The sequence below is a fragment of the Prosthecomicrobium pneumaticum genome (assembly GCF_014199915.1).
Lineage (GTDB): Bacteria > Pseudomonadota > Alphaproteobacteria > Rhizobiales > Kaistiaceae > Prosthecomicrobium > Prosthecomicrobium pneumaticum.
In genome coordinates this window covers 57,672-110,754 of the sequence record NZ_JACHOO010000009.1, presented here as the reverse complement: position 1 = coordinate 110,754, position 53,083 = coordinate 57,672, and the positions used below count along the sequence as shown (strand labels likewise).

Sequence of the window (53,083 nt, the reverse complement as noted above, 5' to 3'; positions counted from 1 at the left end):
AATCAGCGCGTTACGATGCATTGAGAGCATCGAGTGGGAATGATTTTTACCCCTTCGGCAGTATCCGATTGTACGCCACGGTGCGATATAACTGACTGAAAAACAACGATAAAATTAGCATTGCCTATCGCCGTCTATCGAGGGGCATTGCTCCGATTTGACGGTATAGCGGACGGCATGGGGAAACTGGTTCGATCAGGGATTTCGCTATACCGTCATGGCTAAGAGATCTGCTGACGGTATAGTTCTTGGCCATAAATATCTGATTGGCCATAAATATCTGAAAAGTCTAGGCCTTGTTGACAAAGTTCCTGATCCAGATCCGGATTGCGCCAATCAGGGCGAAGCCAAGATGGCTTTCCGAGGTCTTGTCGTAGCGGGTGGCGACGCGGCGGGCGTTTTTGAGGCGGTTGAAGCAACGCTCGATGCGATTGCGCAGAGCGTAGACGAAGCCGTCGACCGGGACTTGCGGGACTTGGACGAGGCGATTGCGCTTCATCGGGATGACCGGCTCGGCGCCTCGCGCTCTGAGGTCCTCGCGGATGGCGTCGCTGTCGTAGCCCTTGTCGGCGATCAGGACCCTCGGGGCCGGGCCACCTTCATCCGTGACCGGCTTGTAGCCCTTGGCGTCGGAGGCCTCGCCGGGGGTCAGGACGAGGGCGACGGGCAGGCCGAAGCCGTTGGCACGGAGGTGGATCTTGGTCGTGAGGCCACCACGAGAACGGCCGATATCGTGGTGCGAAGGGCTTGAAACGAATCCCCTTTTTCGCGCCCGCCGAATGTTGGTGGGCGCGAACGATGGTGCTGTCGATCATCTGGACGCTGTCCTGGCCTTCGCCGCTCTCGTTGAGCGCGTCCAGGATCACATCCCAGACCCCTGCCAGGGTCCAGCGCCCGAACTGGCGGTAGACCCTCGTCCATTTGGGGAAGCCGGCGTCGAGGTCACGCCACAGCGCACCCATCCGGGCGATCCAGAAGATCGCGTCGAGGATCAGGCGATGATCGCTCCGCGGCCCCACGCGCACCAGAAACGGCGCGAAGAACGCCCACTCCTCATCTGTCACCCGCCCGCGAACCAAAACCGCTCTCCCGCAAAGAGCAACCTTGAATCAGAGCGGAAACGATTGGGGAAGCGCCTTTGTCAACGCGGCCTAAGCGTCTTGAGAGCATTATCTCTGCAATACAGGAGCGAAACTGGGATAAGTTTAAGTCAATTTCTGACGAGGGATTTATAAATGAGGCGATCATGAGGGAGCAATTTGACATCACCGCGCCGCTCGTTGCTGATGATAAGGAGGATATTATCCGAAGGGGGCCGCTTTGCCTTTGCTGACGGAGGGCGTCGTCTAATTACAGCGCAGTCGCGGAGCCGCAATCCTGGACTTTTTATTAAGATAACACTTCTCATAGAGATAAAACAAAATGGATCGGAGGCTTATAATATCTGATTATTTAGTGAGATTCCGAACTTCTATTAAAGTTTAGCGCGATTCACATTTCTATAGATCATTAATAATTGGATATCCTGCGATCATATAATTGGAGGAATTTCCCTGCCGCGATACAGCCCGGGCTTCAATCCGATCGAGAACACCTTCTCCAAACTCAAGGCGATGCTGCGCGCCAAAGTCGAACGAACCATTCCCGCCCTCTGGGACGCCGTCGGCGCCGTCCTCGACCGCTTCACGCCAGCTGAGTGCGCAAACCTGCTTCAGAGCCGCTGGGTGTGAACCAGACTCAACATGCGTAGGGGCCAAGGAAGAGATCCCCGATCGCCTTGCGCATTCGAAGCGTCATCCAGCGTCGCCGGCGATGCTCGGGCCGGTCGTGGAGCAGATGTCAGCGCTGACAGCGCCTCCCCCTCTCCCGCAAGCGAAGTCGGCTGCTGCCGACTTCGCCTTTTCCGCGCTCGGCCCGGCAACAGCCGAACCGAGTGGGGAGAGGGCCGGGGTGAGGGCCTTGTCGGGGGGCTTCACGCCGACAGCGGTACCCCGAGGCGGCCGGCGAGATCGTTCACATACTGCCAGGCGACGCGGCCGGAGCGGGCGCCGCGTGTGGTCGACCATTCGAGCGATTCGGCGACCAGGCGCTCGTCCTCGATCGGCAGCGCGAAATGGGCGACATAGCCCCGCACCATGGCGAGATAATCGTCCTGGCTGCATTTGTGGAAGCCGAGCCACAGACCGAAACGATCCGACAGCGAGACCTTTTCCTCGACCGCTTCGCTCGGGTTGATCGCGGTCGAGCGCTCGTTCTCCATCATGTCGCGCGGCAGGAGATGGCGCCGGTTCGACGTCGCGTAGAAGACGACATTGTCCGGCCGGCCCTCGACGCCGCCGTCGAGCGCGGCCTTCAGCGATTTATAGTCGGTGTCGTCGGCGTCGAAGGAGAGATCGTCGCAGAAGAGAATGAAGCGGCGGTCGACGGCGCGCAGCAGCGCCATCAGCTCGGGCAGGGTGGAGATGTCCTCGCGGTGGATCTCGACGAGCTTCATCGCCGGCCTGCCCTCGGCGGCGAGCGCCGCGTTGATCGCCGCGTGCGAGGCCTTGACGAGCGAGCTCTTGCCCATGCCGCGGGCGCCCCAGAGCAGCACATTGTTCGCCGGCAGGCCGCGGGCGAAGCGCTCGGTGTTCTCGGCGAGGATGTCGCGCACCCGGTCGATGCCCTTGAGGAGCACCATCTCGACCCGGTTTACCCTCGGAACCGGCTGCAGGAAGCCACGCTCCGCCTGCCAGACGAAGGCATCGGCCGCCTCGATGTCGGAGACGGGGCGGGGCGGGGGCACCGCCCGCTCGATCAGCGCGGCGAGCCGGTCGAGACGATCGGCGATCAGCTTCCAGTCGGGTTCAGTCATGGGTCCGGCAGTCGCTCAGAGGAAGGCGGGCGCGGCGAGCGGTAGCACGGGGCCGCCGGGATTTGCAAAGAAGGGCCGCATCGCTATAGTCCGCGCCGCTTTCGATACCCATGTGAGCGCCGCATCGGGGCAATACGATCGGCTTTGCCCTGCCGGACTTTCAACGCCCGCCAACTCGCGAGTCTCCCTCCATGTTCATCACCGACGCTCTCGCCCAGACCACGACAGCCGCGCCGGCTATGGGCACCGAGGGACTGCTGATCCAGTTCCTGCCCTTCGTCCTCATCTTCGTGATCATGTATTTCCTGATCATCCGGCCGCAGCGCACCCGGGTGAAGCAGCATCAGGAGATGATCAAGAACGTGCGCCGCGGCGACACGATCGTCATGAATGGCGGCCTGATCGGAAAGGTCGCGAAGGTCGTCGACGACGGCGAACTGCAGCTCGAGATCGCCGAGGGCGTGCGCGTCCGGGTCACCCGCAGTGCCATTGCCGAGGTGCGCGCGAAGGGCGAGCCGGTCAAGGACGGCGAGTAACAACCGAATAGGGAAGGCCGGTCCGGATCGCGCCCATGCTGCATTTCGCCCGCTGGAAGGTCGTCGCGATCTTCGTCGTCGTCTTCGCCGCGGCTCTCGCGGTGCTGCCCAACTTCTTCTCGAAGAGCACCGTCGAATCCTGGCCGAGCTGGCTGCCGGCGCGGCAGATCGTGCTCGGCCTCGACCTTCAGGGCGGCGCCTATCTGCTCTATGAGGTGGACCGGGCCGACTATGTGCAGAAGCGGATGCGCACGCTGACGAGCGAGGTGCGCCGCGCCCTGCTCGAGGAGCCGCGCATCGGCTATACGGGCCTCGGCACGCAGGGGCAGGCGGTGCAGCTGCGGCTGCGCGATCCGTCGCAGATCGAACTCGCCCGCACCCGGCTGACGCCGCTGCAGAACCCGCTCAACAACACGCTGCTCGGCGGCTCGGCGGTGAACGAGTTCGACCTGTCGATCGGCGATGACGGGCTCGTCCGCTTCAGCTATTCCCAGCAGGGCCTGACGCAGCGCGTGCGCCAGATCGTCGACCAGTCGACCGAGGTGATCGCGCGGCGCATCGACCAGCTCGGCACCGTCGAGCCGTCGATCCAGCGCCAGGGCGAGGATCGCATCCTCGTCGAGGCGCCGGGCCTCGGCGATCCCCAGCGCCTCAAGGAACTGGTCGGCCAGACGGCGCAGATGACCTTCCACCTCGTCGACACGACCGTGGCGACGAGCCAGGCGGAAGCGGCCCGCAAGCCGAACACGCTGATCCTGCCCTCGGCCGAAGATCCGAACGTCTCCTATGTCGTCGAGGAATCGGCGCTGCTCACGGGCGAGGATCTCGCCGATGCCCAGGCCGCCTTCGACCACCAGACCAACGAGCCGATCGTCTCGTTCCGGCTCAACACCTCCGGCGCCCGCACCTTCGGCACGGTGACCACCCAGAATATCGGCCGGCCCTTCGCGATCGTGCTCGACGAGAAGGTGATCTCGGCCCCGGTCATCCGCAGCGCGATCACCGGCGGCTCGGGCCAGATTTCGGGCGGCTTCTCGATCGAGCAGGCGAACGACCTCGCCATCCTGCTGCGCGCCGGCTCGCTGCCGGCGAAGCTCGACATCGTCGAGGAGCGGACGATCGGACCGGGCCTCGGCGCCGATTCGATCCGCGCCGGCGCGATCGCCTCGGTGATCGGCACGGCGCTCGTCTGCGTCTTCATGGTCGCGGTCTACGGCGTGTTCGGCTGGATCGCCAACATCGCCGTCATCGTCAACGTGCTGCTCGTCTTCGCGGTGGTGACCCTGCTCGGGGCGACGCTGTCGCTGCCCGGCATCGCCGGCATCGTGCTCACGGTCGGCACGGCGGTCGATTCGAACGTGCTCATCTACGAGCGTATCCGCGAGGAGGCGCGCGCCGGGCGATCGGCGATCTCATCGATCGACATCGGTTTCCAACGCGCGCTCGGGACGATTCTCGACGCCAATCTGACGACCCTGATCGCCGCGGTGACGCTGTTCTATCTCGGCTCCGGTCCGATCCGCGGCTTCGCCGTGACGCACGCGATCGGCGTGCTCACCACCATGTTCACCGCCTTCACCTTCACGCGGCTCGTCGTCGCGCTGTGGGTCCGCTGGCGGCGGCCGACCAAGATCACGCTCTGATCGGGCCGAAGGAGCCAAGCCATGTTCCGTTTGCGCCTCGTCCCGGACAATACCCGCATCCCCTTCATGGGGTATCGCCGGTGGACTCTGCCGATCTCCGCCATCCTGTCCGTTCTCGCCATCGTGCTCTTCATCACGCCGGGGCCGAATTTCGGCATCGACTTCCTTGGCGGCACGATCGTCGAAGTGGCGACCAAGGACGGCAGCGATGCCGATCTCGCCTCGATCCGCTCGACACTCTCCGGACTGCAGCTCGGCGACGTCCAGGTGCAGACGTTCGGCACGCCGAACGACGTGCTGATCCGGATCGGCCAGCAGGAGGGTGGCGAGGCGGCGCAGCTCGCCGCGGTCGACAAGGTGCGCGCCGCGCTCGGCGGCACGCTCGAGGAGCGGCGCGTCGAGACCGTCGGGCCGCGCGTTTCGGGCGAGCTCGCCTGGAATGGCGGCCTCGCGCTCGTCGTCACGCTCGCCGCGATCATGGTCTATGTCTGGTTCCGCTTCGAATGGCAGTTCGCCGTCGGCGCGATCATCGCGACGCTGCACGACGTGATCATCACGCTCGGCTTCTTCGTCGTCACCGGGCTCGAATTCAACCTGTCGAGCCTCGCGGCGATCCTCACGATCGTCGGCTATTCGCTCAACGACACCGTCGTCGTCTATGACCGAATCCGCGAGACGCTGCGCAAATACAAGAAGCTGCCGCTCTCCGAACTGATCGACGCGGCGATCAACGACACGCTCGCCCGCACCACGACGACCGGCTTCACGACGATCCTGGCGCTCGGCGCGCTCTATGTGTTCGGCGGCGAGGTGATCCGCTCGTTCACCGCGGCGATGATCTTCGGCGTGGTGATCGGCACCTGGTCGTCGATCTTCATCGCTGCGCCGATCCTGATCTATTTCGGCCTGCGGCAGGACGCCTTGAAGGGCGACAAGGCCGAGGCGGCCGAGAAGAAGGGCGCCTGAGGCGATGGCGCACGGCCTCGTGGTGCGCGACGCGCACTTTCCCGGCCGGGCGCCCGTCGACGCCTATGGCGATGGCGGCTTCCGCTTCGCGCAGATGTCGCATCGCGGCTCGATCCTCTGCCTGCCGAGCGGCATCTATGGCTGGCCGGTGACGGCCGCCTCCGAGGTCGATGCGGAGACGCTCGCCCGCGTGCTCGAGGAGGCGGCCTCGATCGAGGTGCTGCTCGTCGGCATGGGGCGGGACCTCGTGCCGCTGCGGCCGGAACTGCGGGCGGCGCTGCGAGAGCGCGGGGTCGTCGCCGACCCGATGTCGACGGGCGCGGCGGTGCGCACCTACAATGTGCTGCTCTCCGAGAGCCGTTCGGTCGCGGCGGCGTTGATCGCGGTCGGGTGACCCGTTCCTCGCTGGAGATGCCGATGCCCGAGAGCGACGCCTGTGCCGACCTCGTCCGGCGCCAGGACCCGGACCGCTTCTTCGCCGATCTCTTCGCGCCCGCCGCGGCGCGGCCGCATCTCTTCGCGCTGCACGCCTTCAATATCGAGGTCGGGCGGATCCGCGAGACCGTGAGCCAGCCGCTGCCGGGCGAGATCCGGCTGCAATGGTGGCGGGACGTCGCGCTGGGGCTGCGGCCGGGCGAGGCGGCGGGCCATCCCGTCGCGGCGGCGCTCACGGCGACGATCGCGCAGTTCGGCCTGCCGCTCTCCGCCTTCGACAATCTGCTCGAGGCGCGCATCTTCGATCTCTATGACGACCCGATGCCGAGCCTCAACGACCTCGAGGGCTATGCCGGGGAGACGAGCTCCGCGCTCTTCCAGCTCGCCGCGATGGTGCTTGCGGATGGCGGCGATCCGGGCACGGCCGACGCCGCGGGCCATGCCGGCGTCGCCTATGCGCTCGCCGGTCTGATGCGGGCGCTGCCCTTCCATGCCCGCCGGGGGCAGCTCTACCTGCCGGCCGATCTGCTCGACCGGCACGGCGTCGCGCGCGATCGCCTGTTCGCCGGCGAGACGACGCCGGCGCTGCGCGCGGCGATCGCCGAACTCTGCGGCGTGGCGCGCGGGCATCTCGGCGCCGCCCGCGTCGCGCTCCGGACGGCTCCGGCGGCGGTGAAGCCCGCCTTCCTGCCGCTCGCCCTCGTCGAGCCGATGCTCGCCCGGCTCGAGGCGCCGGGCCACGATCCGCTCAACACCCTCGCCGAACTGCCGCAATGGCGGCGGCAATGGCGGCTCTGGCGGGCCGCCCGAACCGGGATCTGAAACCGGCGGCCGACCGCTATTCCGCCGCCTCGCGCTGCGCGAGGCCGAGCCAGGCCTCGATATCGGCGAGCGCGCGGCCACTCAGCGCCCGCTTCCTGGCGATCGCCTTGTCGTTGCCGCGCAGCCGCTTGCCGGGCTCCCGCGGCACCTCGACCGGCGGGAAGAGGCCGAAATTGATGTTCATCGGCTGGAAGGAGCGGCGGCCGGGCTCGTCCGCGCTCAGATGGCCGCCGGTGATGTGGCCGAGCAGCGCGCCGAAGGCGGTGGTGGGCGGCGGCGGCGTGAGCGGCACGCCGGTGCGTTCCGCCGCGGCGAACCGGCCGGCGAGCAGGCCGATCGCGGCCGATTCGACATAGCCCTCGCAGCCGGTGATCTGGCCGGCGAAGCGCAGCCGCGGCATCGCCTTCAGCCGCAGCGTGCCGTCGAGGAGTCTTGGGGAGTTCAGGAAGGTGTTGCGGTGCAGCCCGCCGAGGCGGGCGAACTGCGCTTCGCCGAGGCCCGGAATCATCCGGAAGATCTCGGCTTGCGCGCCGTATTTCAGCTTCGTCTGGAAGCCGACCATGTTGTAGAGCGTGCCGAGCGCATTGTCCTGGCGCAGCTGCACGACGGCATAGGGCTTCTCGTCCGGCTTGTGCCGGTTGGTGAGGCCGACCGGCTTCATCGGGCCGTGCCGCAACGTTTCGGGGCCGCGCTCCGCCATCACCTCGATCGGCAGGCAGCCGTCGAAATAGGGGACGTTCTCCCATTCCTTGAAGCTCGTCTTCTCGCCGGCGAGCAGCGCCGCGACGAAGGCCTCGTACTGCGCCTTGTCCATCGGGCAGTTGATGTAGTCGGCACCCGTCCCGCCCGGCCCCGGCTTGTCATAGCGCGACTGGAACCAGGCGACGTTCATGTCGATCGTGTCGAAATGGACGATCGGGGCGATGGCGTCGAAGAAGGCGAGGGCATCCTCGCCGGTCAGCCCGCGGATCGCCTCGGCGAGCGCGGGAGAGGTGAGCGGGCCGGTCGCGACGATGACACTGTCCCAGTCGTCCGGCGGCAGGCCGGCGACCTCGCCGCGGTCGATAGAGATCAGCGGGTGCGCCTCGAGCGCCGCGGTGACGGCGGCCGAGAAGCCGTCGCGATCGACGGCGAGCGCGCCGCCGGCCGGCACCTGATGGGCGTCGCCCATCCGCATGATCAGCGAGCCGGCGCGCCGCATCTCGGCGTGCAGCAGGCCGACCGCATTGGTCTCGGCGTCGTCGGAGCGGAAGGAATTGGAGCAGACGAGCTCGGCGAGGCCTTCCGTCTTGTGCGCATCGGTCATGCGCACCGGCCGCATCTCGTGCAGCACGACGGGAACGCCGGCCTCGGCGATCTGCCAGGCGGCTTCGGAACCGGCGAGGCCGCCGCCGACGATATGAAGGGGAGCGTGGGACATGGCCGGCAAACTAGTTCGCCGCCGCGCGCGGGGCAATATGGGCGAGCCGGCCTGGGCGACCCCCAAAAAGAAAAACGCCCGTCGGGGGAGGAGGTCCGACGGGCGCTTCTCTGGGTGGTGGCGTCGCGAGGGAGGAGGTTCGCTCGGCCACCTATCGAAGGAGACGAGGGAGGAGGTTCGTCTGCCTTTCGAATTCTGTACGTCCGGCTCAGAAGCCGGCGGTGGCGCGCTTCGCGACGCTGTGGATGTCGGCCCGGGCAATGCCGAGGTCGGCCAGCTCGCGGTTCGACAGGCGCGTCAGCTCGTTGTAGGTCTCGCGATACTTCCGCCAATTGCGGAGCGTGTTCATCAGATCCATCTTCGCCATCCGTCCATCTAACAGTCCGGTCGGTTCGTCTCGTTTCGAGGACCGTGTCCGCTCTGTTGATGCGAATGTAGGGGGGACGGGATTTTCTGTGCAGCCTGAAAAAATGCATGGCAGCGATGCGGTTAATGCAGAGCAACATGGCGGGCCTCGTCAATGTTGCGACGCAACAATGCCATGTTCGGTGCACCGGCCGGGCGGCGCGGGTGCCAGGCCGCCGGCGATGGTGTAAGCTCGCCCAGTGACTTGACGGAGGATTGTGGATGCGGATCGCACCGAAGCTCGGGGCGGCGGGCCTCGCCTTGCTGGCGATCGCGGGCGCTGCGGCGCCGTCGGCGGCCATGCCGGTGATCGGCTATTGTCATGGCTATGGCTGCACGATCCGCACCCCGCTGCGCTTCTCGGCCGGCGATCTCGCGCGGCTGAAGACCCTTCTCGCCGCGGGCCGCAAGGACGCCGCGGCCGAGCGGGGGGCGATCGCCAAGGCGGTGATGTGGTACGAGACGAAGGCGGGGCGCGAGGTCGGCACGGCGGGCGACCTGCCGAAGGCGGCCTTCGGCTCGCTCGGCCGGCCGGGCCAGCTCGACTGTGTCGACGAGGCGACCAATACGACGAGCCTGCTGCAGTTGATCGCCGAAGAGGGCCTGCTGAAGTTCCATACCGTCGGCCGCACCAAGGGCCGCGGCTATCTCATCGACGGCCGTTACCCGCACAACACCGCGACGATCACCGAGGCCGCCACCGGCGTCCGCTGGGCGATCGATTCCTGGCCGCGCGCCAATGGCGAACGCCCGGACGTCATGCCGCTCGATCAATGGTCGAAGGAAGGCGGGCTGAGCGGATAGGACGGAAAGGCGCCGCCCTCCGGCTGCATTTCCGGAGACCCCCTCCAGCCGTCATGCCCGGCCTGCCGGCATTCGTGATCGTGACGGGCCGGCATCCGCGACCGTCCTCGCCACCCGTCATCCCCGCGAAGGCACGGTGCGGTGAAGCAGCGGATGGCGCCCCGTCATGGATCCACGCCTTCGAGGATACGGGTGTGGGGGGGCGGCGGTGCTTACCTCGCCCGGCGGCACGATTATGGGTCCCGGCACGGAGGCCGGGGTGGCGGGCGTTCGGGACCGGCGACGGCGCGCTCGGGCTGCGGCCGTCCGGCCGGCTTCCTCCTCGCACCCCCATGTGGGAGCTTCGAACAACCCCCTCCACCCGTCATGCCGGCCCCCGTGCCGGCATCCATGATCGTGAGGGTGGGGTATCTCGGGGACGATCCTCGCCGCTCGTCATTCCCGGGAAGGTGGGAACTCACGCAACCGGGGAGGAGGCCGGGGCGGCGCGGGCGCCCGGAACGGCGAGCGGCTCAGGGGCCTCGGGCGGGGCGGACGAGGACGTGCTTCTTGCGGCCGAGCGAGAGCTTGATCACGCCGTCGACCAGATCGGACGGGCCGAGGGTCGCGCGCTCGTCCGTCACCGCGGCGTCGTTGACGCGAAGGCCGCCGCCCTTCACCTGGCGGCGCGCCTCGCCATTCGAGGCGACGAGGCCGGCCCGGACGAAGAGGGCGAGCACGCCGATGCCGGCGGAAAGCTCGGCCGCCGGGACTTCGGTCGTCGGCAGCGCGTCGGCGAGGGCGCCCTCCTCGAAGGTCTTGCGCGCCGTCTCCGCCGCCTCCTCGGCCGCGGCACGGCCGTGCGCGAGCGCCGTCACTTCGGTCGCGAGCACCTTCTTCGCGTCGTTGATCTCGGCACCCCCGAGCGCGGCGAGGCGCTCGATCTCGGCGAGCGGCAGCTCGGTGAAGAGCTTCAGGAAGCGGCCCACATCGGCGTCCTCGGTGTTGCGCCAGTACTGCCAGAATTCATAAGGCGACAGCATGTCGGCATTGAGCCAGACGGCGCCGGCCGCGGTCTTGCCCATCTTCTGGCCGGAGGCGGTGGTGAGGAGCGGCGTCGTCAGCGCGTAGAACTGCGCGTCGAGCATGCGGTGGCCGAGATCGACCCCGTTGATGATGTTGCCCCACTGGTCCGAGCCGCCCATCTGCAGGATGCAGCCATGGCGCTGGTGCAGCTCGACGAAGTCGTAGGCCTGCAGGATCATGTAGTTGAATTCGAGGAAGGAGAGCGACTGCTCGCGGTCGAGCCGGAGCTTCACCGAATCGAAGGACAGCATGCGGTTGACCGAGAAGTGGCGGCCGACATCGCGCAGGAAGTCGATGTAGCGCAGCTCGTTCAGCCACAGGGCGTTGTTCGTCATGATCGCGCCCGTCGGCCCGTCGCCGAAGGCGAGGTAGCGGTCGAACACCCGGCGGATGCCGGCGAGGTTGTCGTCGATCTGTTCGTCGGTGAGGAGCTTGCGCGCCTCGTCCTTGAAGGAAGGATCGCCGATCCGCGTCGTGCCGCCGCCCATCAGCGCGATCGGCCGGTGGCCGGTCTTCTGCATCCAGCGCAGCGCCATGATCTGCATCAGCGAGCCGACGTGAAGGCTCTTCGCCGTCGCGTCGAAGCCGATATAGCCGGTGACCGGGCCGCTCGCGAAGCGCGCGTCGAGACCTTCGAGGTCCGAGCACTGGTGGACGAAGCCGCGCTCCGTCATCGTCTGCATGAAGTCGGACTTCAAGGCGGTCATGGCGATATTCCTTTAGTCTTTGCGCGCCATGGTCCTCGGCAAAGACCGGGCGGCGGCGTTCCTCTAGCAGTCCGCCGGCGAAAAATCACGGGGACGAGACGCGATGTTGAGAACGGTGGCGATGGGCATGATGAGCGGCACCTCGCTCGACGGGGTCGACGCCGCGCTCATCGCGAGCGACGGCGAGACCGTCGAATCCTTCGGGCCGACCCTCTTTCGACCCTATGCCGAGGCGGAGCGGGCGGTGCTGCGCGCCGCGCTCGCGGCGGCGCGGTCGCTCGAGGACCGCACCGCGCGGCCGGGCGTGCTCGCCGAGGCCGAGGCGATCGTCACCGCCGCGCATGCCGAGACGGCCGAGGCGCTGCTCGGCCGGGCCGATGTCGATCGCGGCCGGGTGTCGCTCGTCGGTTTCCACGGCCAGACCGTCTTCCATGCGCCGCACCGCTTCCTGACGGTCCAGATCGGCGACGGCGCGGCGCTGGCGCGCCGGCTCGGCATCCCCGTGGTCTTCGATTTCCGTGCCGCCGACGTCGCGGCGGGCGGCGAGGGGGCGCCGCTGGTGCCGGTCTATCACCGGGCGCTCGTCCGCCGCGCCGGGCTCGCCGGGCGCATCGCGGTGGTCAATATCGGCGGCGTCGCCAATGCCACCCTCGTCGGCGCCGAGGGTGATCTCGTCGCCTTCGATACAGGGCCGGGCAACGCCCTCATCGACGATCTGGTGCGCGAGCGGACCGGCGCGGCGATGGACCGCGGCGGCCTTCTGAGCAGCGCCGGCCGGATCGACGAGATGGCGCTCTCCGCCCTCCTCGACGATCCCTACTTCCTCGAGCCGCCGCCGAAATCGCTCGACCGCGACGCCTTCTCGCGCGCGCCGGTCGGCCGCCTCTCGACCGAGGATGCCGCGGCGACGCTCGCCGCCTTCACCGCGCACGCCATTGCCGCGGGGGTCGCGGCGGCGGGCGGCGCCGAGCGGATCGTGGTGTGCGGCGGCGGCGCACACAACCCCGCGATCCTTGCCCGGCTCGCCGAGGCGTCCGGCCTGCCGGTCGACCGTGCCGAGGCGCTCGGCTGGTCGGCCGACTTCATGGAGGCGCAGGCCTTCGCCTTCCTCGCCGTCCGCTCCGTAGCCGGCCTGCCGCTCACCTTTCCAGGGACGACGGGCGTCGGCGCGCCGTTGTCGGGCGGCGTGTTTGCGCAGCCCTGACCGGCGTTCGCGCCGAAATCGCCGGGCCGGGCAAACCCTCGCCCGAATCAAGGTCTTGACTGATCGGCACGGGGCGCGTTCGGTGCGCTGTTCAATAATTCGCTCAGAGGAAGGATGGCGCCCATGCTGGAGGCGATGAGTCTGGCGATTCTGATCGGGTCGCTGCTCGTCGTCGGCGCGGTCTTCACCAGCCTGTTCTCGGCGCGATTCGGCGCGCCGATCCTGCTCGTCTTCCTGCTCGTCGGACTTCTCGCGGGCGAGGACGGGCTCGGCATCGAGTTCAGCAATTTCGCCGGCGCTTATTTCATCGGCTCGATCGCGCTCGCGATCATTCTGTTCGAGAGCGGCTTCGAGACGCGCTGGCAGACGTTGAAGATCGCGCTCGGTCCTTCGCTTCTGCTCGCGACCCTCGGCGTCCTCGTTACGGCCGGGCTCGTCGGTCTCGGCGCCCATCTGCTGTTCGACTGGTCGTGGCTCGCCAGCCTCCTGCTCGGCACGATCGTCGCCTCGACCGATGCGGCGGCGGTGTTCTTCCTCCTCCGCGTCGGCGGCATCTCGCTGCGCGATCGCGTCCGCTCCACGCTCGAGGTCGAATCCGGCTCGAACGATCCGATGGCGATCTTCCTCACCATCGCGCTCGTCGGCATCGCGGGCGCGGGCGCGGCACGGGGGGAGGAGCAGGCGATCCTGAGCCTCATGCGGAGTTTGGTGACGCAGATCGGCTTCGGCGGACTGCTCGGGCTCCTCGGCGGCGTCGTCATCGCGCGGATCGCCAAGGCGGTCGAGTTCGAGCCGGCGCTGCAGCCGATCGTCGTGCTCGCCTTCGCGCTGGTGCTGTTCGCCGCCACCAATATGGTCGGCGGCTCGGGTTTCCTCGCCGTCTACTGCGCCGGCCTCGTCTGCGGCAACACCCGGATCCGCCATGCGCTCGCGGTCCGCCGCTTCCAGCGCGGCATGAGCTGGCTCGCCCAGATCGCGATGTTCCTGACCCTCGGCCTGCTCGCCGCGCCGTCCGATTTTCCCGCCGTGCTCCTGCCGGCGATCGCGCTCGCGCTGGTGCTGATGCTCCTCGCGCGGCCGCTCGCGGTGTGGCTGTGCCTGCTCCCGTTCGGCTTCTCCCGCCACGAGACGGCGTTCATCGCCTGGGTGGGCCTGCGCGGCGCGGTCTCGATCCTGCTCGCCATCGTGCCGCTCATCGGCGGCGTGCCTGAAGGCCGGGCGATCTTCAATGTCGCCTTCGTCGTCGTGCTCGTCTCCCTCATCGTCCAGGGCTGGACGATCGGCCGGGTCGCCCGCTTTCTCGGTCTCGTCGTGCCGTCGCGCCAGGGCCTCGTCGAGCGCATCGAACTCGAACTCCCCGGCCGCGGAGACCATGAGGTGGTCGCCTACCGCGTCCATCCCGACAGCGCGGTCGGTCGCGGCGGCCGGATCCCGCGCTGGGCGCGGCCCTCGCTCGTGCTGCGCGACGGCCGGTCGTTGCGCTTCGAGACGGCGGGGCGGCTGCAGGACGGCGATCAGGTCTACATCGTCACCGCGACCGATCACATCCGCCTGCTCGACCATCTCTTCGCCCGGCCGGCCGAGACGGCCGGCGACGCGGCGCTGTTCGGCGATTTCGGGCTATCGGCGCAGGCGAGGATGGGGGAGCTCGGCGACGCCTATGGCTTCGAGGTGCCGGAGGCGGTGCGCGGGCAGACGGTCGCCGACGTGATTCGCGAGACGCTCGACGGCGACATCGAGGAGGGTGATCGGGTCGCGTGCGGACCGGTCGACCTGATCGTGCGGCGGGTCGACGAGGATCGCGACGTGGCCGAGGTCGGACTCGCGCTCGAGCGCAGCGGGCCGCGGCCGCGCCTGCCGCTGTTCCAAAACCGCCGCGAGATCGCAGCGTGGTTGCGCACGCGGCGTGCTGCTCGGAAGGCGCGACGAGACGCCGCAGCGGCCCCTCCCGTTCCAAAACGGGATGACGAATCCACCAAAGTGGGCGACAACGCCGCTTGAATTAAGCCTGTCATGGAACTTCAATGCGCGCAGTCGGGTCCGGGGAGTCGCGCGTATTGTTGGAGCTTTCCATGTCCGGCTCGTCCGAAAATTATAACGAATTTCGAACTATGTCTTATCGGATGATGCCTGCCGCTAGGGAAGGGGACGGCGTCTCGGAGAGGAGCTGGAGCGCGGAGACAGTCGACGGGGCCGCGCAGGACCCGGCCGATAGCGACGGCTGGTCGGATCTCTGGCAGGACGATGTCTTCCTCGGGGGCCGAACCGCAGATCCCTTCGCCGCGGCGGCGGAATCGCTGGCGGCCGTGCTGGGGCTCGGCGAGAGCGCGCCGTCCGGACGCGGATTCGACACCGGCGCCGGCGCGGTGGCGCCGAGCGTGATCGACGAGTTCCGGCCCGGTCCGGGCGGCGACGTGATGCGGCTCGGCGCGCTCGCGAGCCTGCTCGCCGACCGTTTCGGTGCGCTGCCCAACCCGTTCGCGGCCGGCTTCCTGCGGCTGGATCAGGCCGATACCGATGTGCGGCTGATCTTCTCGCCGGATGGCGTGACGGCGCCGCACACCGAGCGAGTTCTGGTCGTCTTCCGCGGCCTCGACGCCGCGCGGCTGACCGTCGACAATTTCGCTTGGGACGAAGATCCCTTCGCGCCGCTGCCTGTGACGCGCATATCTGCGGGCGAGGACCGGCGGGTCGTCGTCGATCCGGGCCGCAGCGATCACCCGGCGCCCGACATCTGGGCCGACTTCCGGCCCGGCGAGGGCGGCGACATCATCGATACCGAGGGGCTGCGCTCCGTCTACGGTCTCGCCGGCGAGACCGACCCCTGGCGCGCCGGCGGCTGCATGCGGGCGGTGGCGCGCGGGCGCGACACCGTGATCGAACTCAATCGCGGCCGGCTCGGCGCGCGCGAGGACTGGATCCCGATGGTGGTGCTCGCCGGCGTGCGTCCCGGCGAGCTCACGCGCTTCAACCTGCCGCTCTGGCGGTCGTGAGCCGCGGCCGCTGCAGCGGCGGTGCGGCGAAGAGGGAGATGACGGCCGCTCAGGCGGCCGTCAGCATGTTGAGGCGGCGATCGACGTAATTGCCGCAATTGTCGATCAGCGTGTCGACGTGATTCTCGAAGAAGTGGTTGGCGCCGGGGATGATCTGCTGCTCGACCACGATGCCCTTCTGCGTCTTCAGCTTGTCGACCAGCCCTTGCACATCCTTCGGCGGCGCCACCTTGTCCTGGTCGCCATGGATGATCAGGCCGGAGGACGGGCAGGGCGCAAGGAAGGAGAAGTCGTAGAGATTGGCCTGCGGCGCGATCGAGATGAAGCCCTCGATCTCCGGACGGCGCATCAGCAGCTGCATGCCGATCCAGGCGCCGAAGGAGAAGCCGGCGACCCAGCAGGCGCGCGCATCCGGATGGACGGTCTGCACCCAGTCGAGCGCGGACGCCGCGTCCGACAGCTCGCCCTCGCCATGATCGAAGGCGCCCTGGCTGCGCCCGACGCCGCGGAAATTGAACCGCAGCACGGCGAAGCCGCGCTTCGCGAACATGTAGAAGAGCTGGTAGGTCACCTGATTGTTCATCGTCCCGCCGAATTGCGGGTGCGGATGCAGCACGAGCGCGATCGGCCCGTTCTTCTCGCGCGAGGGCTGATAGCGCCCCTCGATGCGACCGGCGGGACCGTTGAAGATGACCTCGGGCATGGAAGCGAAAACCTCGTGGCGAAGAACCCGCACGGCACCCATATGGGGACCGTGGCGAACTTGACTCGTTCGCTCAGGGTTTCTAGAACTTAGAACCGTTCGAAGTTGCGACGGATGGCCGTCACAAGGCCGGCCCTTTTAACATGAGGGCTGGTCTCGATTTCAACAAGTTTGGCGTTGGCGGGATGCCGACGGGACGAAGGAAGCCGGGTTTGGCGAAGGCGCGCCTCTATCTCGACCACAATGCGGGCTCGCCGCTGCGCGTGGAAGCACGCGCCGCGATGCTCGCGGTGTTCGAGCGGGCGGGCAATCCGTCCTCGGTGCACGCCGAGGGCCGGGCTGCGCGGGCTTCGGTCGAGGCGGCGCGGCGGCAGGTCGCCGCGCTCGTCGGGGCAGTGGCGGACCGGGTGGTCTTCACCGGCGGCGGCACCGAGGCGAACGTCACCGTTCTCTCGCCGCGCCTCAGGATCGGCGCCGGCGAGGTCGTCGTCGACACGCTGATCGTCGGGGCGACGGAGCATCCCTCCGTGCTCGCCGGCGGGCGTTTTCCCGCCGAGCGGGTGCGCCGCCTGCCGGTCGACGGCGACGGGATCGCCCGGCTCGATGCGCTCGGGGCGCTGCTTTCCGAGGAACGGACGGCGGGTCGCCGGGCGCTCGTCTCGGTGATGCTCGCCAATAACGAGACCGGTGTCGTCCAGCCGGTCGCGGCGGTGGCGGCGGTTGCGCGCGGCCATGGCGCGCTCGTCCACAGCGATGCCGTGCAGGCGGCCGGACGCATTCCGGTCGACATCGCCGCGCTCGGCGTCGATTTCCTGACCCTGTCGGCGCACAAGATCGGCGGGCCGCAGGGCGTCGGTGCGATCGTGCTCGGCGGCGATCTCGCCGCCCCGGCACCGCTCGTTACCGGCGGGGGCCAGGAGAAGGGCGCCCGCGCCGGCACCCAGAACGTCGCCGGCATCGCCGGCTTCGGCGCGGCGGCGGAAGCCGCGCGGAGCGAGGTCGAAGCGGGTGCCGATGCGGCGCGGCGGGACCGGCTCGCCGCGGCGCTCGGTGGTGCCGTGCTCGTCGGCGCGGCGGCCGAGCGGCTGCCCCAGACGCTCTGCGTCGCGGTGCCCGGCGTTCCGGCCGAAACGCTCGTCATCGCCCTCGATCTCGAGGGCGCGGCGGTGTCCTCGGGCGCCGCCTGCTCGTCCGGCAAGGTCGGTCCGTCGCACGTGCTCGCGGCGATGGGGCTTTCGGACGAGATCGCACGGTCCGCGGTCAGGATCAGCTTCGGCTGGTCCACCGCGGATGAGGAATTGGAGAGGTTTACGGATGCCTGGCGGCGTGTCATGGAGCGGCTCGCGCCGGCCGTGACACGTGCGGCCTGAGTGCATGCTCGACCCGCGGTCCTTGAAACCGCAGCGGATGGAGTAGGAAATGCCGGCAGTTCAGGAGACGGTGGACCAGGTCCGCCGGATCGACGTCGATCAGTACAAATACGGCTTCGTGACCGAGATCGAGAGCGAGCGCGCTCCGAAGGGTCTGTCCGAGGACGTGGTCCGCTTCATTTCGGCAAAGAAGAACGAGCCCGAATGGATGCTCGAATGGCGGCTCGACGCCTACCGGCGCTGGCTGACGATGACCGAGCCGAGATGGGCGCGCGTCGACTATCCGCCGATCGCCTTCGACGAGCTCTATTACTATTCCGCGCCGAAGAGCACGGCGGGGCCGAAGAGCCTCGACGAGGTCGATCCGGCGCTGCTCGCCACCTATGAGAAGCTCGGCATTCCCCTGCGCGAGCGGGAAATCCTCGCCGGTGTCGAGGGCGCCCGCGTCGCGGTCGACGCGGTGTTCGACAGCGTCTCGGTCGTCACCACCTTCAAGGCCGAGCTGCAGAAGGCGGGCGTCATCTTCTGCTCCATCTCCGAGGCCGTCCGCGAGCATCCCGAGCTGGTGCGTAAATATCTCGGCTCGGTCGTGCCGGTGACCGACAATTTCTATGCGACGCTCAATTCGGCGGTGTTCTCCGACGGCTCCTTCGTCTACGTGCCGCCGGGCGTGCGCTGCCCGATGGAACTGTCGACCTATTTCCGCATCAACGAGAAGAACACCGGCCAGTTCGAGCGGACGCTGATCATCGCGGACAAGGGCGCCTATGTGTCCTATCTCGAGGGCTGCACCGCGCCGATGCGCGACGAGAACCAGCTGCACGCCGCGGTGGTCGAGCTCGTCGCGCTCGACGACGCCGAGATCAAGTATTCGACGGTGCAGAACTGGTATCCCGGCGACGCCAACGGCAAGGGCGGCATCTACAACTTCGTCACCAAGCGCGGCGACTGCCGCGGCACGCGCTCGAAGATCTCCTGGACGCAGGTCGAGACCGGCTCGGCGATCACCTGGAAATATCCGAGCTGCATCCTGCGCGGCGACGAGAGCCAGGGCGAATTCTATTCGATCGCGGTGTCGAACGGCGCGCAGCAGGTCGATTCGGGCACCAAGATGATCCATCTCGGCCGCAACACGAAGAGCCGCATCATCTCGAAGGGCATCTCGGCCGGCCGCTCGAACAACACCTATCGCGGTCTCGTCTCGGCGCACCGCCGGGCGACCGGCGCGCGCAATTTCACCAATTGCGACTCGCTTCTGATCGGCAACCGGTGCGGCGCGCACACCGTGCCCTATATCGAATCGAAGAACGCCACCGCGGTGTTCGAGCACGAGGCGACCACCTCGAAGATCTCCGACGAGCAGCTCTTCTACTGCCGCCAGCGCGGCCTTTCGGCCGAGGAGGCGACGGCGCTGATCGTCAACGGCTTCGTCAAGGACGTCATCCAGCAGCTGCCGATGGAGTTCGCCGTCGAGGCGCAGAAGCTGATCGGCATCTCGCTCGAAGGCTCGGTGGGCTGATCATGAACGAGAATGTCGAGAACCTCGTCCTCGAGCACCTTCGGATCATTCGGGCAGATCTCTCGTCGATGAAGGACGAGTTGAGCGGCGCCCGCGCTGAGCTGCTGATCATCCGCCAGCACATGGCGGGCCTCTCCGGTGGCCAGACGCTGCACGATTTCGAGATCGCCGGGCTGAAGGTGCGGCCCGATCGCATCGAGAAGCGGCTCGAACTGGCGGAATGACGGCGATGGCCCCGCCATTCTCCCCGGGCTCGGCGTGGGCATCCACGACCTGAGCAGGGCGTGAACGGCGCAAGAACGAACGGACGAACGAAATGCTGGAAATCAGGAACCTGCACGCCACCGTCGACGGCAAGGCGATCCTCAAGGGGGTCGATCTCGTCGTACCGACCGGCGAGGTGCACGCCATCATGGGGCCGAACGGCTCCGGCAAGTCGACGCTCTCCTATGTGCTCGCCGGCCGCGACGGCTATGAGGTGACCGAGGGCGAGATCCTGTTCGACGGTGAGGACATCGTCGGGCTCGATCCGAGCGAGCGGGCGGCGAAGGGCATCTTCCTCGCCTTCCAGTATCCGCTCGAGATCCCCGGCGTCGCGACCATGACGTTCCTCAAAACGGCGCTCAACGCGCAGCGGCGGCAGCGCGGCGAGCCGGAGCTTTCGACGCCCGACTTCATGCGCCGCGTGAAGGGCGCCGCCGACAGGCTCAACATCACGCAGGACATGCTGCGGCGCGGCCTCAATGTCGGCTTCTCCGGCGGCGAGAAGAAGCGGAACGAGATCCTGCAGATGGCGCTGCTCGAGCCGAAGCTCGCCGTGCTCGACGAGACCGATTCCGGCCTCGACATCGACGCGCTGCGGGTGGTCTCGGACGGCGTCAATGCGCTGCGCTCGCCCGACCGCTCGATGCTCGTGATCACCCATTACCAGCGGCTGCTCGACCATATCGTGCCCGACAAGGTGCACGTGCTCTCGGCCGGCCGCATCGTGCGCACCGGCGGACCGGAGCTGGCGCTCGAACTCGAAGCCAAGGGCTATGCCGATTATCAGGCCAACGCGGCCTGAGGAGGCGACATGAACGCCGAACCCCGCATCCTGCGGACCCAGGCCGAGGAGACGCTCGCCGCCGAGTTCCAGGCGGCGCGCACCCGTCTCGCCGGCGGTCCCGAGACCGCCGCGCGGCGCGAGGCGGCCTTCGCCGCCTTCCAGAAGGCCGGCCTGCCGCATCGTCGCGTCGAAGCCTGGCGCTATACCGATCTGCGCGCGCTGATGCGGAAAGCCGCGCCGCTCGCCGAGCCGGGCGCCGTGCCCGCCGGTCTCCCGGCCGTCTCTGCCTTCGGTGGCGCACGGCTCGTCATCGTCGATGGCAGCTACCGGCCGGAGCTCTCCGATGCCGACGGCCTCGACGGCGTGACGATCCGGCCGCTCGCCGACCTCCTCGCCGCCGACGATCCGCGCGTCGGCGCGTCGCTCGCCGCGCTCGACGATCCGCTCGTCGCGCTCAACACCGCGCTGATGACCGGCGGCGTCGCGATCGACGTCGCGCCGGGCGCAAGCGTCGGCCGGATGATCGAGCTCGCCCATGTGACGACCGGGGCGCATGCGACGCAGACGCGCAATCTCGTCCATGTCGGCGCCGACGCTTCGCTCCGCCTCGTCGAGACTCATACCGGGCCGGATGGCGCCGCCTATCAGGCGAACGGCGTCACCGAAGCGGTGATCGGCGACCGGGCGCGCGTCGTCTGGGCGAAGCTGCAGCAGGAGGGCGACGCCGCGCTCCATGTCGGCACGCTGGCGCTCACCGCCGGCCGCGAGACGCGCTTCGACCATCTGGTGCTGATGATCGGCGCGGTGCTGTCGCGCTCGCAGCAGTTCGTGACGCTGAGCGGCCCCGAAGCGAAGATCGGCATGAACGGTGCGACCATGCTGCGCGGCCGCCAGCACGCCGACATCGCGCTGGTGGTCGACCACACCGAACCCGCCTGCGAGAGCCGCGAGCGCTTCAAGGCGGTGGTCGACGGCGAGGCCGAGGCGATCTTCCAGGGCCGCATCGTCGTCAAGCCGCAGGCGCAGAAGACCGATGCGCGGATGATGACGCAGGGCCTCCTGCTCTCCGAGGGCGGCCAGTTTTCGGCGAAGCCCGAGCTCGAGATCTTCGCCGACGACGTGCAGTGCGCGCACGGCGCGACGAGCGGCCAGATCGACGAGGACCTCCTCTTCTACCTGCTCGCCCGCGGCATCCCGCGCCCCGAGGCGGAGACCCTTCTCGTCACCGCCTTCCTTGCCGAGGCGATCGAGGCGCTCGGCGACGAGACGATCGCCGCCGTCTGCGAGGCGGCTGCGACGCGCTGGCTGGCGGCGCGGGGAGGGGCGTGATGGCCGGTGTGGACGAATACGACGTCGGCCGGATCCGGCAGGATTTCCCGATTCTGTCCCGTACCGTCTACGGCAAACCGCTCGTCTATCTCGACAATGGCGCCTCGGCCCAGAAGCCGCAGGCCGTCGTCGACGCGATGGTGAAGGCCTATACGCAGGACTATGCCAACGTCCATCGCGGCCTCCACTATCTCTCCAACACCGCGACGGAAGCCTATGAGAACGCGCGCGAAACCGTGCGCCGCTTCCTCAATGCGGGCTCGACCGACGAGATCGTCTTCACCCGCTCCTCGACCGAGGCGATCAACCTCGTTGCCGCCTCCTTCGGCCGCATGGCGATCGGCGAGGGCGACGAGATCGTGCTGTCGATCATGGAGCACCATTCGAACATCGTCCCCTGGCACTTCCATCGCGAGCGTTCCGGCGCGGTGATCCGCTGGGCGCCGGTCGACGAGGACGGCAATTTCCTGCTCGACGAGTTCGAGAAGCTGATCGGGCCGAGGACGAAGATCGTCGCGATCACCCAGATGTCGAATGCGCTCGGCACCATCGTGCCGATCAAGGAGGTGGTGCGCATCGCCCATGCCCACGGCGTGCCGGTGCTCGTCGACGGCAGCCAGGGCGCCGTCCACATGCCGGTCGACGTGCGCGATCTCGATGCCGATTTCTATGCCTTCACGGGCCACAAGGTCTATGGGCCGACCGGCATCGGCGTGCTCTACGGCAAGAAGGCCTGGCTCGACAAACTGCCGCCCTTCCTCGGCGGCGGCGAGATGATCCGCGACGTCACCGAGGATCGCGTCACCTATGGCGACCCGCCCCACCGCTTCGAGGCCGGCACGCCGCCGATCGCCGAGGCGATCGGGCTCGGCGCGGCGCTCGACTATATGGACGGCATCGGCCGCACCGCGATCGCTGCGCACGAGGCGCGGCTGCGCGACTATGCGCATGAGCGCCTGTCGCGCATCAACAGCCTGCGGATCATCGGCAAGGCGCGCGACAAGGGGGCGATCGTCTCCTTCGAGATGGCCGGGGCGCATGCCCACGACGTGTCGACCATCATCGACCGCGAGGGCGTCGCGGTCCGCGCCGGCACGCATTGCGCCCAGCCGCTGCTCGCCCGATATGGGGTGACATCGACCTGCCGCGCCTCGTTCGGGCTCTACAACACGCTCGACGAGGTCGACCGGCTGGCCGAGGCGCTCGTCAAGGCGAACCGGTTCTTCTCGTGAGGTGATGCGATGGACGGCGGAGCGGTTGCGGCGGAAGAGAGCACGGTCCGGGCCGAGGTCGGCGCCGGTTCGGCGATCGCGCCCGAGGAGCTCGAGCGGCTGACGCAGGACATCGTCGCCGCGCTGAAGACGGTCTATGACCCTGAGATCCCGGCCGACATCTACGAGCTCGGCCTCGTCTACCGGATCGACATCGACGACGAGCGCAACATCGCCGTCGACATGACGCTGACCGCGCCGGGCTGTCCGGTGGCGGGCGAGATGCCCGGCTGGGTCGAGAATGCGATCGGCGCCGTGCCCGGCGTCGGCCGGGTCGACGTGACGATGGTGTTCGATCCGCCCTGGACGCCGGAGCGCATGTCGGACGAGGCGAAGGTGGCGCTGGACTGGTATTGATGGCCGCCGCCCCTGCGATCGACGGCATCCTCGAGACCGCGCTCTATGTCGAGGATCTGGCGCGGGCACGGGCCTTCTACGAGACCGTGATGGGCCTCGCGCCGATGATGGCCGACGATCGCTTCGTCGCCTACCGGGCCGGCGGCGCGAGCGTGCTCCTCCTCTTCCGCCGTGGCGGCACGCGGGCCGACGTCGAGACGCCGGGCGGCACGATCCCCGCACATGATGGTTCGGGGCCGGCGCATTTCGCCTTCGCCATTCCGGCGGATGCGCTCGACCCCTGGCGCCGGCGCTTCGCGGAGGCCGGCGTGCCGATCCGCTCCGAGGTTTCGTGGCCGCGCGGCGGGACGAGCCTCTATGTCGACGATCCGGACGGCCATGTCGTCGAACTGGCGACGCCGGGCCTCTGGCCGGAGCCGGCCGTCACCTGATAAAGTGTGGCGCCGGCCCCTTGTTTCGGCGGCCCCGGCCGCCGATCTCAGACGACGGCGCGCGCCTTCCGGGCCGCGCTGCGAGGAGTGTGATGATGGCGCGTGCCCGTCTCCAGGTGATGTCCCTTTCCGAGGCCGCGGCCGAACGTGTCCGCGAGATCATCGCCGATTCCGAACGGCCGATCGCCGGCTTGCGCGTCGGCGTGAAGAAGGGCGGCTGCGCCGGCATGGAATATACGATGGACATGGTCGAGGCCGCCGACCCCGCCGACGAGCGGGTGGCGGACAAGGGCGTCACCCTCTTCGTCGATCCGAAGGCGGTGCTCTTCCTGCTCGGCACGGTGATGGATTTCGAGACCACCAAGCTGCGTTCCGGCTTCGTCTTCCGCAATCCGAACGAGGTTTCGGCCTGCGGCTGCGGCGAATCGGTGCAGCTGAAGCCGGCCGACGCGCAGGCCTTCGCCTGACCGTGTCGGGTCTGTTCGAGCGGCTGAAGGGCGACGCGGCGGCCGCGTGGTCGGCTTATGTCGAGCACGATTTCGTGCGCGGCCTCGGCGACGGCACGCTGCCGGAGGCGGCCTTCCGGCACTATCTCGTTCAGGACTATCTGTTTCTGATCGAATTCGCCCGCGCCTATGCGCTCGGCGTGTCGAAGGCGCCGACGCTCGCCGATATGCGGAAATCGGCCGGCGCAATGACCGGCATTCTCGGCGAGATGAGCCTGCACATCCGGCTCTGCGCCGGCTGGGGCATCGACGCCGCGGCGCTCGAGGCCGCGCCGCCCGCCCGGGCGATGCTCGCCTACACATCCTTCGTGCTCGAGGCGGGCCGGCGGGGCGACTATCTCGACCTGATCGTCGCGCTTTCGCCCTGCGTCGTCGGCTATGCCGAGATCGGCACCCGCCTCGCCGCACGGCCGCACGGGCGCGACCCGGCGAACCCTTATGCGCCCTGGATCGCCGAATATGCCGGCGAAGCCTATCAGGCGCTCGCCGCCGAGGCGCGCGCCGAGCTCGACCGGATCGGCGCCGTCTATCTCACCGAGGCGCGCTATCCCCGCCTCGCGGCCCTCTTCGCGCAGGCGACCCGGCTCGAGGCCGATTTCTGGCAGATGGGCCTCGACCAGGCCGACTGACCGCGCCGCCGACGGTCGGGAGCAGTGGGCCGAGCACGGATGCCCCGACCGCCGATCACGGCCACCGACGGCGCGGCCATCCATTGACCGCGACCGACCGATTGATCGCGGATGCGGACCGATCCGTCCCCGGCGGGCGCTGCCTCTTGCCCCGGCGCGCGGTCTGTCGCATGGAAGGGGCCGAGGACAGGTGGCCGAGCGGTTTAAGGCAGCGGTCTTGAAAACCGCCGAGGGTGCGAGCCCTCCGTGGGTTCGAATCCCACCCTGTCCGCCATGCCTTTCCGACAAGGCATTGAAACCCCTCGGCTTTCGCCAACGGCGGATTTCACTTCCCCACTTCCCTCCCCACTCGGCGGCGATCTGCCCTCACTTCCAGGCGGCAGAGGGCACGCGGCAGGGACTACGGCCGCCCTTGCGGGAGGCGTCGCCCCTGCCGGCTGGATCACTGGTCGGCGCCCTTGGGCCGCGGCGCCGACGGGTGCGGTTCATGCTTCGCCCCGGATGCTGGCGAGCATCATCTCGGCGATGATCCGGCCGGAGCCGTCCCACCCGGCGTCCGCGCCGAAATACATCTCCGGGTCGCTCATGGCGTCCTGATCGGCAATGCCGTATCCCTCGCTTCCCTCGTCGCCGAGCTCGTCGTCTTCGTGTTCGGCCTCTTCCTCGCGATCGTCGCTCGCACTGCTGTAGCAGCCGGATGAGACCTCGCAGGCGGTTGCTGCGAGAAAGGGCTCGCGGTCCGGATCCCCATCAAGCGAATCGAGGAGAGCGAGGAGCCGCTCGATCTCGTCGGCGATGGTCGCCCGGAGGCGCCGGGCTTCGGCCGGATCGGCCGGAACCATGGCTTGCAGGTGGGGAGCGGCGACGGTCATGCGGCGCCCCTCAGGTATGAGGCGATGTTGGCGAGCGCGGCCGAGTCGAGCCCGTCGTCGAATGGCCAGTCAGCGACGAACTCGGCGAGGGCGAGCGCATCGTCCCGCGAGGTCGGCACCATGGATGCGAGATCGCGCTCGATCTCGGTCAACGGGCGGGACCACGTCGCCCATTCGGCCGAGTCGATATAGCCGTCCACGTCGAAGGGGTATGTCTGGTCGTGAGCATGCCATGCCGCGATGCGGGCGGCGATCGGACCGGAAGAAGCCGAGACGGTCATGCGAACCCCCGCGCATAGGCCGCAACCGCGGCGAACTTCGCAGGGTCCGGAACGGCGCCCTCGGCGCGGAACAGCGCCGTCATGAGGTTCGCGCGGGCGCGTGTCTCGGAATCGAGCGTCGCGCGCCATTCGCGGCCGGTCTCGCCATCGAGGTTCTTCGGGCGAAACCTCGCCACCCTCTGAAGGCTGAAGGACCATGCGACCCGCGCGGCCCTCACCTGCTCTTTCGGGGAGAGGCACCGCGTCGCCCCCTCGGCGAGAGGCACGGAGGCGGCGAGCGCGACGGGAAGGGCCGCGGCGCCGGCGAGGGCCGCGGGAAGCGCCAAGGCAGCGCGGCGGGTGACGGAAGGCGAGCCGGTAGCGGCTGCCGGGACGGAGTTGTTCGGCATGACGTGCTCCTGATCTTCGCAGAGAGGCCCAAGGGCGGCCGTTTCGCATCGGCCGGCATCCGAGAGCCGGGAAGGCGCGAACCGCCGCCGGCGGCCCGCGCTGTTGCGGCAATCGGCCTATGCGGCCTCGGCGATCCGCTCCGCCGCACCACCGGCGAGAACCGGGGCCGGATCGGACCGAACCGGAGCCGCCGAGCCGTCCAGGCCGAGCGACGCCTTCAGAAGCATCAGGGCAAGGGTCGCCGCATCCTCGGGACGACGGCGGGCGGGCGTGGTATGAGCAACGGTAGCCATGGTTCGATCCTCACTGATCGGGCTTCGGTTAGAGCCGGGAGCGAGGTTGCAGCCTTGCCCCGGCTTGTCTTTTACAATATCATCAATTCCTATGACGTCAATAGATGATATTGAAAAATCTCCGCGACGCGGGCGACCAGCGGTTCACGCCACTCCGATCATGCTGCGGCTGCCGCCTGATCTCGTGTCAGCCCTTGACCGCTTCATCGCTGAAGAGCGGCCCGGCGCCAGCCGGCCGGAGGCGCTTCGCGGGGCGTTCCGCGCTTGGTTGACCGAGCGCGGCTATCTCCGCCGGGAGCCGGCCGAGGGCATTCCGCCGGACCGGCTGACCTCCGAGAACGACGGCTGAGACCGAGGCCGGCCGGCGAGCGTCCGCGCCAGGTCGACAGGTGCGCCGACGCGGTGCATCCTCCCCCGGTCCAGGGGGGGCGGATCATGCGTTGTGCGCTCGTCGTCATCGCCGTTGCCGGCGCCGTGCTCGCCGGCTGCAATCCCTTCGAACCGAAGATGATCGGCTTTTGCGAATCCGTGTTGAAGGAGCGCCTTCGCTCGCCGTCGACCTACCGCCGCATCGCCGCCACGAAGCGCGCCGAGCCCCTCACCACGGACGAATGGCTTGCACGGCGCGCCAAGAGCAACCCGAAACAGCGGGCCACGGACGAGATCGTCGCCCGCGTCCGGCAGAGCGCCGGCGCCTCTCCCGCGCTGATCAAGGTCACGCTCGAATATGACGCGGCGAACGCCTTCGGCACGCCGCTGCGAGGCTTCGCCCTCTGCGAATATCTCTCCGATGACGGCAAGGACCCGACGGGCGCATGGGCCGTCACGGTCGACGGCGAGACCGACACGGACTTCCTGATCCGCCAACTCCGGGAGGCGCGGCCGTGAGACCGTCCCTTTTTCAGGACGGGAAATAGCCCTCGCGGCGCCGGGGGGGGCGAAATGGCGGGAACGCTCGCCTTCTTTGATATCCATTGATACTTTTTCAAACGGCCGCCCTGCCTCACCCCCTCGCCACTGCGGACGAAGGCGTCCCGACACCACCGGGGCGGCATGGGGGCGGCTCGGCTGACCACCACCGGCAACCATGGGTGTCACGCCTATGGATGCGGCCCATTCGAAGGCATGCGCGTGACACACATGCCTTCCGCCCGGACAGCATTGTGCTTTGCCCTACGGGGCGAGCCGCGCGTTCCTCGTCCGGACCTTCTGCAACCGATCGGCGAGCCGGGCGGGCATGCTGCCAGGTGCCTTTCGCTGCCGATCGTAGCGCTCGAGAATGGCGAGCTCGTCGGCGAATTGCTTGCGGCGCCTATAGAGGATCGCAAGCCGCCAATAGGGCGCGGGCGCCACGCCCCATTGCATCCGTTCGTCCGTCTGCTCTGTGAGATCGCATTCGCCGAGCAACAGCCGGATCGAACCGTCGATGTCGCCGGCCGCCTCGATGGTGCGGATCCTCGCCCAGAAGTCGCCGATGCGCTGCGCTTCAAGCGATAGATCGCGCCCGGCGCGCTCGCTCATCTTCCCCCAGAAGGAATCCACCATGTGCCCCCACCGCGCTCGTTCCCGCGGCATGGTGCGACGGCGCGGCGCGCGTGGCGAGAGGTTCCGCTGGGGCGGGTCTGTTCCCGGTCCGCTTCAGACCGAGGGGCCGGGCGCCGGCGGGGGTTCGGGCGCCGGCTCTTCCGCGGGCGCCTGAGACGGGTTCGCCCGGCGCCCGGGCCACGTCCGCTGCAGATAGTCCCAGCCCTTGAGTTGCCCCTGCACGAGTTGCACATCGCCCTCCACCTCGATCAGGTAGAGGTTGCGCGCGGTGTAGAAGGCGGCCGGCGTGCCGGTCGGCTCGTGCGGCGTCACGGTCAGGTCGAAATCCGCCGAGGACAGCAGTTCGAGCGTCACACGCGCCGGGCTGGTCAGGCCGCGCACCACTTCGCCTATCCGCCGGTCGATGTTCGGAACGGAAAGCTGCGCCGTCGGCGGCTGGTCGTCATCGGAGAGCAGCGCCGCCTCGAAGGGCATTGCCGTCCACGTCACCCCGTCGCGGATCATGTCGACCGTGTTGAGGACGAGCCGCACGGGCTCGGCGAGGTTCGGGTGATCGATCGTGAGGAACACGAGGTTGGCGTCGCCCGAGGCACGGCTTTCGAGCGCACGCCGCAACGAAGCGGAGAGAGCGCGCGGCATCAGGGCAGCCGCCGCAGTTCAAGCGCAACGTCATATAGGCCAAAGCCCCGCTCGCTTTCGGATGGGGGGGCGTCGATTCGCCAGCGATATACAACCCCAGTTCGTGGGTGCTCCCAGTAGAAAGGGGTTGCTCCATCATTAATGTCATCAGAGAAAAAAGAATAGAAGCTTTCTATTTGTGCGTCTGTCATTACGAATACTGCTGAGACGCGAGAACCGGCCGCGGTGAACCGCCTTCGGGAGAACCCAGCCCCAACTTCAGGCTGGAAGCGAACAAGATTGTCATCTCGCTCTTCGCGCCAAGTGTCCCCGTCAGGTTTCTGGGGCAAGTCGCTAGGCCAAGTAGGCATCAGGTCACCACGATCCGGTTCGCGCGCTGGCCATAGCGGGCGCGCATCGGTCCATCCGTCGCACCGTTGCTCAACTGCCTGTTGATCCGCTGATCGACGAGCTTGACCAGCACATCGGTGCCCCCGCTGTTGTTGCGGCTCTGCCGCGTGCTATCCACCGCGGTTCCAGCGGGCGCATCGACCGTGATATTGACGACGGCCGGTGCCGCGGCATTAGGCGAGCTGATTGTCGCTGGTGCGTGCCGAGCGCCATCGGCGACATAGCCGCCGGCGGCATAGCCGGAGAGCCCGCCGCGGGCAGCGGCCCGGAGGCGATCAAGCGCCCCGATGCCGAGACGGTCGACCGATGCGGCGTCGAAGACATACTCCCCCGCGTGCACGATGCCGGCCGGCTCGTTCCGGCCGCCGGCGCCGGTATAGCCGCCGGAGGCGAACAGCCCGCCCGTCGCCCCTCCGCCGAACAACCCGCCGAACAGCGCCGAGAGAAGCCCGCCGGAGCCGCCGGAGGCCTTCGACGTGCCGAACAGCCCGGCAAGCGGTCCCGAGCCCAGAAGGCTCGCCTGAAGCGCCGCATCCGCGATCGAGAGGGCGAGGCGCGAAAACACCTCGTTCAGCGAATCGCCCTTGAGGATCAGGCCCGACAGCGCGTCATAGGTCGCGCCGGCGAAGAAGTCCGATGCGGCCGCCGCGGCCTTCGCCTGTTGCTGTAGATCGTAGAGCGCGCCGGCCGATGCCATGATCGACACCGCCTGTCGGTCAAAGGTCTTCAACCCGGCCCGCTGCACCGCGTCCAACTGCGCTTGCTCGCGCGCCGTCAGGCCGAGGGCCGCGGTCTGCCGCGCCAGCGCGTCGGTCACGTCCTCGATGCGCTTCCGGGCCGCCTCGGCCGCGTTGGTCGCCGTCTTCGTCGGCACGCCGTAATCGGAACGGAGGTCGTTCGCCGGATTGGACTTGGGCACCCCGCCCGTATCCGCCATGCGCTGCCCGGCTTCGCGATCGAGGAAGGCGAGCCAGGACGCTTCGACCGATGCGCGTTCCCCCGCCGACTTCGCCGAGGCGATGCCGGACCGATAGGCTTCCTCGGCTCGCGCGCGAACGGTCGGCGCGATCCGGAGGAGGTCGTTCAGCCGGTCAATCGCGCCCGCCGTCTCGTTCGCGAGCGAGCGGGCGCCGGACGCCACCGAGTCGAAGAAGCCTTGGAGCGCGTCCCGGCGGCTCGCAACGTCCCGCGCGGCCCGCGCGGTCTCGAACATCTGGTTCGCGACGTCGCGCAAAGCCGTGTTCGCCGGATCGGCATCGGCGATCTCGGCAATCGCCCTCACGAAGCCCTCGATATCCGGCCGTCCCGCCGCGGCCTGCTCGCGAAGGCGCTGAATCGCCGCCTCGAAGGGCGCGAACTCCTCGGCGACCCGAAGCCGGCTCTTCCCCGTCCAGCCGAGGGCTTCCAAGGTGCCGAAGCCGTTTGCCAGGTCACTGGCGAGCGTCCCGATCTGGTTGCGGAGGGCTTCGATCTGCGCCGAGGCCGCGACCCGCAATTCGGCGGCCGATTTCGTCGCATAGCCGTCGATGCCGTCCGCCGCATCGCCCCAGGCGGCTTGGATGTCCTTCACCAGCGCCGCGTGGCGCTTGAGTTGCGTTTCGATGTCGTCCGCCTGATCGCCGAAGGACGAGAAGGCATAGGCCGCGGCATAGCCGGCCGCCGTGACGGCAGCGAGAAAGATCGTTGTCGGGTTGACAAGCTCCGCGATCGACGCGCCGACGGCCGGAATGATCGAGCCGAGCCCTCGCGAGCCGAGGATCGCGCCGACGGTCGTGCCCTGCTGCGCCAGAATGAGAAACGGGCTTTGCCCACCGGCGAGCGAGACGCCGATATCGGTCAGCTGTGCGCCGAGATTGGTGATCTCGTGCGCCGCGAGACCGGCCGGCTTCTCGATCTTGGCCACCGTGCTGCCAACGTCCCGCAGGGCAACGGCTGTTCGGCTCACGGCGGGAACCGCCGTTGCCGAGGCCCGGCCAAGGGCGACGAGGCCCGCTTCGACCCGCCCGAGACCGGCGCCGAGCGGAGACACCGCCCGCTCCACATCACGGACGGCACGCTCGATCGCGGCGAGCCCGGTCATCAGCCGGTCCGTCGCGGTGCGCATGCCCGTCGTCGTCCGCGTCGTCTTCTCGGCCGCGTCCGTCAGCTTGTCGAGATCCGCCGCGGCCGCCTTGACGGATGCCGTCTTCACCTCGATCGCAAGTTGGGCGATGTCGACCACGGGCGGTCCTCGGCTTCGAGAGGATGGCGGCCCCAGCCCGAAGAGCCGGGGCCGCCGAGGCGCCGCGCAGAAGGGTGACGCGGCTGGCAAAGGGTTGTGGGGGCGGGCGACGACTCCCGCCTCGCACGTGCGCGGGACCAGGACGGGCCCACGACTTCGGGGGGTTTTCCCGCACACCCCCCGCTGGTGCGCCCGATCCGAGCCGAGAAGATCGGATCGGGAGGGAGATCAGGCCGCTCGGTCGTAGAGCCTGCGGCCGGCGGGCGTGGCGAGCACGGCCTCGGTTGCCTCGTGCAGCGGGACGTTGCGGGCGCGCGCGTAGTTCTCGATTTCGAGATCGAGCGCCCGCTTCGCGAGAGCCGCCTCACGGGCCGCCGCCGGGATCGGAGCCGCAGCCGCCTCGGCGCGCCGTTCGACCTCATACGCGTCATAGGCGCGCCGGCCCTCGGGCGTGTCGAGCACTCCGGCATAGGCCTTGGCATAGGGCGCGCCGGTGCGCGCCTGCTCGGCCTTCGCGAGCCGCTCGATCTCGCCGAGTGCGTGCATTTTCCGAAAGGATGTGGCCATTTCCGGGTCTCCGATCGTGTCAGGGCAGGTTGTCGGACGCCGCGAAGGTCGCGCCGCGAAATTCGACGGTCGAAGCCGGGGAGACGCTTTCGCGGGCGAGCGCGGCGCCGAGACGGGTATCGACTCGGCCGAGCTTGTGATTGGTCCACCGGACGGCAAGCGCTGCCGATCCGCCCGCGGCGAGCCAGGCGCCGAGGGCGCTTTCGAACGTGCTCCACGCGCTATCGACGGCAGCCGCTTCGCTCGATCTTGCCATGTCGTTCTCCTCAGGCCGCCGCGGCCGGTTCGATGGCGGGCGGGCGAAGGCCCATCAGGATTTCACGATCCGACCCCGCGAGAGGTCCGGCATGGCTCTTCGCATCGGGGATCTCGCACCACCCGGCGAGCGGCGCCAGCGCACCGGCGATCCGCACGCCGCGCTGAAGGCGATCGAGCGGATAGTTGGTTTGGGCTCGGGTTCGGACGATCTCGTCGAGGAGGGCGCCGCGTTCCTTCAGCCGCTCCGCAAGCCGGCCGATCAGGCCGTCGATATCCGTGTCCGCGTCCAGAACCTGCCGGGCGAGGCCGCGGGCGCGATCGAGGGCGGCATCCGCTCGCGCCGCGGCGAGGTTCCGGCGGGCGAGCGCGGCGCGATGCTCGGCCTCGGCGATCGCCGCGGCGAGGTCTTCGCTGTCGAGAGCGCTGTTCGCGAGCACATCATTGATGGTCGCGAGCCGCGCCGCTGCTGTCTGGTCGCCGGTCTTCGCCGCGTAGCTGATTGCCGCCCGCTCCTCGCCGAGGGCGTCGATTTCGGTCTCGGCCTCGGCCTTGCGCCGGCTGAGGTCGCCGAGCGTCCGCTCGGCCTCGGCGAAGGCAGCGGCCGCCGCGGCGACGATCGGCGATTCGCGATACTCGGTGAGCAGTGCCCGCGCGCCGCGCCGGATGCGCTCGGCGGCGGCAAGGGCCGCGGCCGTCCGCCCGTCCGCGGCAACGGCGCGCTCAAGCTCGCCGGGAATCTGCATCAGCCGCACTTCGGCCCGCCGTCGCTCCTCCTCCAGCGCTTCGCGCGGCGGCCGGTAGACCAGGCCGATGCGCTGCGCGGGACCGATGGTGAGGGTGTCTTCGATGCGCTCGCGCTCGGCCCGCAGCGCGACGAGCGCCTCGGCGGCGGCCGATCGCGCGGCCGTGGCATCGGCGACGGCGCGCTCGGCGCTTGCGAGATCGGCCTCGGCCGCGGCGATCGCGCGGGCGGCAGGCGTCGGGAGGGGTTCGGCCGAGGTCACGCGGCGGCCCGCCGGTTCGGCCACACGCGCGAGACCGGCACGCCGCGACTCCTCAGACGTTCGAACGCCGCTTCCAGCGCGAACTCGGCGGGCGTCGCACCGGTCCGATCGCAGGCCTTCTGCAGTTCGGTCCGGAAGTCGGCATCGACGCGAACCTCGCCAAGAGCGAGCGGGGCGGACGGCATGAAAGACCTCCATTGCTTATGGAAATCACCATGCCTGCCCGACCTGAACCGATCATCTGGATCGGTTCGGGCGTGTTCGGGCGCCCGCGTGCCGCACCGCCTATGGCGTTTTAGGGCGTGATGCCGACGTGCTCGAAATACCGCGCGACGACAGGATCCGAGCGATCACCGGCGCGAAGCTTCGCCAGCGCGAGCATATCGCCGTGCGCGACCATTTCGAGCCCAACGCGGTTGATCGAAAGGCGCCCGCGCGGCCCGACTTGGGCGCCGATTCCGAACCGCCGGCCCCAAGCCCGAATGGTCTTTTCGTCTCGGCCGACAAGGTGGGCAGCGACCTTCACGCTCACGGTTTCGCCGCGCTTGCTGAGAATCGGCTCGATCATCGCGAGGCCACCAGCCGAAGAAGGGCCCGCCGGGCCGCCGGAGAGGGCCGCACGGGCTCGGCGACAGGCTCCGCAGGACCGGCAGCCTCGGCAGGCGCGGACGGTGCCTCGGCGACGATCTGCGGGGCGGAAGGGCAGCCGGCGCGATACCAGGCGCTGCGACTCATGCCCAAGTCCGCCCAAGGCTGCCGTCGTTCAGCGCTCGTCTCGCGCGGGACCGCTCCGGCCGCGAGCCGGCGACGACGCGCCCGTTCCCGCTCCGCCGCGCGGCGTTCCTCGTCGGTCTTCATCGCGCGTCCTCCCGGCGAAGCTCGGCGATGATCGCGCGCCGGAGCGCCTCGATCTGGTCGTGGATGCGGTCCTCGGGGACGCCGAGCACCTGAAGCCGTCCGAACCGGCGGTTCGCTTCGGTCCGCCAATATTTCTGCCAGCGCTCCACCGGGTGCGCTCGCATCCACCGGGCGATCCGGCGAATCTCGGTCGCCTCGCGATCGAACGGAAATACGACGATCTCGCGCCGTGGCGCGGCCGGCGCCTCGGCCACCGGCGCCGGCGCTGCGGGCACATCGAATGCGATTTCAAGCTGCATCTTCGACCTCCGGTCCGGTTTCGTTCGCTTCGGCTTCGTGTGGCATTGCCATTCCCAAGGGGCGTCGCCCCTTTGACCCTGATCGGGGGCGAGGCCCCCGAACCCCGCCACCGCCGGCTTCGCCGTCGGCGCGCTGTCCCATCCGCTCGGCCTCAGGGCGGCTTTCGAACAGGGCTTGAGAGGCGTTCCCTCCTCTCCTCTCGCTATCCCTTGGCACAGGGATGGCGCTTATAAGCGCAGGCATCTTCCCGGAGGGAAGATCAACTCGCGACATCTCTGTGCCACGGCGCCGATACCACGTTCGCCGTGAGACACCTTCGGCCAACCACGGCTTCGAGGCCGAGAGCGATTCGGCCGAGATTTCTGCCAAGGTCCGACGTCCGTCGGCCCGTCGCTTCGCGGCCTTCCTCTCCCGGTCCGCCGCGGCTTTCTTCGCCTTCGCCAGCGCGAGCCGTTCGGCCTTCGGCACGTCGCATGCGCCGATGGTGCGCAGGCCGAGGCGCGTCCGGATCTCAAGCGTCACGCCGAGGAGCCGCGCCGCGGCATCGGCCTTGAGCATCCGCTTCCGGCCGGCCGCGTCCCGCTCGATCGCGGCGATCTCCTCCGGCGCGATCCACGGCGCCCAACGGGCGCACCAGCCGGAAAGCCAGCCCGAACCGGGACGGCAGAGAGCCGCGGCTCGCACCAGGCCGAGCGCGGCCGGACGGTCGTCCGTGTCCTCAGGGTCCGGAATGATCCGGCCGAACCGGTCCGCGAGCACCTTCTCGACTTCCCGCATGCGCAAGTCCTCGATCGTGAACCGCCTTCCCTCGCCCCGCCGCGTCTCGGCCGCCTCGGCGAGCACGGCGCGCCCGATGACAAGCTGCCGATCACCCTCGGCCGTGAATCTCCGCCTCGCCCTCATGACGTCACCATCGGAAAACGGTGGACGCTTGGGATTGAACAATCGTGCCCCGCGAGGTAGCTATCGTTCGTCCAGAACGAGCCTATCCTCATGCCGCGCCACCAGCCGCGAACTGGTGGCGCGGTTTCCCTTTTGATCATCCGCCCACCCTCGCCCCCGGCAGGGCCGCAAGCCAGGCCCGCGCGTCCTCCGCCCTGATCAGAACCCTCCGGCCAGCCTTCACCGCACGAAGGCGCCCCGCGACCATCTCGCGATGCGCCGTCATCCGCGAAACGGAATGACGATCGCAAAACTCCCGCAACGTCATGGCCGCGGCCGCGTCCTGCTGGACCGACCCGATACCCTCACTTCCCATTCGCACCTCCAAAACGAAAAGGCCGCGCAAGCGCCTCCCGCTTCCACGGGAAGGTTGCGCGGCCCCTTGGCCAATATGTCGAGCGCCTGCTCGTCGAATCGAAACAGTCACCGTCTATCAATCTACTTCCCAAACCGGCAGCGCGCAAGCAACCAGATACAACTGGGTATGTTCAGATACGGTCGGATACAGACGGCGCCGAGGCAACGAACGCGGCCCAATCGTCCATCAGCTGCCGGCGCCGCTCCAAGGCGTCGCCGCGGCGATAGGCGCGCTCGGTCGCGTCACCGACGACATGGGCGAGCGCGGCCTCCGCCACCTCCCGCGCGTGCTCGGTCGCCTCGCCGGCCCAATCGCGAAAGGCCGAGCGGAAGCCGTGCACGGTCGCGGCCGAACCGGTCCGCCGCAACGCCATCGAGAGCGCCATTTGCGACAGCGGCGCATCGGGCTTGGCGCCCGGGAAGACGAACTGTGACCGGCGCACCGTGGCCGCCTCGGCGATGATCTGCAGGGCCGGCGCCGTGAGCGGAACCCGGTGCGCCCGTCCCGCCTTCATCCGCGCGGCCGGAATCGTCCACACATCGCCCTCGATCTCGTCGAAGGTCGCGAGCCGCACCTCACTGGTGCGGGCCGCCGTCAGAAGGAGGAACCGAAGCGCGGCGGCCGCAGTGGCGTCCGCGGCCGCGAGCATCGCATAGAGCGCGGGCACCTCGCGGAACGGCACGGCCGCGTGATGACCGCGAGTGAGCTTCCGACGGGGCGGCAGGGCGTGCGCCAGATGACCGCGCCATCGCGCCGGATTGGCGCCCGATCGCCAGCCCCGGAGAGCGGCGAAATCGAGCACGCGCTCGATCCGTCCGCGAACGCGGCTCGCGGTCTCGGGTAACTGGCTCCACATGGCTTCGAGCACGACGAGAACGTCGTCCACATCGATCTGATCGATCGGCCGGCTTCGCAGCGCCATGCAATGGCCGCCATCGGCGAATGCGCCGGTCTCGTCCCGCGCGATCGACAGCGTCGTTCGCCATTGCGCGACGTGCTTCTGGTTGCACCAGCCCGGCGCGTTCGCATCGACGAACGCCTCGGCGACCTCCCCGAAGGTCCGCACCGCGGCCCGGTCTCGCTCGGCGATCGGATCACGCCCGGCGGCGACCAGGCGCCGGCAGTCCAGGGCCAATTCCCGAGCCCGTGCGAGCCCGACAGCCGGATAGGCGCCAAGACCCATCTCACGGCGCTTCCCGGCAACCGTCCCCATGAAGACCCAGCTTTTCGAGCCTGAGGGGGAGACCGAAAGGTAGAGGTTCCCGCCGTCCGACAGCCGGCCCGGCTTGCGGGCCGCGCGGACCCGAGCATCCGTCAGCTTCGAGGTCGTCCGCGCCATGTCGCCCCCACTTTCTTCCCCACTTCGAAAGTGGGATAATGGGATACAACGAGATACAATGGAAGACGTCCAGGTATTGTAACCCTTTGTTAACCCGTGCATTCAGAGACGACGGGGGACAACGGGATACATCACTTCGACGGACACCCTGTCCGCCATTTAGTCCCAAAGTGGGCAGTGCTCGTTGAGGCATTCATCCCGGAAGCGGCCGTTCAGGCTCTCGACGAAGCCATTCTGGGTGGGCTTGCCCGGTGTGGATTCCTCCGTGTAGCGTTCCATCGCTTTCGCCAAGGTGTATCACCGGCTTTTGCGCGGTCGACGTCGCCAGGCTTTGCGAGCTCGGCCTCGCGCCTCTTCATCCAGGCCGCCGCGGCCGGCCGCCTGTCAAAAGTCTCCGTCTCGTGATATGTCGCGCCATCTCGCATGACGCGCAGCCGCACCATGTAGCCAACGCTGCCATCCCTGCGTTTGCGTGCGATGAGCGTGCCCATGTCCGCTTCCTCATTTGTCACATGGGAATCCTACTTGGCACATTGTGGCAAATGCAGCCCCCAAATCGGCGGATTTGGCAGAAAACGAGCGTAAACGAGACGGAGAATTTAGGAGAGTATCGCGGTGGAAAGCCCTGAAGACAAACAAAAAGCTAGATATTTCAAGGCTCCCGTTTTTGCCGTCGCCCCGATGCTCGATTGGACCGACCGGCATTGCCGGTTTTTCCATCGGAAGCTCACGCACCGCGCGCTCCTCTACACCGAGATGGTCGTCGCCGACGCCGTCCTCCACGGCGACCGGGCGAAGCTGCTCGGTTTCGATGCCATCGAGCACCCGGTCGCGCTGCAACTGGGCGGCTCCGATCCCGGCAAGCTCGCCCGCGCGGCACGGATCGGGGCGGAGTTCGGCTATGACGAAATCAATCTGAACGTCGGCTGCCCCTCTGACCGGGTGCAGTCCGGCACCTTCGGCGCCTGTCTGATGCGCACGCCCGCGGTCGTCGCGGACTGCGTCGCGGCGATGAAGGCGGCGGTCGACATCCCCGTGACGGTCAAGTGCCGGATCGGCGTCGACGAGCAGGATCCGGAGATCGCGCTCGACGCGCTCGCCGACGCGGTGCTCGCGGCCGGGACCGATGCGCTGTGGGTGCACGCCCGCAAGGCCTGGCTCGAGGGGCTGTCGCCGAAGGAGAACCGCGAGATCCCGCCGCTCGACTACGATCGGGTCTACCGGCTGAAGGCGCGGCTGCCGGGCGTCTTCGTCGGGCTGAACGGCGGCATCCGGACGCTCGACGCGGCGCTCGACGCGCTCGGCCATGTCGCTGGCGTGATGGTCGGCCGCGCCGCCTATCAGGAGCCGGCGCTGCTCGCCGCCGTCGATCGGCGGATCTATGGGGCGGCGGTCCAGGACCCCGACCCGCGGGCCGTCGCCGAATCGATGATCCCCTATGTCGAGGCCGAGCGGCGCGCAGGGGTCCCCGCGGCGCGCATCCTCAAGCACATGATCGGCCTCTTTCACGGCCGGCCGGGCGCCCGGCGCTGGCGGCAGATCCTGACGGTCGAAGGCGCCCGGCACGGGGCGGGAGCCGAGGTTCTGCGCGCCGCGCTCGACGTCGTGCTCGCGGCGGAGCGGCAGGCGGAGGCGGCGGAGTAGGGACTTTTCGCCGGGGCGAAGCTGTTGCGTCGAAAGGGCACTGTTCCTTTCGGCGTCATGCCTGTAAGAAGGGCTCCGCCCCTTCCATTGCATACAATATCCTCATGACAATTCGCGGCTACGCACTCGACGGCTTCCTCCTCGCGCTCGTGCTCGCCGTCGCGGCGGCCATCGTCTGGCCCTGGCCCGGCGCCAGCGGCGACAAGGGCGGCCTCCTCCATATCGACCTCGTCGCCACCTATGGCGTCGCGGTCATCTTCTTCCTCTACGGCTTGACGCTCGCACCCGAGCGGATGCGGCAGGGCATCGGCCACTGGCGGCTGCACATCCTCGTCCAGCTCTCGACCTTCGTGCTCTTCCCGGCCGTCGTGCTGGCGATTCTGGCGGTCGTCGGCCGCTATCTGCCCGACACGGTCGGCACCGGCTTCTTCTATCTCGCCGCGCTCCCCTCGACGGTCTCGTCCTCGATCGCCATGACCTCGCTCGCCCGCGGCAACGTCCCGGCGGCGATCTTCAACGCGACGCTGTCGAGCCTGATCGGCGTGTTCGCGACACCGGCGCTGATGGCCTGGTACACCTCGTCGACGGGCGAGGGCCTGCCGCTCCTGCCGGTGATCGGCAAGGTGATGCTGCTCGTGCTCGTCCCGATCGTCATCGGCCAGATCGCCCGGCACTGGCTGTCCGGCTGGGCGACCCGCCACATCAAGTGGATCCGGCTCGCCGACCGGGCGATCATTCTCGCCATCGTCTACAACACCTTCTGCGATTCGATGGTCGAGGGGATCTGGACCTCGCAGAAGCCCACCCTGATCATCGAGATCCTGGTCGGCGTGATCGCGCTGTTCTTCCTCGTCTACTGGCTGATGCAGATTCCCTGCCGGCTGCTCGGCTTCAGCCGGGCGGATACGGTCGCCTGCACCTTCTGCGCCTCGAAGAAGTCGCTCGCCACGGGCGCGCCGCTCGCCACCGTGATGTTCGGCGGCTCTCCCGAGCTCGGCCTGATCCTCGCGCCGATCATGCTCTACCATTTCAGCCAGCTGGTGATCGTCGGCTTCATCGCCAACCATCAGGCGCGGCTCGCCGCGCTCGAGCCGGCCGAGTGATGCCGCCCGTCGCCGAGCTCGCCGGGCTGGTCGTCGCGCTGCTCGCCACCGGCGTGGTGGCGGGGCTGCTCGCCGGCGTGTTCGGCATTGGCGGCGGCGCGGTGATCGTGCCGGTGCTCTATCAGTTCCTGCTGCTCCTCGGCATCGACCACGATCTCGTCATGCAGATCGCGGTGGGATCCTCGCTCGGCGTCATCGTGCCGACCTCGATCCGATCCTTCCTCGCGCACCGCGCCCATGGCGCGGTCGACGAGGCGCTGCTCAAGGAATGGCTCCTGCCAGTGCCGCTCGGCGCCATCGCGGCGGGCTTCCTGATCGCCATCATCTCGGGCGAGGCGCTGCGGATCGTCTTCGTCGTGCTCGCCACGCTGATGGCGCTGCGGCTTCTGTTCGGCCGGCAGAGCTGGCGGCTCGGCGCCGACCTGCCGGGCCGGACGGTGCGGGTCGTCGTCGGCTTCCTGATCGGCCTCTTCTCGACGCTGATGGGGGTGGGCGGCGGCGTCTTCAACAACGCCTTCATGACGCTCTACGGCCGCTCGATGCATCAGGCGGTCGCCACTTCGGCCGGCGTCGGCGTTCTGATCGCCATTCCCGGCGTGCTCGGCACGATCTGGGCCGGCTGGGGCCGCGCCGGCCTGCCGCCCTTGTCGCTCGGCTTCGTCAACCTCCTCGCCGTCCTGCTTCTCATTCCGGTCACCATGGCGATGGCGCCGATCGGCGCCCGGCTCGCCCACCGCACGAGCCGCCGACGGCTGGAGATCGGCTTCGGCCTGTTCCTGCTCGTCGTTGCGCTCCGCTTCCTCGTCAGCCTCGTCTGAGGGTCAGGCGTTCCGATCGGACCCTCGGCGAGCGCGATCTGCGCCTCGGCGAGGCGGAGATCGCCGGGCGTCGCGATCGTGATGTCGGTCGCCCCGCCGGGCACGAACCGGGTGCGCACGCCACCGCGCGCGAGCACGTCGAGCAGGCTCGGATCGCCAATTCGCGCCGCCACCCGCGGCATAGCCGGCGAGCGCGGCGTCGCGGGCGAAGACGACCGGCTCCTGGCCCCCATCGGGTCGGCCGGCGCGTGCAGGCGGTTCCGTTTTTAAGTCCGACGCAGAAGTTTAGCCATCCGCGTTCTGGCCGCTCACGCCGCGCCGGCCGGGGCGGTCCGCTCGGCGAGGCGGGCGATCACCATGCGGCGTTCCTCGTCGCTCATCCGGCTCCATCCGGCGATCTCCTCGATCGTGCGGCCGCAGCCGGCGCAAAGGCCGGTCGCGCGGTCGAGCGCGCAAAGGCGGATGCAGGGGCTCGCGACCATCAGTCGAAGGCGAGGAGGAGGGTGAGGAAGACGATGAGCGCGATCTGCTGCGCGGCGCCGAGCGTGTCCCCGGTGCGGCCGCCGATCTGCGCTTCGGCGAGCCGGGCGAAGCCGAGCATGGCGAGCACGACGCCCAACAGTCCGACCAGCGCGCCGATCGGGCCGACGGCGAAGGTGCCGAAGGCGAAGCCGATCCCGCTTGCGAGCACGAGGGCCCCGTTCCGCGCCGTCTCGTCGGGCTCGCCGGCCGTGGTCGAAAGCCCGGGCCGGGCAGCCGGCAGCGCCTGCCAAACGGCGACCATCGCGCCGCGCGAAACGGCCTCTGCCGCGACGAGCGCGAAGACGACGGAGAGCGCGCTGTCGGCGCCGAGGCCGGCGATCAGCCCGGCGCGCAACAGGATCGCGAGCATCAGCGCCGTGGCGCCATAGGTGCCGATGCGGCTGTCCCGCATGATGGCGAGCTTCGCCTCGGCCGTCGTGCCGCCGCCGAAGCCGTCCGCCGTATCGGCGAGGCCGTCCTCGTGCAGCGCGCCGGTGAGCGCGGCCGCGACCGCGATCGCCGCGCCGGCGGCGACGAGCGGCGGCAAGGTCAGCACCGCGGCGAGTGCGTAGACGAGGGCGCCGGCGAGGCCGATCAGCGCGCCCGCCGCCGGGAAGGCGCGCGCCGCGCTGCTGACCGGGACGGCGGGCTCGCCCGTGAAGCCGAACCAGCGCGGCGGCACGCGGGTGAGAAAGCCGAGCGCCGCCTTCAGCTCCGCGATCAGATCGGCGCGGTCGTCGAGGAAGCGGTCGGTCATGGTCGGATCATCCCTCCGGAGCGGAATCGGGCGCGCTTGCCGCAGCGCACCGTTCGCTTATAGAACGCCCGGCGCCCCCGCCGGAAGCCCGCCGGCCGGCGCGGCAATCCGAGGTGCATCATGGCCCGCTCGCTCTCCGGTCTTCCCTTCGACGACATCCGTGCGCTGATCGAGGAGATGCCGGGGCCCGACGCGGCGGCCGTGGCCGCGGTCGCGGCGCGCGATGCGGAGCTCACCAAGCCGCCCGGCTCGCTCGGCCGGCTGGAGGAGATCGCCGCCTGGCTCGCCGCATGGCAGGGCCGGCCGCGCCCGGCGGTGACCCGGCCGCTGGTCGCGATCTTCGCCGGCAATCACGGCGTCGCGGCGCGCGGCGTCTCGGCCTTCCCGGTCGCCGTGACGCGGCAGATGGTGGAGAATTTCGCCGCCGGCGGCGCGGCGATCAACCAGATCTGCATCGCCTATGATCTCGGCCTCAAGGTGTTCGATCTCGCCCTCGACCATCCGACCGGCGACATCACGATCGAGCCGGCGCTCGACGAGGCGGGCTGCGCCGCGACCATCGCTTTCGGCATGGAGGCGACGGCGGGCGGCATCGATCTGCTCGCGCTCGGCGAGATGGGGATCGGCAATACGACGGTGGCGGCCGCGGTCGCCGCCGGCCTTTTCGGCGGCACGGGCGCCGATTGGGTCGGCCCCGGCACGGGCGTCGATGCCGAGGGGCTGGCACGCAAGGCCGCGGCGGTCGATGCCGCGCTCGCCCGCCATGCCGGCCACCTCGGCGATCCGCTCGAAGTGCTGCGCCGGCTGGGCGGGCGCGAGCTCGCCGCGATCGCCGGCGCGATCCTCGCCGCCCGGATGAGCCGCATCCCGGTCGTGCTCGACGGCTATGTCGTCACGGCTGCGGCCGCGGTGCTCTTCAAGGCCGAACCGACGGCGCTCGATCACTGCCTGTTCGGCCATCTCTCCGCCGAGCCGGCGCATGCGAAGCTGCTCGCCGCGATGGGCAAGCGGCCGCTGCTCGATCTCGGCATGCGGCTCGGCGAGGGAACCGGCGCCGCGCTCGCCGCCGGCCTCGTCAAGGCGGCGGCGCAGGTCCATTCCGGCATGGCGACGTTCGCGCAGGCGGGGGTCGCGACCAAGGGGTAATCCTCGGGCGAGCGCCGAGGAGCGGGCTTGCGGAAAGAATTTTTTTCTCTTACTGGGTTGAGAAGGCGAGGTTCTTAGAACACGATACTCAAGACGGCGGGTGCGCGCATGATCGACCGGCTCGATCGCAAGATCCTTCAGATCCTTCAGGAGGACGCCACCATTCCGGTCGCCGAGATCGGGCGGCGGGTCGGCCTGTCGACCACGCCGTGCTGGCGGCGGATCCAGAAGCTCGAGGAGGACGGTGTGATCGTGCGCCGCACGGCGCTGCTCGACCCCAAGAAGGTGAACGCCAAGGTGACCGTGTTCGTCTCGATCACGACGAGCCAGCACAACGAGGAATGGCTGAAGCGCTTCGCCGAGGTGATCCGCGATTTCCCCGAGGTGGTCGAGTTCTACCGGATGAGCGGCCAGGTCGACTATCTGCTGCGCGTCGTCGTGCCGGACATCGAGGCCTATGACGCCTTCTACAAGCGCCTGATCGCGAAAATCGACATCGCCGACGTCTCGTCGGCTTTCGCGATGGAGCAGATCAAGTATACGACGCAGCTGCCGCTCGCCTACATTCCGCTCGAGAAGGACAAGGTGGTCTGAGCGGGACCGCCGGCCCGAGGAAACGACACCCATGACGCTCGCCTATGGGAAGCAGGTCACCGGCCTGCGCGCCGCCGGCGCCTCCGACGACGGTCGCCACGTGCAGTTCGAGATCGCCGAGAAGGGCGGCCAGGTGAACCGCTTCATCGCCGAGACCGGCGTGCTCAACAAGATCGTCTGGGGTCTGCAGGCTGCCGGCGAACTGGCGCGCAAGGCGCGTACCGGCCCGGCCGCCGAGGCGATGCGGGTCGAGATCCGCAATTTCGAGATCGGCGAGGCGAGCGCGCCCGGCGGCGACACCAAGGTGTTTCTCCGCCTCGATCTCGGCGGCCTCCTCGGCAACGCGCTGCTGACCCCGGAGCAGGCGAAGGCGATCGCCGGCGCACTCACCGACGCCGCCGACAAGGCTGAGGCCGAGCAGCGCGGCACCGCGCAGTAGAGCCGCGGAGCCGACAGGCCCGGGTCCGACGCGTTCGTGGTTGAAGCGGATCGGGGGCGCCCGGCGCAGGAGTCCTCCAGGCGGCCCGGCGAGAAGCCGGAGCCGTCAGGACGCCGGGGAGCGGGGATCCCGTTCCGACGTGAGCACGCGCCGCGGACTATTTCGTTTCCAGCCGGGCGATCAGGCTCGACGTGTCCCAGCGGCTGCCGCCCATCGCCTGGACGTCGGCGTAGAACTGGTCGACCAGCGCGGTGACCGGCAGCTTGGCGCCGGTGCGGCGGGCGAAGTCGAGGCAGATGCCGAGATCCTTGCGCATCCAGTCGACCGCGAAGCCGAAGCCGAACTCGCCGGCCGCCATCGTCTTCCAGCGGTTCTCCATCTGCCAGCTCTGCGCGGCACCCTTCGAGATCGCGCCGATCACCGTCTCGATGTCGAGCCCGGCGCGCTGGCCGAAATGGATCGATTCGGCGAGGCCCTGGACGAGGCCGGCGATGCAGATCTGGTTCATCATCTTGGCGATCTGCCCGGCGCCGGCCGGGCCGATCAGCACGACCATGCGCGCGAAGGCGTCGATCACCGGCTTCGCCCGGTCGAAGGCCGCTTCCTCGCCGCCCACCATGACGGTGAGCACGCCGTTCTCGGCGCCGGCCTGGCCGCCCGAGACCGGCGCATCGAGGAAGGCGAAGCCGGCGTCGGCGGCTGCCGCGGCCAGCTCGCGCGCCACGTCCGCCGAGGCCGTCGTGTGGTCGATGAAGACCGCGCCCTTCTCCATGCCGGAGAAGGCGCCATCGGCGCCGATCGTCACCTGACGCAGGTCGTCGTCATTGCCGACGCAGGCGAAGACGAAGTCGGCACCTTTCGCGGCCTCGGCCGGTGTGGCGGCGGCCCGCCCGCCATGCCGGGCGACGAAGGCTTCGGCCTTGGCGGCGGTGCGGTTGTAGACCGCGATGGCGTGGCCGCCCTTCTCGACGAGGTGACGGGCCATCGGAAAGCCCATGACGCCGAGACCGATGAACGCGACGTTCGCCATTACCCTTCTCCCTTCCGGATGCGGCGGCCACCGGTGCGGCCGGCCCGGCCGATCTCTTAGGCCGAGCGGCGCGGCTTGAAAACCGCTCCGGGGGAAAGGGTCAGGCGCCGCCCGGGCGAAGATGCCGCGTCATGCGCCGTTCCAGCCGGTCCCAGACCCGGCGCAGCGTCTCGACCACGGCGAGATAGAGAACGGCGGCCCAGAGATAGACCTGGAAATCGAAGGAGCGGGCATAGGCGAGCCGCGTCGCGCCCATCAGGTCGAAGACGGTGACGATCGCCGCCACCGCCGAGCCCTTCACCATCAGGATGATCTCGTTGCCGAAGGGGCGCAGCGCGACGACGAGGGCCTGCGGCAGCACGATGTGGCGGAAGATCCGCCAGCGCGACAGGCCGAGGGCCATCCCTGCCTCGACCTGACCGGTCGGCACGGCGGCGAGCGCACCGCGCAGGATCTCCGCCTGATAGGCCGCCGTGTTGAGCGTGAAGGTGAGGGCGCAGCAGAAGAAGGCATCGCGGAACAGCCACCACAGGCCGACCGCCTGCAGCTCGGGCCGGAACTGGCCGGCGCCGTAATAGACGAGGAAGGTCTGCGCGAGCAGCGGGGTGCCGCGGAAGAAATAGGAATAGCCGAACGACGCCCAGCGGATCGGCGCGATGGGGCTCTTCCGCGCGAAGGCGAGCGGGAAGGCGAGGAGCGCGCCGATCGCCACCGAGAGGGCGACGAGCTGAAGCGTCACCCACAGCCCGGACAGCAGGCGCGGGCCGTAGCGGGCGAGCAGATCGAGGTCGATCAGGCTCATGCCCGCCCCCGCACGCCGCGATTGGCCCAGCGCTCGACCGCGTTGATGCCGAAGGAGGAGACGATCGACATGACGAGATAGAGGCCGCAGGCGACGGCATAGAAGAAGAAGGGCTCCTTCGTCGCGCCGACCGCGATGTTGGTGCGGCGCAGGAGATCGGACAGCGCGATCACCGAGACGAGCGAGGTGTCCTTGAGGAGCACCAGCCAGAGATTGGCGAGGCCGGGCAGAGCGAGGCGGATCAGCTGCGGCAGGATGACGAGCCGCATCGTCGCGATCGGCCGAAGCCCGAGCGCGGCCGCCGCCTCCCACTGGCCGCGGCCGATGCCGCGGAAGGCGCCGAGGAAGACCTCGCTCGAATAGGCCGCGAAGACGAGGCCGAGCGCGATCATGCCGGCGACGAAGCCGTTCACCTCGACGGTCGCGCCGTCGAAGACGAGGCCGACCAGGCGCTGCAGCAGGATCTGGCCGCCGAAATAGACGAGGAAGATGGTGAGCAGTTCCGGCAGACCGCGGAAGACGGTGGTGAAGGTGTTGCCGAGGACCACCAGAGCCGGGCGTTCGCTGCGCTTGGCGAGCGCGACGAAGAAGCCGAGCACGATGCCGAAGGGCAGGGTGGCGAGGGCGAGCCGGATCGTCAGCCAGGCGCCGGCCGCGAGTTCGTCGCCCCAGCCGTCCGGGCCGAAGCGCAAGAGACTAAGCAACTCCACGCGGCCCGATCCCCCAGGACACGACGATGCCGGCGCGACCGGACGATCGCGAGGCGCCGGGCCGGCCCGGCGCCTCGTCCGGCATCAGTTCGCCGGCCAGATCGAGAAGTTGAAATACTTCGCGTTGATCTTGTCGTAGGTGCCGTCGGCCTTGATCTCTTCGATGGCCTTCGAGATCGCGTCGCGCAGCTCGGTGTCTTCCTTGCGGACGCCCGCGCCGACGCCACCGCCGATCGGGATGTCGTTGCCGACCACTTCGCAGCAGGCGCCGGCCTCGGTCTTCACCCAGTCCATGCCGACGAGCTTGTCGACGAACAGCGCATCGATGCGGCCGGAGGTGAGGTCGAGATTGACCTCTTCCTGGGTCGGATAGAGCTTGAGGTCGAAGCCCTTGTAGGTTTCTTCGAGATAGCCCGCCTGGATGGTCGAGGACTGGGCGCCGAGCGTCTTGCCGGCAAGGGCTTCCGGCGAGACATCGGTGATGCCCGAGCCCTTCGCCGCGAAGAAGGCGGACGGCGTGTTGTAATAGGGGCGGGAGAAGTCGATCACCTGCTTGCGCTCGTCGGTGATCGACATCGAGGCGAAGATCGCATCGTATTTGCCGGCCTGCAGCGCCGGGATGATGCCGTCCCAATCCTGCGCCACGAAGGTGCAGGTCACCTTCATCTTCTCGCAGACGGCCTTGGCGATGTCGATGTCGAAGCCCTGCAGCTCGTTGTTCGAATCGAAGAAGTTGAACGGCGCATAGGCGCCCTCCGTGCCGATCCGCACGGTCTTCTCCTGTGCGGTGGCGAGGCTGCCCGCGGCCAACAAGGCCAGGGCCGCCGCCGCCACGCTCTTCGCGATGCGCATGATATGATCCTCTGTCCCAAGGGCGGGGAACGTTTCTCGGCCGCCCCTCCTGCGGCAACATCTTCCCATTAATTTCCCGTCCGATGCAACTCTGCTGCGAGGTCGCGGCCGTGATCAGGAGGAAAGCACGCTCCGCGCTGCGGCGAGGTCGTCGGGCGTATTGAGGTTCAGGAAGGGATCGACCGGGAAAGCCGCGAAATCGGCATGGCCGAGGACGAGGCGCTCGAGGAAACCGATGATCGAACGGCGTGGCGTCGCGTCGAGATGCGCGGCGAGCCGCCCGCCGAGCGCCGGACGATAGAGCGCCACGGTCGGGTGGGATGCGCCGGCGGAGCGGGCGACGACCGCCTCCGTCTCCGGGAGGGCCGCCGCGCGAAGCCGGCCGACCAGATCCGCCGGCAGCAGCGGCGCATCGGTCGGTACCGTGAGCAGCCAGTCCGCGCCGGAAGCGGCGGCGAAGGCGAGGCCGGAGACGAGGCCGGCGAGCGGCCCCGCCATGTCGGCCGGATCGGCGAGCTGCGGCAGACCGAAAGCCTCGAAGCGGGCGTCGCTCTGTCGCACGGCGAGCGCCAGCCGGTCGACCTGCGGCCGGATCCGCTCGACCACATGGGCGAGCAGCGGCCGGCCCGCGAGGGCGACGAAGGGCTTGTCGCCGCCGATCCGGCGGCCTTCGCCGCCGGCGAGCACGATGCCCGCGATCATCGCCCCAGCCGGCCGAGCGCCATCATCAGCCCGCCCGCGACGAGGCCCCAGAAGGCGGAGCCGATGCCGAAGAAGCTGAGCCCGGAAGCGGCGGTGACGAAGGTGACGAGCGCAGCGTCGCGGTCGGCCGGGTTCTCGAGCGCACCCGCCATCGCGGCCGCGAAGGCGGAGAGGAGGGCGAGGCCGGCCGCCGCCTGGATCAGTACGGGCGGGGCGATCGCGAAGAGGAGCGCCGCGAAGGTCGCCGCGAAGCCGAGCAGGATGTAGCTGCTGCCCGAGGCGATGACGGCGACCCAGCGGCGGCGCGGATCGGGATGCGCCTCCGGTCCGGCGCAGAGCGCCGCGGTGATCGCCGACATGTTGAGCGTGTGGCCGCCGAGAAGGGCGGTGACGACGCTGCCGAGGCCGGTCGAGACGAAGATCGCGCGGACCGGAGGCAGATAGCCGTTCACCCGCATCACCGCGAGGCCGGGAATGTTCTGTGAGGCCATGGTGACGAGGAAGAGCGGCACCGCGAGCGAGATGAAGGTGGCGATCGAGAAGGTCGGCGCGACGAAGGTGATGTCGGGCCAGAGATGGTCGATCCGCCCGGCGAGCGGCGGACCCGACCAGGCGATGACGAGGATCGCGACGAGCACGGCGGCCGGCACGGCATAGAGCCGCTTGAAGCGGGCGACGAGCGCCCAGACGATCACCACCGGCAGGGCGAGCGCGGGCTCGGTCGCCACCGCCTTCGCCGGGGCGAGGCAGAGGCCGAGCAGGAGGCCGGCGAGCATCGCATTGGCGAGCACCGGCGGGATCGAGGCGACGAGCCGGCCGAACGGCTTGACGAGGCCGGCGAGCACGACGAGGAGGGCGGCGCCGATGAAGGCACCGGCTGCGGCGGAATAGCCGCCGGCGATGAGACCGGTCGAGGCGAAGAGCACCGAGCCGGGCGTCGACCAGGCGATCGAGATCGGCATGCGATAGGCGAGCGTCAGGCCGATGCCGATCGCGCCCATCGCGACGCAGATGGCGAAGAGGCCCGAAGCGGCCTGTTCCGGCGTCGCGCCGATCGCGACAAAGCCCTGCAGCACGACGGTGAAGGTACTCGAGAAACCGACGACGGAGGCGATCACGCCCATCATCAGGGGATGGCCGATGCCGACGCGCGGATGGCCGGCGGCGGAGCCCGGCGTTGCGGCCGGGGCCTGTCCCTCACGGCCGCCCGGCCCGGCGACGCTCCCCGACGAGATGGCCATGATCGGCATTCCCTTGCTGATGACGGGGTGGATTGTTAGATTGGATCCAATCGACAGGCAAGGGGGCGCGGGTGACGCGAGACGGCAGCGCGACATCGAGACGGCAGGCGAGGGCGTGGGGCCCCTGTCGGGGGCATGGCGATGAAGGCGTCCGGCAGGTCTTGACGCGCACGGCCGCTCACCTCGTCGGCCGGTCCCGTCTCCTGCAGGCCGGCGGGCCTGGCACCGGAATCGCGCCATGACCGCCGCGCTCGCCGAACTGCTCGCCGAGAAGGGGCCGCGCTATCGCACCGCGACGGAGTATGTCGAGGCGGCGCTTCGGCAGGCGATCCTGACCGGCGCGCTGCCGCCCGGGAGCCCGCTCCGCCAGGAGGAACTCGCCGCCGCCTTCAAGGTCAGCCGCATGCCGATCCGCGAGGCGCTGCGACAACTCGAGGCGCAGGCGCTGGTCGACTTTCAGCCGCACAAGGGCGCGGTGGTGGTCGAGATCACGCCGGAAGACGCCGCCGACAATTACGCCATCCGCGCCGCGCTCGAGCCGGCGGCGCTGCGCCATTCGCTGCCGCATCTGACGGAGGCCGACTTCCGACTCGCCGAGGAGATCGTCGACGCGATGGATTCGGAGACCGACGACAGCCGCCTCGGCGCGCTGAACCGCCGCTTCCATATGGCGCTCTATGCCCGCGCCGGCCTGCCGCGCCTGCTCGCGCTGACCGCGCAGCATCTCGCCGGCGCCGACCGCTACCTGCTCTTTCACGTCGCGGCCTTCGGCCGGGCCCATCTGCACCAGGATCAGCACCGGGCGCTTCTCGAAGCCAGCCGCGCCCGCGACGCCGACGCCGCCACGGCGATCCTCGAGGCCCATCTCGCGGAGGCGAACGCGACGCTGCAGCATTACCTGCAGCGCAGAGGTGCACCCGCCGGGTGAACGGCACTCCCGGAGCAGCCCGCTCTACCGGTCCAGATAGGCGCGTACCGCCGAGAACACGCTGCGGAACATTTCCGGGGTGAGCACGCCGGTGTTCGTGTTGTAGCGCGAGCAGTGATAGCTGTCGAAGACGCGGCGGCCGGCGATCTCGTGCACGGCGCCGTGCGCGAACTTGAACCGGCTCATCCGTTCGCCGAGCGCCACGACGACCGAATCATGGGCGATCTTGCCGAGCGCGACGATCGCCCGGCAGTTCCTCGCCTCGGCGAGACCGCCGGCGAGAAAGCGGCGGCAGGTCGCGATCTCGGCGGTGGTCGGCTTGTTCTCCGGCGGCACGCAGCGGACCGCATTGACGATCGCGGTGTCGACGAGCCGCAGCCCGTCATCGGGCCGTGCCTCGAACCGGCCCTCGGCGAAGCCATAGGTCGAGAGCGTCGCATAGAGGAGGTCGCCGGCGTAATCGCCGGTGAAGGGACGGCCGGTGCGGTTCGCGCCGCGCAGGCCGGGCGCGAGGCCGACGATCAGAAGCTGCGCGTCCGGCCGGCCGAAATTGGCGACCGGCGCATTGTGCCAGCCGGGCTCGCGCTGCCGCCATTCGGTGCGGAAGGCGACGAGCCGCGGGCAGAGCGGGCAATCCCGGTCCGGCTCCGCGGCGAAGCGCCGGCGTTCCGCCATGCTCAGTTGTCGAAATCCTCGTCGAAGCCGGAATGGGCCTGCGCCCGCTCCGCCGCCCGCGCCGCCCGTTCGGCCGGATCGCGGCCGACGCGCGGCTGCAGCGACAGGAGGTCGATGAAATTGTCGGCCTGGCGGCGCAGTTCGTCGGCGATCATCGGCGGCTGGGTCGACAAGGTCGAGACGACGCTCACCTTGCGGCCGCGCCGCTGCACCGCCTCGACGACCGAGCGGAAATCGCCGTCGCCGGAGAAAAGCACCAGGTGGTCGATGTGCTCGCCGATCTCCATCATGTTGACGGCGAGCTCGATGTCCATGTTGCCCTTGATCTTCCGCCGCCCGCTGGCGTCGTAGAATTCCTTCGTCGGCTTCGTCACCACCGTGTAGCCATTGTAATCGAGCCAGTCGATCAGCGGCCGGATCGAGGAATATTCCTGATCTTCCGACAAAGCGGTGTAATAATAGGCGCGCAGCAGATAGCCGCGGCTGGAAAATTCAGCCAGAAGCTTCTTGTAGTCGATGTCGAAGCCGAGGGCCTTGGCTGTGGAATAAAGATTGGCGCCGTCGATGAAGAGAACGATCTTCTCGCGCTGGTCGAACATACTCGCCTCGTAAACGGATTTTTCTCAAATGCGTGGTGATCGCCCGCTACGGCGTAGCGGGCCGCATCATCTCTGCCGCAAAGCGGCGCCGATGTCACCTTCGATCATGGCTCGCCTTGCAATCGCCCGAAGGGATCACTATTCATCCGCGCTTGCTCTCGATAGTCCGTCTGAAAGGTGCCCTCATGGCCCGCGTCACCGTCGAAGATTGCGTCGACAAGGTCGAGAACCGGTTCGAGCTCGTCCTGCTCGCGGCGCATCGCGCCCGGATGATCTCGAGCGGCTCGCCGCTCACCATCGATCGCGACAACGACAAGAATCCCGTCGTCGCACTCCGCGAAATCGCCGACGAACAGGTCACGCCCGACGATCTCAAGGAAGACCTGATCCACTCGCTGCAGAAATATGTCGAGGTCGACGAGCCGGAGGCCGATGCCGTGCCGTTGCTCACCGCCCGCGACGACGATGCCGAAGACGGTTCGGTGGTGTTCGACCGCATGTCCGAGGAAGAGCTGCTGCACAGCCTCGAAAACATGGTGCCGCCGGACAAGACCGAGGAGTTCTGAGGCCTCCGCGCCGCGGCACCGCGCCGCTTGTCGCGGCACGAGGAAAGCGATCCACTGTCGCCGATGACCACACCATGCGCCGCGTGATGCGCGGCGCATTCCTCGGGTTCCCGCCATGATGCGGCAGTACGAGCTCCTCGAGCGCGTCCAGCGCTATAATCCGCAAGCCGACGAGGGGCTGCTCAACAAGGCCTACGTCTATGCCATGCAGAAGCATGGCAAGCAGCTGCGCGCCAATGGCGACCCGTATTTCTCGCATCCGCTCGAAGTCGCGGCCATCCTCACCGATCTGAAGCTCGACGACGCGACCATTGCGGCGGCGCTGCTGCACGACACGATCGAGGACACCGACGCGACCCGGGCCGAGATCGACGGCCTGTTCGGCGCCGATATCGGGCGGCTCGTCGAGGGCCTGACCAAGATCCGCCGGCTGGACCTCGTCTCGAAGCGCGCCGTGCAGGCGGAGAATTTCCGCAAGCTCCTGCTCGCCATCACGGAGGATGTCCGCGTCCTCCTCGTCAAGCTCGCCGACCGTCTGCACAACATGCGGACGCTCCACTTCATGCCCGAGGCGAAGCGCGCGCGGATCGCCGAGGAGACGCTCGAGATCTACGGCCCGCTCGCCGGCCGGATGGGCATGCAGGACATGCGCGAGGAGCTCGAGGACCTCGCCTTCAAGAC

60 protein-coding genes, 1 tRNA gene and 2 pseudogenes (1 of these 63 running past the window's edge) are annotated in these 53,083 nt (G+C 68.8%); 32 read left to right on the top strand and 31 right to left on the bottom strand.

The annotated features are described in order from the left end of the window. Window positions 1–289: 289 nt before the first annotated feature. Window positions 290–1,079, bottom strand: a protein-coding gene (locus tag GGQ63_RS18540; RefSeq protein WP_425502093.1) for an IS5 family transposase whose coding sequence is annotated in 2 segments (ribosomal slippage) — window positions 290–755 and window positions 754–1,079 — 792 coding nt in all. Because the reading frame shifts where the segments join, the coding sequence is not laid out codon by codon here. 474 nt (window positions 1,080–1,553) lie between these two features. Between GGQ63_RS18540 and GGQ63_RS18535 the strand changes: the two are divergent. Then, window positions 1,554–1,737, top strand: a pseudogene (locus GGQ63_RS18535) (IS630 family transposase); the annotation flags it as partial. Between the two features lie 235 nt (window positions 1,738–1,972). Here GGQ63_RS18535 and GGQ63_RS18530 read toward each other — a convergent pair. Further along, window positions 1,973–2,854, bottom strand: a complete 882-nt coding sequence (locus GGQ63_RS18530; protein ID WP_183858099.1) for an ATP-binding protein — start codon at window positions 2,852–2,854, stop codon at window positions 1,973–1,975. A gap of 191 nt (window positions 2,855–3,045) precedes the next feature. Here GGQ63_RS18530 and yajC point away from each other — a divergent pair, with 191 nt between their 5' ends. From yajC to GGQ63_RS18505, 5 genes are read left to right on the top strand one after another with little or no spacing between them, the layout of a single operon-like run. Further along, window positions 3,046–3,390, top strand: coding sequence for a preprotein translocase subunit YajC (gene yajC, locus GGQ63_RS18525; protein WP_183858098.1), 345 nt, complete (start codon window positions 3,046–3,048; stop codon window positions 3,388–3,390). Window positions 3,391–3,425: 35 nt separating this feature from the next. Then, the gene (gene secD, locus GGQ63_RS18520; RefSeq protein ID WP_183858097.1) at window positions 3,426–5,033 is read left to right on the top strand and encodes a protein translocase subunit SecD; all 1,608 of its coding nucleotides are present in this window, start codon (window positions 3,426–3,428) and stop codon (window positions 5,031–5,033) included. Window positions 5,034–5,054: 21 nt separating this feature from the next. Beyond that, window positions 5,055–5,999, top strand: coding sequence for a protein translocase subunit SecF (gene secF, locus GGQ63_RS18515; protein ID WP_183858096.1), 945 nt, complete (start codon window positions 5,055–5,057; stop codon window positions 5,997–5,999). 4 nt (window positions 6,000–6,003) lie between these two features. Beyond that, complete coding sequence (locus GGQ63_RS18510; protein ID WP_183858095.1) at window positions 6,004–6,393, top strand: Mth938-like domain-containing protein; 390 nt, start codon at window positions 6,004–6,006, stop codon at window positions 6,391–6,393. A 23-nt stretch (window positions 6,394–6,416) separates the two neighbouring features. Then, window positions 6,417–7,256 carry a phytoene/squalene synthase family protein gene (locus GGQ63_RS18505; RefSeq protein ID WP_183858094.1) on the top strand — a complete coding sequence of 280 codons (840 nt, stop codon included), beginning with the start codon at window positions 6,417–6,419 and terminating at the stop codon, window positions 7,254–7,256. A gap of 16 nt (window positions 7,257–7,272) precedes the next feature. On the opposite strand, the gene trmFO is transcribed toward GGQ63_RS18505, so the two are convergent. Both trmFO and GGQ63_RS18495 read right to left on the bottom strand, forming a co-directional pair. Continuing rightward, on the bottom strand, window positions 7,273–8,676 hold the full coding sequence (gene trmFO / locus GGQ63_RS18500; protein ID WP_183858093.1) for a methylenetetrahydrofolate--tRNA-(uracil(54)-C(5))-methyltransferase (FADH(2)-oxidizing) TrmFO: 1,404 nt from the start codon (window positions 8,674–8,676) through the stop codon (window positions 7,273–7,275). Between the two features lie 208 nt (window positions 8,677–8,884). Next, window positions 8,885–9,034 carry a DUF1127 domain-containing protein gene (locus tag GGQ63_RS18495; RefSeq protein WP_183858166.1) on the bottom strand — a complete coding sequence of 50 codons (150 nt, stop codon included), beginning with the start codon at window positions 9,032–9,034 and terminating at the stop codon, window positions 8,885–8,887. A 269-nt stretch (window positions 9,035–9,303) separates the two neighbouring features. On the opposite strand from GGQ63_RS18495, the gene GGQ63_RS18490 reads away from it, so the two are divergent. Continuing rightward, window positions 9,304–9,885: a hypothetical protein gene (locus tag GGQ63_RS18490; RefSeq protein WP_183858092.1), complete on the top strand. Its 582-nt coding sequence runs from the start codon at window positions 9,304–9,306 to the stop codon at window positions 9,883–9,885. Window positions 9,886–10,397: 512 nt separating this feature from the next. Here GGQ63_RS18490 and tyrS read toward each other — a convergent pair. After that, window positions 10,398–11,657: a tyrosine--tRNA ligase gene (gene tyrS / locus GGQ63_RS18485; protein ID WP_183858091.1), complete on the bottom strand. Its 1,260-nt coding sequence runs from the start codon at window positions 11,655–11,657 to the stop codon at window positions 10,398–10,400. Window positions 11,658–11,760: 103 nt separating this feature from the next. Here tyrS and GGQ63_RS18480 point away from each other — a divergent pair, with 103 nt between their 5' ends. From GGQ63_RS18480 to GGQ63_RS18470, 3 genes are all read left to right on the top strand, one after another. Further along, complete coding sequence (locus GGQ63_RS18480; protein ID WP_183858090.1) at window positions 11,761–12,861, top strand: anhydro-N-acetylmuramic acid kinase; 1,101 nt, start codon at window positions 11,761–11,763, stop codon at window positions 12,859–12,861. A gap of 123 nt (window positions 12,862–12,984) precedes the next feature. After that, window positions 12,985–14,862 (top strand): potassium/proton antiporter, encoded by a 1,878-nt coding sequence (locus GGQ63_RS18475; protein WP_183858089.1) that lies wholly within the window; start codon window positions 12,985–12,987, stop codon window positions 14,860–14,862. A 110-nt stretch (window positions 14,863–14,972) separates the two neighbouring features. Then, window positions 14,973–15,854, top strand: a complete 882-nt coding sequence (locus tag GGQ63_RS18470) for a hypothetical protein (RefSeq protein ID WP_183858088.1) — start codon at window positions 14,973–14,975, stop codon at window positions 15,852–15,854. A 49-nt stretch (window positions 15,855–15,903) separates the two neighbouring features. On the opposite strand, the gene GGQ63_RS18465 is transcribed toward GGQ63_RS18470, so the two are convergent. After that, complete coding sequence (locus GGQ63_RS18465) at window positions 15,904–16,557, bottom strand: alpha/beta hydrolase (protein WP_183858087.1); 654 nt, start codon at window positions 16,555–16,557, stop codon at window positions 15,904–15,906. A gap of 212 nt (window positions 16,558–16,769) precedes the next feature. Here GGQ63_RS18465 and GGQ63_RS18460 point away from each other — a divergent pair, with 212 nt between their 5' ends. From GGQ63_RS18460 to GGQ63_RS18410, 11 genes are all read left to right on the top strand, one after another. Continuing rightward, entirely contained in the window at window positions 16,770–17,927 is a 1,158-nt protein-coding gene (locus GGQ63_RS18460; protein WP_246429870.1) for a cysteine desulfurase family protein, read from the top strand. 49 nt (window positions 17,928–17,976) lie between these two features. Further along, window positions 17,977–19,446, top strand: a complete 1,470-nt coding sequence (sufB, locus tag GGQ63_RS18455; protein WP_183858085.1) for a Fe-S cluster assembly protein SufB — start codon at window positions 17,977–17,979, stop codon at window positions 19,444–19,446. 2 nt (window positions 19,447–19,448) lie between these two features. Then, window positions 19,449–19,670 carry a hypothetical protein gene (locus GGQ63_RS18450; RefSeq protein WP_183858084.1) on the top strand — a complete coding sequence of 74 codons (222 nt, stop codon included), beginning with the start codon at window positions 19,449–19,451 and terminating at the stop codon, window positions 19,668–19,670. A 92-nt stretch (window positions 19,671–19,762) separates the two neighbouring features. After that, entirely contained in the window at window positions 19,763–20,512 is a 750-nt protein-coding gene (gene sufC, locus GGQ63_RS18445; protein WP_183858083.1) for a Fe-S cluster assembly ATPase SufC, read from the top strand. Window positions 20,513–20,521: 9 nt separating this feature from the next. Then, window positions 20,522–21,823, top strand: a complete 1,302-nt coding sequence (sufD, locus tag GGQ63_RS18440; protein WP_183858082.1) for a Fe-S cluster assembly protein SufD — start codon at window positions 20,522–20,524, stop codon at window positions 21,821–21,823. After that, on the top strand, window positions 21,823–23,055 hold the full coding sequence (locus tag GGQ63_RS18435; RefSeq protein WP_183858081.1) for a cysteine desulfurase: 1,233 nt from the start codon (window positions 21,823–21,825) through the stop codon (window positions 23,053–23,055). Before sufD ends, GGQ63_RS18435 begins: the two co-directional genes overlap by 1 nt. 9 nt (window positions 23,056–23,064) lie before the next feature. After that, window positions 23,065–23,451, top strand: a complete 387-nt coding sequence (locus GGQ63_RS18430; RefSeq protein ID WP_183858080.1) for an SUF system Fe-S cluster assembly protein — start codon at window positions 23,065–23,067, stop codon at window positions 23,449–23,451. Beyond that, window positions 23,451–23,882 carry a VOC family protein gene (locus GGQ63_RS18425; RefSeq protein WP_183858079.1) on the top strand — a complete coding sequence of 144 codons (432 nt, stop codon included), beginning with the start codon at window positions 23,451–23,453 and terminating at the stop codon, window positions 23,880–23,882. Before GGQ63_RS18430 ends, GGQ63_RS18425 begins: the two co-directional genes overlap by 1 nt. A 92-nt stretch (window positions 23,883–23,974) precedes the next feature. Further along, window positions 23,975–24,349 (top strand): Fe-S cluster assembly scaffold SufA, encoded by a 375-nt coding sequence (gene sufA, locus GGQ63_RS18420; RefSeq protein ID WP_425502092.1) that lies wholly within the window; start codon window positions 23,975–23,977, stop codon window positions 24,347–24,349. A gap of 2 nt (window positions 24,350–24,351) precedes the next feature. Further along, window positions 24,352–25,017, top strand: a complete 666-nt coding sequence (tenA, locus tag GGQ63_RS18415; RefSeq protein WP_183858077.1) for a thiaminase II — start codon at window positions 24,352–24,354, stop codon at window positions 25,015–25,017. Window positions 25,018–25,201: 184 nt separating this feature from the next. After that, window positions 25,202–25,291, top strand: a tRNA-Ser gene (locus GGQ63_RS18410). Window positions 25,292–25,502: 211 nt separating this feature from the next. Here the strand turns inward: GGQ63_RS18410 and GGQ63_RS18405 are convergent. The 4 genes from GGQ63_RS18405 to GGQ63_RS18390 form a co-directional block, all read right to left on the bottom strand. Further along, window positions 25,503–25,889: a hypothetical protein gene (locus GGQ63_RS18405; protein ID WP_183858076.1), complete on the bottom strand. Its 387-nt coding sequence runs from the start codon at window positions 25,887–25,889 to the stop codon at window positions 25,503–25,505. After that, window positions 25,886–26,170 (bottom strand): hypothetical protein, encoded by a 285-nt coding sequence (locus tag GGQ63_RS18400; RefSeq protein ID WP_183858075.1) that lies wholly within the window; start codon window positions 26,168–26,170, stop codon window positions 25,886–25,888. The genes GGQ63_RS18405 and GGQ63_RS18400 overlap by 4 nt, the downstream gene beginning before the upstream one ends. After that, window positions 26,167–26,559, bottom strand: a complete 393-nt coding sequence (locus GGQ63_RS18395) for a hypothetical protein (RefSeq protein WP_183858074.1) — start codon at window positions 26,557–26,559, stop codon at window positions 26,167–26,169. Before GGQ63_RS18395 ends, GGQ63_RS18400 begins: the two co-directional genes overlap by 4 nt. 117 nt (window positions 26,560–26,676) lie before the next feature. After that, complete coding sequence (locus GGQ63_RS18390; protein ID WP_183858073.1) at window positions 26,677–26,853, bottom strand: hypothetical protein; 177 nt, start codon at window positions 26,851–26,853, stop codon at window positions 26,677–26,679. 160 nt (window positions 26,854–27,013) lie between these two features. Between GGQ63_RS18390 and GGQ63_RS18385 the strand changes: the two genes are divergently transcribed. Further along, window positions 27,014–27,202, top strand: coding sequence for a ribbon-helix-helix domain-containing protein (locus GGQ63_RS18385; RefSeq protein ID WP_183858072.1), 189 nt, complete (start codon window positions 27,014–27,016; stop codon window positions 27,200–27,202). Window positions 27,203–27,288: 86 nt separating this feature from the next. Next, the gene (locus GGQ63_RS18380) at window positions 27,289–27,741 is read left to right on the top strand and encodes a hypothetical protein (protein WP_183858071.1); all 453 of its coding nucleotides are present in this window, start codon (window positions 27,289–27,291) and stop codon (window positions 27,739–27,741) included. 285 nt (window positions 27,742–28,026) lie between these two features. Here GGQ63_RS18380 and GGQ63_RS18375 read toward each other — a convergent pair whose 3' ends face one another. From GGQ63_RS18375 to GGQ63_RS18325, 11 genes and pseudogenes are all read right to left on the bottom strand, one after another. After that, window positions 28,027–28,374, bottom strand: a complete 348-nt coding sequence (locus GGQ63_RS18375) for a hypothetical protein (RefSeq protein WP_183858070.1) — start codon at window positions 28,372–28,374, stop codon at window positions 28,027–28,029. 117 nt (window positions 28,375–28,491) lie between these two features. After that, window positions 28,492–29,037 carry a DUF1833 family protein gene (locus GGQ63_RS18370; RefSeq protein WP_183858069.1) on the bottom strand — a complete coding sequence of 182 codons (546 nt, stop codon included), beginning with the start codon at window positions 29,035–29,037 and terminating at the stop codon, window positions 28,492–28,494. Between the two features lie 349 nt (window positions 29,038–29,386). Beyond that, complete coding sequence (locus GGQ63_RS18365) at window positions 29,387–31,507, bottom strand: phage tail length tape measure family protein (protein ID WP_183858068.1); 2,121 nt, start codon at window positions 31,505–31,507, stop codon at window positions 29,387–29,389. Window positions 31,508–31,876: 369 nt separating this feature from the next. Then, complete coding sequence (locus tag GGQ63_RS18360; RefSeq protein ID WP_183858067.1) at window positions 31,877–32,215, bottom strand: hypothetical protein; 339 nt, start codon at window positions 32,213–32,215, stop codon at window positions 31,877–31,879. Window positions 32,216–32,234: 19 nt separating this feature from the next. Further along, entirely contained in the window at window positions 32,235–32,471 is a 237-nt protein-coding gene (locus GGQ63_RS18355) for a hypothetical protein (protein WP_183858066.1), read from the bottom strand. A gap of 10 nt (window positions 32,472–32,481) precedes the next feature. Next, entirely contained in the window at window positions 32,482–33,675 is a 1,194-nt protein-coding gene (locus GGQ63_RS18350) for a hypothetical protein (protein WP_183858065.1), read from the bottom strand. Between the two features lie 97 nt (window positions 33,676–33,772). Further along, window positions 33,773–34,045 carry a hypothetical protein gene (locus tag GGQ63_RS18345; RefSeq protein WP_183858064.1) on the bottom strand — a complete coding sequence of 91 codons (273 nt, stop codon included), beginning with the start codon at window positions 34,043–34,045 and terminating at the stop codon, window positions 33,773–33,775. Between the two features lie 286 nt (window positions 34,046–34,331). Further along, window positions 34,332–34,634, bottom strand: coding sequence for a DUF6074 family protein (locus GGQ63_RS18340; RefSeq protein ID WP_183858063.1), 303 nt, complete (start codon window positions 34,632–34,634; stop codon window positions 34,332–34,334). Next, a complete protein-coding gene (locus GGQ63_RS18335) occupies window positions 34,624–35,580 on the bottom strand; it encodes a hypothetical protein (RefSeq protein WP_183858062.1) in 957 nt (318 codons plus the stop codon). The genes GGQ63_RS18340 and GGQ63_RS18335 overlap by 11 nt, the downstream gene beginning before the upstream one ends. 485 nt (window positions 35,581–36,065) lie before the next feature. Continuing rightward, on the bottom strand, window positions 36,066–37,376 hold the full coding sequence (locus GGQ63_RS18330) for a tyrosine-type recombinase/integrase (RefSeq protein WP_343061202.1): 1,311 nt from the start codon (window positions 37,374–37,376) through the stop codon (window positions 36,066–36,068). Between the two features lie 75 nt (window positions 37,377–37,451). Beyond that, window positions 37,452–37,526: pseudogene (locus GGQ63_RS18325) on the bottom strand (integrase core domain-containing protein); the annotation flags it as partial. Between the two features lie 363 nt (window positions 37,527–37,889). Between GGQ63_RS18325 and dusA the strand changes: the two are divergent. The 3 genes from dusA (at window position 37,890) to GGQ63_RS18310 (ending at window position 40,839) form a co-directional block, all read left to right on the top strand. Beyond that, window positions 37,890–38,918, top strand: a complete 1,029-nt coding sequence (gene dusA, locus GGQ63_RS18320) for a tRNA dihydrouridine(20/20a) synthase DusA (protein ID WP_183858061.1) — start codon at window positions 37,890–37,892, stop codon at window positions 38,916–38,918. Window positions 38,919–39,022: 104 nt separating this feature from the next. Beyond that, complete coding sequence (locus tag GGQ63_RS18315; RefSeq protein ID WP_183858060.1) at window positions 39,023–40,021, top strand: bile acid:sodium symporter family protein; 999 nt, start codon at window positions 39,023–39,025, stop codon at window positions 40,019–40,021. Further along, a complete protein-coding gene (locus GGQ63_RS18310; protein ID WP_183858164.1) occupies window positions 40,021–40,839 on the top strand; it encodes a sulfite exporter TauE/SafE family protein in 819 nt (272 codons plus the stop codon). Before GGQ63_RS18315 ends, GGQ63_RS18310 begins: the two co-directional genes overlap by 1 nt. A 308-nt stretch (window positions 40,840–41,147) precedes the next feature. Here the strand turns inward: GGQ63_RS18310 and GGQ63_RS18305 are convergent, their stop codons facing one another. Continuing rightward, window positions 41,148–41,321 carry a DUF1289 domain-containing protein gene (locus GGQ63_RS18305; protein ID WP_183858059.1) on the bottom strand — a complete coding sequence of 58 codons (174 nt, stop codon included), beginning with the start codon at window positions 41,319–41,321 and terminating at the stop codon, window positions 41,148–41,150. Further along, window positions 41,321–42,118, bottom strand: coding sequence for an adenosylcobinamide-GDP ribazoletransferase (locus tag GGQ63_RS18300; protein ID WP_183858058.1), 798 nt, complete (start codon window positions 42,116–42,118; stop codon window positions 41,321–41,323). The genes GGQ63_RS18305 and GGQ63_RS18300 overlap by 1 nt, the downstream gene beginning before the upstream one ends. A 120-nt stretch (window positions 42,119–42,238) precedes the next feature. Between GGQ63_RS18300 and cobT the strand changes: the two genes are divergently transcribed. The 3 genes from cobT (at window position 42,239) to GGQ63_RS18285 (ending at window position 44,297) form a co-directional block, all read left to right on the top strand. Further along, complete coding sequence (cobT, locus tag GGQ63_RS18295; RefSeq protein ID WP_183858057.1) at window positions 42,239–43,264, top strand: nicotinate-nucleotide--dimethylbenzimidazole phosphoribosyltransferase; 1,026 nt, start codon at window positions 42,239–42,241, stop codon at window positions 43,262–43,264. A 111-nt stretch (window positions 43,265–43,375) separates the two neighbouring features. Next, window positions 43,376–43,858, top strand: coding sequence for an Lrp/AsnC family transcriptional regulator (locus GGQ63_RS18290; protein WP_484573314.1), 483 nt, complete (start codon window positions 43,376–43,378; stop codon window positions 43,856–43,858). 31 nt (window positions 43,859–43,889) lie between these two features. Beyond that, the gene (locus tag GGQ63_RS18285) at window positions 43,890–44,297 is read left to right on the top strand and encodes a hypothetical protein (protein WP_183858055.1); all 408 of its coding nucleotides are present in this window, start codon (window positions 43,890–43,892) and stop codon (window positions 44,295–44,297) included. A gap of 157 nt (window positions 44,298–44,454) precedes the next feature. On the opposite strand, the gene GGQ63_RS18280 is transcribed toward GGQ63_RS18285, so the two are convergent. The 6 genes from GGQ63_RS18280 to GGQ63_RS18255 form a co-directional block, all read right to left on the bottom strand. Further along, on the bottom strand, window positions 44,455–45,327 hold the full coding sequence (locus tag GGQ63_RS18280) for an NAD(P)-dependent oxidoreductase (RefSeq protein WP_183858054.1): 873 nt from the start codon (window positions 45,325–45,327) through the stop codon (window positions 44,455–44,457). A 100-nt stretch (window positions 45,328–45,427) separates the two neighbouring features. Continuing rightward, the gene (locus tag GGQ63_RS18275) at window positions 45,428–46,129 is read right to left on the bottom strand and encodes an ABC transporter permease (RefSeq protein ID WP_183858053.1); all 702 of its coding nucleotides are present in this window, start codon (window positions 46,127–46,129) and stop codon (window positions 45,428–45,430) included. Next, window positions 46,126–46,839 (bottom strand): ABC transporter permease subunit, encoded by a 714-nt coding sequence (locus GGQ63_RS18270; protein WP_183858052.1) that lies wholly within the window; start codon window positions 46,837–46,839, stop codon window positions 46,126–46,128. The genes GGQ63_RS18275 and GGQ63_RS18270 overlap by 4 nt, the downstream gene beginning before the upstream one ends. 84 nt (window positions 46,840–46,923) lie before the next feature. Next, window positions 46,924–47,691, bottom strand: a complete 768-nt coding sequence (locus GGQ63_RS18265) for an ABC transporter substrate-binding protein (RefSeq protein ID WP_183858051.1) — start codon at window positions 47,689–47,691, stop codon at window positions 46,924–46,926. Between the two features lie 114 nt (window positions 47,692–47,805). Beyond that, window positions 47,806–48,393, bottom strand: a complete 588-nt coding sequence (gene mobA / locus GGQ63_RS18260; RefSeq protein WP_210308579.1) for a molybdenum cofactor guanylyltransferase MobA — start codon at window positions 48,391–48,393, stop codon at window positions 47,806–47,808. Then, window positions 48,390–49,520 (bottom strand): benzoate/H(+) symporter BenE family transporter, encoded by a 1,131-nt coding sequence (locus GGQ63_RS18255; protein ID WP_183858162.1) that lies wholly within the window; start codon window positions 49,518–49,520, stop codon window positions 48,390–48,392. Before GGQ63_RS18255 ends, mobA begins: the two co-directional genes overlap by 4 nt. Window positions 49,521–49,872: 352 nt before the next feature. Here GGQ63_RS18255 and GGQ63_RS18250 point away from each other — a divergent pair, with 352 nt between their 5' ends. Continuing rightward, window positions 49,873–50,562: a GntR family transcriptional regulator gene (locus GGQ63_RS18250; protein ID WP_183858050.1), complete on the top strand. Its 690-nt coding sequence runs from the start codon at window positions 49,873–49,875 to the stop codon at window positions 50,560–50,562. A 24-nt stretch (window positions 50,563–50,586) separates the two neighbouring features. On the opposite strand, the gene GGQ63_RS18245 is transcribed toward GGQ63_RS18250, so the two are convergent. Both GGQ63_RS18245 and GGQ63_RS18240 read right to left on the bottom strand, forming a co-directional pair. Then, on the bottom strand, window positions 50,587–51,237 hold the full coding sequence (locus GGQ63_RS18245; protein WP_183858049.1) for a uracil-DNA glycosylase: 651 nt from the start codon (window positions 51,235–51,237) through the stop codon (window positions 50,587–50,589). A 2-nt stretch (window positions 51,238–51,239) separates the two neighbouring features. Then, window positions 51,240–51,836: a LabA-like NYN domain-containing protein gene (locus GGQ63_RS18240; RefSeq protein WP_183858048.1), complete on the bottom strand. Its 597-nt coding sequence runs from the start codon at window positions 51,834–51,836 to the stop codon at window positions 51,240–51,242. Window positions 51,837–52,021: 185 nt separating this feature from the next. Here GGQ63_RS18240 and rpoZ point away from each other — a divergent pair, with 185 nt between their 5' ends. Both rpoZ and GGQ63_RS18230 read left to right on the top strand, forming a co-directional pair. Next, window positions 52,022–52,402, top strand: coding sequence for a DNA-directed RNA polymerase subunit omega (gene rpoZ / locus GGQ63_RS18235; protein WP_183858161.1), 381 nt, complete (start codon window positions 52,022–52,024; stop codon window positions 52,400–52,402). Between the two features lie 115 nt (window positions 52,403–52,517). After that, on the top strand, window positions 52,518–53,083 hold the 5' portion of the coding sequence (locus tag GGQ63_RS18230) for a RelA/SpoT family protein (RefSeq protein ID WP_183858047.1). 1,675 nt of this gene lie beyond the right edge of the window; 566 of the gene's 2,241 nt are visible here — the first part of the coding sequence; its start codon is at window positions 52,518–52,520; the stop codon falls past the right edge of the window.

Coding starts and splice junctions, on each gene's coding strand:
- GGQ63_RS18530 (WP_183858099.1), bottom strand. CDS start 2,854: ATGACTGAACCCGACTGGAAGCTGATCGCCGATCGTCTCGACCGGCTC.
- yajC (WP_183858098.1), top strand. CDS start 3,046: ATGTTCATCACCGACGCTCTCGCCCAGACCACGACAGCCGCGCCGGCT.
- secD (WP_183858097.1), top strand. CDS start 3,426: ATGCTGCATTTCGCCCGCTGGAAGGTCGTCGCGATCTTCGTCGTCGTC.
- secF (WP_183858096.1), top strand. CDS start 5,055: ATGTTCCGTTTGCGCCTCGTCCCGGACAATACCCGCATCCCCTTCATG.
- GGQ63_RS18510 (WP_183858095.1), top strand. CDS start 6,004: ATGGCGCACGGCCTCGTGGTGCGCGACGCGCACTTTCCCGGCCGGGCG.
- GGQ63_RS18505 (WP_183858094.1), top strand. CDS start 6,417: ATGCCCGAGAGCGACGCCTGTGCCGACCTCGTCCGGCGCCAGGACCCG.
- trmFO (WP_183858093.1), bottom strand. CDS start 8,676: ATGTCCCACGCTCCCCTTCATATCGTCGGCGGCGGCCTCGCCGGTTCC.
- GGQ63_RS18495 (WP_183858166.1), bottom strand. CDS start 9,034: ATGGATCTGATGAACACGCTCCGCAATTGGCGGAAGTATCGCGAGACC.
- GGQ63_RS18490 (WP_183858092.1), top strand. CDS start 9,304: ATGCGGATCGCACCGAAGCTCGGGGCGGCGGGCCTCGCCTTGCTGGCG.
- tyrS (WP_183858091.1), bottom strand. CDS start 11,657: ATGACCGCCTTGAAGTCCGACTTCATGCAGACGATGACGGAGCGCGGC.
- GGQ63_RS18480 (WP_183858090.1), top strand. CDS start 11,761: ATGTTGAGAACGGTGGCGATGGGCATGATGAGCGGCACCTCGCTCGAC.
- GGQ63_RS18475 (WP_183858089.1), top strand. CDS start 12,985: ATGCTGGAGGCGATGAGTCTGGCGATTCTGATCGGGTCGCTGCTCGTC.
- GGQ63_RS18470 (WP_183858088.1), top strand. CDS start 14,973: ATGTCTTATCGGATGATGCCTGCCGCTAGGGAAGGGGACGGCGTCTCG.
- GGQ63_RS18465 (WP_183858087.1), bottom strand. CDS start 16,557: ATGCCCGAGGTCATCTTCAACGGTCCCGCCGGTCGCATCGAGGGGCGC.
- sufB (WP_183858085.1), top strand. CDS start 17,977: ATGCCGGCAGTTCAGGAGACGGTGGACCAGGTCCGCCGGATCGACGTC.
- GGQ63_RS18450 (WP_183858084.1), top strand. CDS start 19,449: ATGAACGAGAATGTCGAGAACCTCGTCCTCGAGCACCTTCGGATCATT.
- sufC (WP_183858083.1), top strand. CDS start 19,763: ATGCTGGAAATCAGGAACCTGCACGCCACCGTCGACGGCAAGGCGATC.
- sufD (WP_183858082.1), top strand. CDS start 20,522: ATGAACGCCGAACCCCGCATCCTGCGGACCCAGGCCGAGGAGACGCTC.
- GGQ63_RS18435 (WP_183858081.1), top strand. CDS start 21,823: ATGGCCGGTGTGGACGAATACGACGTCGGCCGGATCCGGCAGGATTTC.
- GGQ63_RS18430 (WP_183858080.1), top strand. CDS start 23,065: ATGGACGGCGGAGCGGTTGCGGCGGAAGAGAGCACGGTCCGGGCCGAG.
- GGQ63_RS18425 (WP_183858079.1), top strand. CDS start 23,451: ATGGCCGCCGCCCCTGCGATCGACGGCATCCTCGAGACCGCGCTCTAT.
- sufA (WP_425502092.1), top strand. CDS start 23,975: ATGATGGCGCGTGCCCGTCTCCAGGTGATGTCCCTTTCCGAGGCCGCG.
- GGQ63_RS18405 (WP_183858076.1), bottom strand. CDS start 25,889: ATGACCGTCGCCGCTCCCCACCTGCAAGCCATGGTTCCGGCCGATCCG.
- GGQ63_RS18400 (WP_183858075.1), bottom strand. CDS start 26,170: ATGACCGTCTCGGCTTCTTCCGGTCCGATCGCCGCCCGCATCGCGGCA.
- GGQ63_RS18395 (WP_183858074.1), bottom strand. CDS start 26,559: ATGCCGAACAACTCCGTCCCGGCAGCCGCTACCGGCTCGCCTTCCGTC.
- GGQ63_RS18390 (WP_183858073.1), bottom strand. CDS start 26,853: ATGGCTACCGTTGCTCATACCACGCCCGCCCGCCGTCGTCCCGAGGAT.
- GGQ63_RS18385 (WP_183858072.1), top strand. CDS start 27,014: ATGCTGCGGCTGCCGCCTGATCTCGTGTCAGCCCTTGACCGCTTCATC.
- GGQ63_RS18380 (WP_183858071.1), top strand. CDS start 27,289: ATGCGTTGTGCGCTCGTCGTCATCGCCGTTGCCGGCGCCGTGCTCGCC.
- GGQ63_RS18375 (WP_183858070.1), bottom strand. CDS start 28,374: ATGAGCGAGCGCGCCGGGCGCGATCTATCGCTTGAAGCGCAGCGCATC.
- GGQ63_RS18370 (WP_183858069.1), bottom strand. CDS start 29,037: ATGCCGCGCGCTCTCTCCGCTTCGTTGCGGCGTGCGCTCGAAAGCCGT.
- GGQ63_RS18365 (WP_183858068.1), bottom strand. CDS start 31,507: ATGACCGGGCTCGCCGCGATCGAGCGTGCCGTCCGTGATGTGGAGCGG.
- GGQ63_RS18360 (WP_183858067.1), bottom strand. CDS start 32,215: ATGGCCACATCCTTTCGGAAAATGCACGCACTCGGCGAGATCGAGCGG.
- GGQ63_RS18355 (WP_183858066.1), bottom strand. CDS start 32,471: ATGGCAAGATCGAGCGAAGCGGCTGCCGTCGATAGCGCGTGGAGCACG.
- GGQ63_RS18350 (WP_183858065.1), bottom strand. CDS start 33,675: ATGGAGGTCTTTCATGCCGTCCGCCCCGCTCGCTCTTGGCGAGGTTCG.
- GGQ63_RS18345 (WP_183858064.1), bottom strand. CDS start 34,045: ATGATCGAGCCGATTCTCAGCAAGCGCGGCGAAACCGTGAGCGTGAAG.
- GGQ63_RS18340 (WP_183858063.1), bottom strand. CDS start 34,634: ATGCAGCTTGAAATCGCATTCGATGTGCCCGCAGCGCCGGCGCCGGTG.
- GGQ63_RS18330 (WP_343061202.1), bottom strand. CDS start 37,376: ATGCACGGGTTAACAAAGGGTTACAATACCTGGACGTCTTCCATTGTA.
- GGQ63_RS18315 (WP_183858060.1), top strand. CDS start 39,023: ATGACAATTCGCGGCTACGCACTCGACGGCTTCCTCCTCGCGCTCGTG.
- GGQ63_RS18310 (WP_183858164.1), top strand. CDS start 40,021: ATGCCGCCCGTCGCCGAGCTCGCCGGGCTGGTCGTCGCGCTGCTCGCC.
- GGQ63_RS18305 (WP_183858059.1), bottom strand. CDS start 41,321: ATGGTCGCGAGCCCCTGCATCCGCCTTTGCGCGCTCGACCGCGCGACC.
- GGQ63_RS18300 (WP_183858058.1), bottom strand. CDS start 42,118: ATGACCGACCGCTTCCTCGACGACCGCGCCGATCTGATCGCGGAGCTG.
- cobT (WP_183858057.1), top strand. CDS start 42,239: ATGGCCCGCTCGCTCTCCGGTCTTCCCTTCGACGACATCCGTGCGCTG.
- GGQ63_RS18285 (WP_183858055.1), top strand. CDS start 43,890: ATGACGCTCGCCTATGGGAAGCAGGTCACCGGCCTGCGCGCCGCCGGC.
- GGQ63_RS18280 (WP_183858054.1), bottom strand. CDS start 45,327: ATGGCGAACGTCGCGTTCATCGGTCTCGGCGTCATGGGCTTTCCGATG.
- GGQ63_RS18275 (WP_183858053.1), bottom strand. CDS start 46,129: ATGAGCCTGATCGACCTCGATCTGCTCGCCCGCTACGGCCCGCGCCTG.
- GGQ63_RS18265 (WP_183858051.1), bottom strand. CDS start 47,691: ATGCGCATCGCGAAGAGCGTGGCGGCGGCGGCCCTGGCCTTGTTGGCC.
- mobA (WP_210308579.1), bottom strand. CDS start 48,393: ATGATCGCGGGCATCGTGCTCGCCGGCGGCGAAGGCCGCCGGATCGGC.
- GGQ63_RS18255 (WP_183858162.1), bottom strand. CDS start 49,520: ATGATGGGCGTGATCGCCTCCGTCGTCGGTTTCTCGAGTACCTTCACC.
- GGQ63_RS18250 (WP_183858050.1), top strand. CDS start 49,873: ATGACCGCCGCGCTCGCCGAACTGCTCGCCGAGAAGGGGCCGCGCTAT.
- GGQ63_RS18245 (WP_183858049.1), bottom strand. CDS start 51,237: ATGGCGGAACGCCGGCGCTTCGCCGCGGAGCCGGACCGGGATTGCCCG.
- GGQ63_RS18240 (WP_183858048.1), bottom strand. CDS start 51,836: ATGTTCGACCAGCGCGAGAAGATCGTTCTCTTCATCGACGGCGCCAAT.
- rpoZ (WP_183858161.1), top strand. CDS start 52,022: ATGGCCCGCGTCACCGTCGAAGATTGCGTCGACAAGGTCGAGAACCGG.